Raw genomic sequence first — 57,671 nt, 5'->3', positions numbered from 1 at the left:
TCATTATCTTGTTTCAGTGATGACAGATTAAACCCTGCCCCTAGCTCTTGAGCAAAGTTATTGGGTGTACTAGACAGTATCTGCCCTTCTTTATTAGCGATAATGGTTTTTAGATCGTAATCTAGCCAAGAAGAATGCTGATGATCAGCTTCATCTGATATCGCTGCGGTAGAAGTATCTCCATCAGGCATTACGTCAGGTGCCGCTCTTAGCGGCTGTTGACTATTCAATGGATATTGAGAGCTTGGTAGGGTTTGAGCAGTTATAGGGCTACTAGGTTCTATAACTCGTTTACGTAGATTAAACGCCGCATGGGTCATAATTTCAGCGTCCATTTGCTCGAAATGGCCTTTGACAGAACGTTGTATCCATATATAAATAATAACCTGCGATATAACAACAAATATTGTGAGTAACAACACAGTACGCCATAATAGTGGCAAGCGCCGATTATCAAACCTATATTTCATATTAGACATTGCCAGCTTCGTAAGATGGTTTGCTATCAAGCGCCGTATCGACAGCTTCTAACCGGTAGCCCATCCCGCGCACCGTATGAATCAGCTTTGCGTCATGTTCATCGTCTATTTTTATACGCAGACGCCTTATCGCCACATCAATCACATTGGTATCATTTTCAAAGTTCATATCCCATACTTGGGAAGCGATGATTGAGCGTGGAAGCACTTCACCGCGGCGCTCTAATAAAAACTGTAGTAAGGAAAACTCTTTTGCCGTGAGCTTAATAGGCTTATCTCCTCTATACACCGTGCGCTTGCCAATGTCCATCTTGAGATCCGCTATTTGCATAATCGTACTTTGATAATCGGCTTGATTGGCACGTCGTAATAAGCTTTTCATTCTGACGATCAATTCTGCAAAGGCGAAAGGTTTGGTCAAATAATCATCACCACCAATCTCAATCCCCTTTATCTTGTCACTCAAGTCATCTTTTGCGGTTAGAAATAGCACAGGTGTATGCTTGCCAGCCGCTCGGTAATTACGCACCAGCTCAAAACCACTAACATCAGGTAGCATCACATCCATCAATATCACGCTAAATTCTTCCGTCATCAATGCATGGTAGCCATCTAATCCTGTTAGCTGATGATCCACGATAAACCCAGCTTCGGTTAAGCCTTTTTTAATATACTCGCCAAGCTTCAATTCATCTTCTACCAGCAGTACTTTCATTGTAATTCCTCAATACGGTCATGATTGTTTAACGTTCTAACCAGCACAGGTGACAACATTGATGGTAGCTGACAAAGATGTCATGTGCTCGTAATCAGACTGTCAGTTTTATTTTGCTAATCTATATAAACGGTACATAGGTGCTCGTTTCTAATGCCTAGCTACTATCCAATACTTAGAGCGTGTCCTCAATTCAAACGAGTATCCTCTAAATGGGCTAAAAACAGCTAAATTTTGCCAAACATCGTCAAATAGTTGGTCAATATCTCGATATTATCTGCACTATTTTCCTCGTTTGACGGCAATTTATCTCATTTTTATCACCATTTTTAAAATGAGGACACGCCCTAGCTACTATGAATTATTTTTATCGGTAATCAATGTAAACAACTTACAAAAGAGGTTTTATATGAAAATTCACGGTTCATTCAAAAAAGTAGTACTACTATCATTATCTGTACTTATCGGTACTACCACTGCCAATGCGCATACGACTGATCTAAGCACTTCAATCATCAATAACTGCGACGCTGTGACTGAGTTTGCAAAAAACTTGGATCATAACGATGCTCAGCTTTCAAATTCACAAATGAAAAATTATATCGATGCGAGAGTGGCTTGTGAGATTGAACACAAAGATCAACATCTACAGTCTGAAAAATACTTTATCAATAAATATGGTAGCGATAAGTAACATTAGCTCTAATGTCATACTAAAGGATTACTGACAACATTAAAAACCATAAATAGCAAGATGACAGAATTGTAATCTTACCGTCATCTCTCTGTCAGAATCACTAAAGTATGCTTTAAAGTAACTTAATATCTTAAAGTCTTTTCGACTACATACCAAATCAAATAAGGATTCACCATGTCACTATTCAAATCAATCGTAGCAACTGCTGTAGTCTTAGTTGTTTCAACCTCTGCGTTGGCACACGACCCAAAAATGCATGCTGAAAAAGACCAAATGAACTGTGAGAAAATGCAAAAGCATATGCAAATGATGCAAAAAATGGATCATAGCAAAATGGATATGAATGATCCTGCTATGAAAGCCATGATGGCTAACATGAGCAAAATGAAAGCGATGTACCAAAAGCACTGTGTGAGCAGCGATAGCGATTTGTAAATATCAATTTATAAGTTCAACACTATAGTCAGTTCAATATAATTTCGATACAAGGAAACCGAGTGCAAGTTATACATTAGTATGCTTAGCGAGGATGACGCTGTAGCGGATTTATATAGACTTGACTATATTGTTAGAGAAGCTGATCAAGCAGTAATGGGATATTAAAGAAAATGGATTTTTAGGACAAACCTATGAAGTTTTTGTTAGGAATACTTTTTACTGTCTTTGTCGCTATTACGGGTATTTTTATTACGGTGACTAGCGGCATGATAAATATCGGTGCTGATCGAGCTCATAGTCCGCTGGTTTACGATTTTTTAGAAACTGCCCGCACACGCTCAATTGAACATGCCAGTAAGAATATTTTGGTTCCCAATTTAAAAAAGGCGGAAATTATCAGCTCCGGCGGTGCAGATTACAAAGATATGTGTGCAGGCTGTCATTTGTCTCCCGGCGTCAACAGCACAGATTTAAATAGCGGTATGTATCCAAAGCCCCCTAACTTTACTGAGGCGGATGTCGTTAAGCGCTATCAAAACGAGGCTGGTGCCAGACAAAGCTTTTGGGCGATTAAACATGGCATCATGGCGTCTGGCATGCCCGCTTGGGGCGCTACTCACGATGATGACAGAATATGGGCGATGGTCGCTTTTATTAGATCGCTACCTGACTTAAATGAAAACCAATACACCATGCTAACGACTCGGTTAGACGATAGTATGTTGGATATGTCATTTGATGGTGAGATGGATATGTCAGGTGATGGATCCGAAATGCAACATTGATTTTTTGTAAAAAATGCAGTGCTCAATAGTGCTGCTTTTTGCGATTTGAGTTTTAAGCTTTGCTAGCACTATTTTGTCCAGTGATATTTTATCCAGTGATGTGGCTCTAATTTTTATAATATTTAATCGTCAGACAGACGCTCGGGAGTGGTTTTATGAGACGCTATACTAATAGATTTATTAATGAACATCATCTGATATCTGGCCGTGTGCTCTCGGCGATCGTGGTATTGCCATTATCGTTAACGATTGCCGCTTGTAGTCAACCTAATTCCGCTGCTGCTGACTCAACACCAGCGACTGAGCCAACTGTTGCTACGCAAAACGTGCAAACTACGCACACGGAGCAACCAACAACTGAAATGACACCTATCAGCGCTCCTTCAGATACCCAATCAACTATCCTAAAAAACATCTCAGCCACCGTCTATAAAGATGCCAATTGTGGCTGTTGCAAAGAATGGGTCGGTTATGCCGAAGGTCATGGTTTAAACGCAACTGCACAGAATGTCGAAGACGTGTCCTTGTTTAAAGAGCGATACAGCGTACCGCAGCAAATGCGCTCTTGCCATACCACCGTCACTACTGATGGCTACGTATTTGAAGGTCATGTCCCTGCCAAACATATGGCGCAGTTCCTAAAAAACCCGCCAAGTGATGCGATCGGTCTTGCCGTACCGAGCATGCCAGTCGGTAGCCCAGGTATGGAATACCAAGATAAATTTATGCCATATAAAGTGATGCAGCTTAACAAAGATGGCTCAACAGCTATTTATGCAACTATTGACACACCGCAGCAGCAAATCTAGCTTGGTTGTCGTTTAAATAGCTTATCCAGATCTATTAATAAGCGTTCAAAGTCATAGACGTAGCTGATAAATATAGACTCAACTCTCACTTTATGGATATAAATCAGGTGAATTATTATGAACAAAAATATGCTTAACCGCAGGCGTTTTTTGACAGGATCATCTACCTTGTTAGGGGCATCCATGCTGTCCACCCTACCGTCTATTGCCAATAGTGCGCTCGGTAAAGGACAGCAGAATGTAGCTGTCAACAGTGATAAAGCCGACCATATCGTACCTATCTTAACTGGGAATGAGTTTGATCTGTATGTCAGCAAGAAGCCCGTCACTGTCAATGGCAAGTCGAGTATGGCAACACTCATCAATGATTCTCTACCAGCGCCAACGCTAAAGATGCGTGAAGGCGATACCGTAACTATCCGTGTTCATAACCAGATGAATGAATCAACCTCTATCCATTGGCATGGCTTGCTCGTACCTTTTGAGATGGATGGCGTACCAGGTATCAGCTTCAACGGTATCCCTGCGAACAGCACCTTTACTTATCAATTCAAACTTAAACAATCAGGCACCTATTGGTATCACTCACACAGTGGTTTTCAAGAACAAACCGGTATGCTAGGTGCCATCGTGATTGAACCTAAAGGCCGTGAGCGTCATCCTATCGAAGAAGACCATGTAATCGTGCTGAGTGATTGGACGCACCGCGATCCGCACAATCTCTTGAAGCTGCTCAAACAGCGCGCTGACTTTGATAATTATCATCTGCCAGACTTCAAAAAGCTACTATCTGATATTGCCGCAACAGATTTAGAAGCCGCTTATGACAAGCGCAAAATGTGGAATCAGATGCGCATGATGCCGACAGATTTTACTGATTTATCTGGCGAAAAGACCTTTACCTATCTGATGAATGGTAAGACCACAGCGGCTAATTGGACACAACTAGTAAAAGCAGGACAGCCTGTTAAATTACGATTTATCAACGCTTCAGCGCAAACCATTTTTGATGTGCGTATACCGGGTCTCAAAATGACTGTGGTGGCAACAGATGGTATTGATGTCGCACCCGTTGCGATTGATGATTTCCGCATTGGCGTGGCTGAGACTTATGATGTCATTGTCACGCCTACTCAAGACGCGCATACGATATTTGCCCAAAATATCGATCGTTCAGGCTATGTCGCGACCACGCTTGCGACCAAAAAAGGTGCGCGAGCTGCCATACCTGCTATGGACAAGATTGAATGGTTGACCATGGCCGATATGATGGGGGCGATGGGTGATAAAGGCTACAAAGCAAAGCACGCTAAGACCGAATATGACTTTAAATCTGATATGCGTGTCGACAGTCCACGTATGAACCTAGATGATCCCGGTATCAACCTGCGTAATATCAATCGAGAGGTGCTGAATTATAGTCAGCTGCGCTCTGTCGATGAGGCCGTATTTGCAGAGCAGCGTAAGCCTACCCGAGAAATCGAGCTACATTTAACGGGTAACATGGAGCGCTATATTTGGGCGTTGGATGGTGTCATGTTTAAGGATGCAACGCCTGTCAATATTAAGCCTAACGAGCGTGTGCGTATTACCTTAGTCAATGACACGATGATGAACCATCCGATGCATCTGCATGGGATGTGGAGCGACTTGCGCACGCCATCTGGAGACTTTCAGGTACGTAAACATACGATTGTGGTGCAGCCAGCGCAAAAGATTAGCTTCGATGTGACGGGAGAAGTTGGACGATGGGCGTGGCATTGCCATCTGCTTTATCACATGGAAGCCGGCATGTTCAGAGAAGTTGCCGTCGTTTAACAAACCTTCGAATATGAGGCTTATTATGAAAATATCTAAGAAAAATCTGTCATTCATTGGTTTGTCATCGCTAGTCTTGCTCACATCCTCTTTTGCAACAGCTGCTGAGATGTCGAGTATGGATATGTCGGGTATGGATCATAGCGGCATGGATATGTCAGGCGATATGTCTGGTATGGATCACAGTGGCATGGATATGTCAGGCGATATGTCTGGTATGGATCACAGTGGCATGGATATGTCAGGCGATATGTCTGATATGGATCACAGTGGTATGGATATGTCGGGCGATATGTCCGATATGGATCATGGCAGTATGGATATGTCGGGTATGCAAGGTGGGCAGCCACCAGCTGATGCTCGCAGTCCAGACTATTCAAATGGGGTTCCTTACGGACAGTATGGTAAACCAATGATGATGGGCAGCATGCCATTATGGGGAGTCTCAGTAGACGACTTGGGCTATCAGTTTGATGAAGATCAAATCAACTTCGAAGCGACGGGTTGGTACGGTACTGATAGCAAACGTATAAGACTACGCACGGAAGGTAGTGCTCAGACTAAAGATGATAAAGAAATCGATAGCTTGAGCTCGCTTGCCTATTGGAAACCACTGAGTATTTTTTGGAATGGTGAAGCTGGTGTCGCTTACGATACTGAAAACGATAACGCTGCCATAATGGCAGGTATTGTCGGTACCGCGCCTTATTTTATCGAAACGGATGCGAGAGCCTATTTATATACTGATGGTCAACTTCGTCTTGATTTAGGTGCAGAGTACGAATGGCGTTTCGACCAGCATTGGGTGGTCATACCGGAGGTGGGGTTGACGACTTTCAGTAAAGATGATCATAATAATGGTATTACCAAAGGCTTAAACGAGATGGAAACCGAGGTCAGGCTGATTTATGAAACGTTCAATCGACAGCTAGCACCTTATCTGGGAGTTAGTTATGAGACCGCACTTGGTAAAGCTCGATCACTAAGACGTCAAGATAATGAATCGGTTGATAGCAGTAGTTTGACTGCGGGGGTTAAATTCTGGTTCTAATATTATTAAAACAATAGGAGATATACTATGAATGCTTCAGATCAAAACAACATGGATCATCAACAGAGCATGAACCCTTATGTAAAGTTCACCCTGATGATTGTGACGTCTACGATTGTGATGTACATCATGATGTATTTCAATACTTATCAATGGGATCACATTTACTTTAGCGAAACCCGAGCGTATATGGCACTCTACATGGGTGCCGGTATGGCAGTCGTCATGTTGGCATTTATGACTAATATGTATAAAAAGACCAAGGTCAATTTAATGATATACGGTATAAGCGTATTGATGTTTGCTATTGGTATTTGGGGCGTCAGATCACAAGCAACTGTCGATCAAGTGGATTGGATGCAAGCAATGATACCCCATCATTCGATTGCCATTCTCACCAGCACCCATGCCGATATCGAAGATCCGCGTGTACAGCAGCTTGCTGATGATATTATAAAAGCACAAAAACGTGAAATTGCTGAGATGAAACAGTTGATCAATGAACTTGAATAAAGCATGTCCATAGCCGTGGCTGACTAAGTTTACCCAAACTGAAAAGCAGACAACTGCGTTTTTAGCACTTGCTGGGAGTAAACCTTGTGCCCTTTGTCACGTCCTGCTGCACCCACCGCGATCATAAGCGGTAACAAATGCTCCTCTGCCCCTAACGGATGTGAGTCAAGCGCGTGAGGAGCATTTTTCCAATTGGCCAAGACCGTGAGTCGTTTATTCGAATCTACTGATTCTACAGTATTCGTTAGCCATTCATCAAAACGCTCTGACGGTTCAGTAAAACTGGTATCGCCATAACCGCGCATATTATGAAAGCTCATGCCGCTACCGACGATTAGCACACCCTCTGTACGCAATGACGCCAATGCCTGACCAGCAGCCAAATGCGCTTGTGGGTCTAAATCATGACGCAAAGATAGCTGCACCACTGGAATATCCGCCTCAGGGAACATTAGCTTGAGCGGTATAAATACCCCGTGATCAAACCCACGCTCCGCATCTTGTTTATTGCTTACCCCTACCTCTGTCAGTAGACTACTGACTTTCTCCGCCAATGCTGGTGCGCCTGAGGCTGGATAAGTCAAACTGTAAGTATGTTCAGGAAAGCCATAATAATCATAAATGAGATCAGGTTGCTTACTAGCGGTGATACTAAATTCAGCTGTCTGCCAATGCGCACTAATGATCAAGATAGCCTTTGGTCGCTCAGGCAAACGAGCAGAAATGCCCTCTAAAAACGTTGCCATCTCATGCCACGTATCCGCTGGTTGCCAATCCATAAAAAAACAAGGCCCTGCACCATGCGGTATAAACAGTACAGGCTGGCTGACTGACTCATTAGATAAAAGCGTTGTCATGGCTTTCTCCTTGTTGCTTGTCTTAAATGGCTATTTTCAAATGGCTTTATTCACTGAAATTGAATGATCCCATTTACAACTATAAAACCTATCCTAATTTTTCTGATAATACTTTATCCATACTGAGGGAGCCGCCACCTTGGATGGCTAGAGCAAGCGTAGCCACCATCAAGGTTAATGCGTATTCATAACCACCATTATCAGCGAACAGCCCATTACTGATATGGACAGAAAAAATAGCCACCAACATGGTAAAAGCTGCGGCTAAAGCGGCCGGTCTGGTTAGCAAACCTAATACCAGAGCCAGACCACCGAAGAACTCAGCACCACCTGCTAGTATCGCCATCAAATAACCCGGCTCCATACCCATACTGCTTAACCATTGAGCCGTACCTGCCAATCCATTGCCACCAAACCAGCCAAACAACTTTTGGGCGCCATGGGCTGCTAAAATCAGGCCAACGGGTACACGAAGAACTAAAGCCGCCACTCCAGCTTTTGATGTCAAAATAGTATTTAATAGTGATGATTTCATTGATGCTTACTCCATAACGTATGGTTAGAATAAATAGTGTCGAAAATGATATAGGCACACTTTACTATCAACGCTATAAAAGAGTAAGATCAGTTATATTGAATAATTATCAACATACTGTTTATAGTGGATTTGATATCGAGAGAGTTATAAGGACAGATATGGATAGAATCGATGCCATGCGCGCTTTTGTCGCGGTAGTGACAGAAGGTAGCTTTAGTAAAGCGGCTATTACGATGCAGCTCTCGCCGCAGCTAGTAAGCAAGTATGTGGCAAAGCTAGAGGAGGAACTACATACTCGCCTGCTCAACCGCACTACCCGCAAAGTCAGCCTGACAGAAGCTGGCAGTCAATATTTTACGCATGCGCAGCAGATTTTACTGAGCATTGATGAGATGGCATCACAGTTAGGCGGCTTACAGCAGCATCCTAAAGGCGTCCTGCGCATCAGTGCGCCCGTGTCCTTTGCCTTAAAGCATATGGCAAAACTCATCACTGATTTTCAGGAGCGCTATCCGTCAGTTACCGTTGATCTGCAGTTGAGTGATCGAAAAGTAGATATCGTTGAAGAAGGGTTTGATATTGCACTGCGTATCGGACAGCTCCAAAGCTCGTCGCTTATCGCCAAGCAGATTGCTCCGATTCGCGTGGTGTTATGCGCTTCGCCCGAGTACCTCAAAACTCATGGCACACCTAAGCAGCTTGAGGATTTAGAGTCGCATCGCTATTTGCATTATAGCTATATGAATGTAGAAACTAAGGGTCAAATCTACAAATACCTAAAGACCAAACAGTTCAAAGAACGTAGCGTTTTTCATAGTAATAATGGTGATGTACTCGTTGAAGCAGCTATTGCAGGCGGAGGATTGATATTACAGCCGACTTTCATTGCTAGCGAAGCGTTAAGTACTGGCAAGTTGGTGGTAGTGTTGCCAGAATATGAACCTAACCCTTTAGGGTTGTATGCAGTCTATGCCCATAGAAAACTACTACCTCACAAAGTTAGGTGCTTTATTAACTTTATGACCAACTACTATGGCACGCCGCCATATTGGGATGAGAATATAGCGCACGCACCAAACGACTAATTACTCATCATATAGAAATCTGTTTCGTAGCATAATTAATATAATTAACAGGTTTTGTTTTATACTCCGCCCGCGCCGCGACTGGATGCTTCACTATTTTCAACCAATATAGCCGCTGCCGTTTTTTTGAGTATCGCCCACTGTTCGTCATCGACATAGATGCCCTCTTTCCATGCGCGCTGATGAGTTTCAAACAGCTCGTCTGTCGATATTTTACGATCGAAATGCTGGATATCATGTTCGATATCGAAGTTTTGAGTCGCAATCTCAATAACCATATCATTGGTATTGTAATTTGACTGTGCCTTGTCAAAAAAGTAAAGGTCAGGATAGACAAACCCTTGATTCAACGTAAATAACGTATGCTTGGGCACAGAGCCATTGTCCCATTTGGCCAAACAAGCATAGCCTTTGGCCGCCAGCCCTACCAGCTCACTATAGGCCAGCCAGCGGTTATGACAGTTCTGCAGATAAATATGAAAGTGTGCTGTATCGCCCATTTTTTCAAGGGCGTAATCGATGATCGTCGGCAAATGACAAGCCAAGCTACTACCGTGCAAATCTAAACGCATAGCGCCATCCTCTTGATGGACGATATCGATTGGCGTATCACTCTCGGTTAGAATATATGGGCTAGCATTGTTAAAGTGTCTGACGCCATCTAAGCCTGCCATCTGTAATTCAGCAACCATCGTAGCGATTACATCAGCCTCCCCAACTTCTCGATGCATCCCAGTAAAGGCTTTATACACCATTGCTACGATTTCATTATGCGATACGATCATGAGTCAAACCTCCCTGCTCTGTCGACAAATCTGGTAATAAAGGAAACAGCCATTCATCACTATGCACTTCTGCAAATAAAGGTGCGCCTTGGAACAAGGTGATTCGCACCCAGCGATCCGATCTCGGATCAAACTTGGTTGCACCAAACATCGACAATTTACATCGTAACAGATGCATAGGTAACGCGTCTTTGTGTAAGACATTCATCTGAATATCACCCAACTGTTTATGTCCCATTGTCCAAACACGGCGCGCAATTGAGCGGTACTTTGGTTGGTTTAGAATAAACTCAGATATCAGTTGTTGAGCGTTGACTTGTTTGAGCGCGAAGTACAGCTTGCTTGCTTGCCTTGCGATGTCTAGTGCAAGCTCACGATCTGCGCCTACCTCTTGCCCGCGCACACCTAGGCGTGGCTCTTCTTTATCCACCGAACGATACCAAAACCAATGACTATTCTCAGGCTGGCTAAAATCAATATTAATCGCCCACTGATAATGTCGCTCCAGTACATCAATCAAATCTTGAATCACCTTGCCCTTCGGTAGCGACAAGGTTTCATCGGCATTTATTTTCTCTTGAAACGCATCAACACGCTCAGGATATAGCTCCATCAAGCAAGAAATGATGACCTCTTGGCTCTCAAGACTCAAATCATGGTGCGCTTGCAAGAACTCCGCCCATGTCACATAATGATTGATAGTAGTCATCAAATTGTTTTGTAGTACCATTAATTCTGTGACGACCGTTTCATTGAGTTTTATTTGCTGCTCATTGATGGTGACAATCTCGCCAAAATGCTGAATAGCGCGTTTGATTAAACTGGCAAAATGCGCCGTTTCTTTGGGTTCAATCTGACATATTAATGTCGATTGCAGCGCTTCCTCACGGGTTGTCAGCCATTGATCAACCACACAAGGATGATTAATCAAATACGGCGCCATACCCAAACCAGTGGCATTACCAATCCCCAAATAACGCTTAATCTCTGGATGCAGCGCAACCGCTTTACTACCGCCCTTTTTCTGCGCCAAATAATCGACCCAGTCTAGGCTAAACTCACGTAGTAGATACACAGCACACATCTGCGCGCGAAACGATTGGTCAAAGTCTGCGCTATGATCTAACGGTTTAAAATCATAAATGCCAAATTTACCATTGCCATAGACCGCCGTGGTACGCAAGATATAACCCACTTGCGCTAACACCTCTAAATCTGGTTGCTGACCGGCAGCGAGTGAGCTCACGATATGATCAAAGACTCGTACGCTCTTGTTTGCGCGTGCCAGCACCATCAGCATATTAGAGTTGCGACCTGCTTCTTGCAACGGCACATTGGCTTGTAAGTTATCCAGTAACTCTCCGCTTATCTCGCCAAACACCAGACCAAATGTCACATCCCATTTTTGGGCAATAACTCTATCGTTACGCTCTTCATCAGCCAGCTCGTTGCAGAACACCACCAAATGATATAGATGCTCTGGCGTATGTAGACGATAGATAACTTTGCCATAACCATTCTCATCTAAATCCCACAAATGAGTACTGAGCGTCCATTTTTCTTTATCAATCTTGCGTAGTAATGTACGCACAAAGCTAATACGGGTTTGATGCATCGCACCCAATCTTTGGGCATCCATAATCACATCACGAGTACGAAAACCTGTACCCAGTGAAGGCGGTTTGACATCGATACTTTTATTATTCGCATAAACCATATTCATAATTTCACTACCTTACCTAATATATCGAGCCAGCAGCTTCGTTAACAATGTCAATGATAATATCTATCGGTAAATAAGAAATCAGCAGTATAGATAGTGGCTGGTTTAGTATTTACCGTTTAATAATCTAGAACATCACACAGTTTTTTATGTCATGCTTTTTTTATAAGCTTTTTTCTGCAGAGATTTTGTTTTCTGTAGACGCTTTAGCGAGTTTTTCTTCGCTGATTTTATGTCTCACCTCTACTTTGTTAGGACGATACAAGTCTTGCTCTCGTGCCATTTTTTGTGCGATTTGTGGTCCGTTCCATAACGAAGGCAGCAGGACGAAAGAAACTGGCACTGCCGTAATGACGATAAAGGACTGCAATGCTGTCACGCCACCTGAACCAAGCGAGATTAAAACAATCGCCGTTACACCCATCATGATGCCCCAAAAGGTACGAATCATGGCGTTTGGTTCACGCTCGCCACTGATGACCACGCTGATGGTATAAGTCATCGAATCGCCTGTGGTAACGATAAACACTGTGGTTAAAATTAAGAACAATATCGAGGTAATCAAAGGAAATGGTAGTTGCTGCGTGACGGCTAATAGTGCACCTGGCAAGTTAAAACCCTCAAAGGCAATACTCACACTACCTGGATTGGCAATCTCAAAAGCCAGACCAGAGCCCCCAACGACCGTAAACCAAAAGCACGTCACAAGCGGTGCAATAATACAGACTGTCGTAATCAGTTGGCGGATAGTACGACCGCGTGAAATACGAGCGATAAATATCGCCATCATCGGACCATAACCTAAGAACCAACCCCAGAAGAATACCGTCCACCAGCTCAGCCAACCCTCATCACCGCGAAAGGTTGCCATTGGAACGAAGTTGTCAATCATCGTACCCACACCTTGGATATAGCCGTTGACAATAAAATTGGTCGGTCCAAATATCAAAATAAAGATCATCAGCGCAAAAGCCAAAATGACGTTAAAGCGGCTGAGTAGCTGCATACCACGAGTCAGACCACTGATCGCAGACAACGTATAGAGCACGATGGCAAAGACAATAATGATTAGCTGAGTCGTGAACGTATCGGGAATACCGAACAATTCATTCAGCGCATAGCTGGTTTGTAAGCCCAAAAAACCAATAGGACCGATAGTACCGGCAGCCACTGCAACGATACAGCAAGCATCGATTATTGCGCCCGTTTGGCCAGTAAGTACACGCTCACCGAACATAGGATAAAGAAGCGTACGAGGCTTCAACGGTAAGCCTTTGTCATAATGCAGATGCATAATCACAATCGCGGTTAAACTACCTACAATCGCCCACGCCAGAAAACCCCAATGCATAAATGATTGAGACAAAGCGTTAAAAGCGCGTTGCTGTAGATCGGCTGACTCACCGTATAAAGGAGGTGCTGACACGAAATGCGCGATGGGTTCAGCGGCAGCCCAAAAAACCCCGCCCCCAGCCAATAGTGTGCAGAAAAGAATGGCCATCCATTTGAAACTGTCTATCTCAGGTACGGGTAGATTGCCTAATATCACGCGACCTGTACGGCCAGCACCGACGGCCAAAGCAATGACAAAGGTCGCTAGTAGCAAAATCTGCCAAAAAGGTCCAAATATCTTGACGGACCACGCGAAGCCCACTTCGACTATTTTTGCTAAGCGTGCTTCTGCAAAAATAGCCATCAAAACAAAGGCTACAATGAATCCGCCACTGTACCAAAACGCGGGGTTTTTGAGACCTAACGTATCGGTAGAAATAGCGGCGGCTTCGGACTCACTTGTTCCTTGATTAACAGGAGTTGAGCGTCCTTGCTCATTTTGATTAAATCCCTTTAAATCGGCCATGATGTGGCTCCATATACTAATGCTAACGTTGCGTTTTAGATCAGAGTGGTAGCAATGAGGGTGCGATAAAACAACCTCACTATACATACCTATCTAATTTAAAATTACCTACTTCAAACAGATATACGCTATAACACGACTGTCGTCTTATAACGATGTCGAGCAACCATTGATTAAAATAACTCTTTAAATAGCTGGTTAAGCCAAAGGTTTTAGGCCTTGCTCTAAAAAATCGAACCAGTTTTGACCGATGACTTTTCCAGCATCACTTTCATTAAAACCGTGCTTTAGCAGACCGTTATAGATATTTTCCATACCGTCTTTGCCAGCGAACCATGGCAAAGTATCTGGCCAACCTGAATTACTGGCATTGCCTTCGCCATAGTCCATCGCTTTTGACCAACGTCCATTACGCATCCACTCAAGTACAGCTTGTGGTTGATTAAGACATAAATCACTGCCAATCGCTAAATGCTCAACACCATACTTATCAGCGCAATTGGCAATCATGGTGCAGAAATCATTAAGCGTACAGTCACTACCATTTGGCAAATGAAACGGGTATAAACTAAACCCTAACAATCCGCCTGCTTGGGTCAAGGCACTGATAACCGTATCCGATTTATTACGCAGCGCATCATGAGCCGTGGTCGGATTGGCATGGCTGATACATATCGGACGCGATGACACTTCTATCGCCTCAAGCGTTGAACGCTCAGCGCTGTGTGACATGTCGATAATCATACCGACACGATTCATCTCAGCGATGGCTTGCTGACCAAATCGGGTGATGCCACTGTCATTCTGCTCATAACAGCCTGTCGCTAGTAAGCTCTGGTTATTGTAAGTCAGCTGCATGATCAATAGACCCAGACGACGCATCACGCTAATCAAACTAATTTCATCGTCGATTGGTGAGCAGTTCTGCGCGCCAAAAAAGATGCCAACTTTACCTTGCTCTTTTGCCGTTTTAATATCAGCCACTGAGTACACGGGTAATATAAGATCTGAGTTTTGCTCAAAGCGTACATGCCATTCGCTAAAGCGGGTCATGGTCTGACGAGCGTCTTCGTGATAGACCAATGTAGCGTGTACCGCATTGATACCACTGGCTTGTAGCATCTTAAAGTAGTCACGATCCCAATGGCTATACTGTAATCCATCAATGACGATATGGTCTTGGTACATATCAATTCCTTTTAATACTTTTATCGATAGCCGCTATCTTTAGCAAGTAAGTACCTTTTGGTACAGCACGTTCAGATAGCGACGAGTATTCTTGTTAAGACATCCCTAGTACGCTTTTTGATAAGCGGTCTTGACGACGGTATAGAACTCTTTGGCATATTGACCTTGCTCACGCGGGCCAAAGCTTGACTGTTTACGACCACCAAATGGCACGTGATAGTCAGTACCCGCAGTTGCTAGATTGACCATGACACAGCCTGCTTGTACTTGCTCTTTGAACATTGCACTGTTGCGTAAGCTCTGGGTGATGATGCCGCCCGTCAGACCAAATCGCGTATCATTGGTCATCGCAATCGCTTCTTCTAGATTTTTGACACGCAAGACACACGCCAGCGGGGCAAACACTTCTTCTTGGTTGATATCCCAGCTGTTGTCCGTCTCAGTAAATAACGTCGGCGACATATAGTAGCCGTCATGTGGCATCTCTAAACGCTCACCACCAAACACTAAATTAGCACCAGACTGCTTGGCTTTTTCGATCCAGTCCATGTTTGATGCCAGCTGCTTGTCATCGACGACAGGGCCCATAAAAATACCGTCATCAAGTGCATGACCGACCTTTAAGGTTTTCATTTTAGCAATCACACCTTCGACGAAGGCATCATGAATACCGTCCATCACGATGAGGCGTGAAGAAGCCGTACATTTCTGCCCTGAACCGCCGAACGCACCAGCGACCGCTGCATCAATAGCAACTTGCAAATCAGCATCATCAGCGATAACCAAGGCATTTTTGCTGCCCATCTCAAGCTGACAACGGATAAAATTTGGTGCAGTCGCAGCAGCAACTTTGCGGCCTGTTGGTACAGAGCCCGTAAAGCTAACCGCGTCGATGTCTGTAGAATTGATGAGCGCATCACCGACTGACGAGCCGCCACCCAATAGTAAGTTAAATGTCCCTGCTGGCAGGCCTTGGCGATGAATGATTTCAGCCAATGCGACCGCGCTAGCTGGCGTTAAATTGGCAGGCTTCCAAATGACACTGTTACCAAAAGCCAAAGCTGGCGCGATTTTCCATACAGCAGTGGCGGTTGGGAAATTCCAAGGCGAAATAATGGCGACCACACCGACTGCTTCGCGGGTGACTTCGACTTTGACACCAGGACGTACTGAATCAGCCGTATCACCCATTTGGCGCAATACTTCAGCCGCATAGTAATGAAAGAACTGACCTGCGCGGTAAATCTCGCCGCGACCTTCCGCAAACGGCTTACCTTCTTCAAGAGACAACAGCGTACCTAGCTCATCACAGCGAGCAATCATTTCATCGCCAATTGCTTGTAGGATAGACTGCTTCTTTTCTAAAGGAGTCGCTTCCCACTTTGGCTGGGCTTGACGCGCCGCCGCAATGGCATCTTTGACTTGATCGCTACTCGCTTGTGCAAACTCACCAATGATTTCACTGGTATCGGACGGATTAATATTGGCAAGTGTGTCCACGCCTGCCTGCCATTCACCATTGATGTAAAGTGACTTGGTTGGGTCTTGCTGCAATATCTGTTGGGTCGTTTGGACTGACATAAGAGCTTCCTTGATAAGGTATTAAAAGATGGGATATTAAAATTAGATTTAAGGCACAGCGGCATATACGACTAGCTCAACCAGCATCTCTTCACGAGCCAATCCAGCTATTACCAGTGCTGCCCGATTTGGATAAGGTGCTTCAAAATATTCAGCATAAACTTGATTGACGGTTTTTAGATAGTCGCGGTCGGTCACATAGATCATGACCTGTAATACCGAATCCATGCCAACATTGGCACATTCTAGCGTGTGCTTAAGATTGTCTAGCGTTTGGCGAGTTTGCGCTTCAATACCGCCTGCAACCACATCACCATTTTCATCGATAGGAATTTGGGCAGTGTATAAGGTCCCATTATTAGTGATGGCCCACTCCAAAGGTGCTTTAGATGCATAAAGCGAGGTTTTAACGGCCTGTTTGTTTGAGTGAGTCATCATATTGTCATGTCCTTTGATAAGTGGTTTCAGCAGTAAGCGATTTGAGATTTATTTAGTCACTGCCAATTGCTACATGACTTATCCTACTCAATTAGTAACGATAAATCTAACTAATTAAATTTGAATTTTGATAGATTTAATCTATCATTTAAGATAAGTTATTAAAGAATAGTTTTGGATGGTCTGAATATGAAGCTACAGCAATTGCGTCATTTCTTATTTGTCGTGGAAGAAGGAGGGTTTCGTGCGGCGGCTGATCGTGCCAATCGCTCGCAAGCTGCTTTATCAGCCTCAATAAAGGAATTAGAAAAAACCTTAGGACAGCGATTATTTGAAGTAGGAAACAAAGCTCTACTCACGCCTTTCGGTGAAACCTGCTTACCAAAGATTGAGCAGTTTCTTAGCATTTATCAAGCGCTAGAAGACGACTTAAAAGCCTCTGCGTCTGGCGAAAAAGGTAAGATTAAGATTGCAAGCGTACCGTCGCTAGTGACTAAATTGTTACCTAGCGTATTGGTTGAATACTCAAAAAAATATCCTGATATCGAGATTGTATTGATAGATGATAACTCTGTCGGTGTGGCCAATCGATTGTTAGCCGGAGAAATTGATTTGGCATTGGGCAATTGCACCAGTATTGATCAAACGAATATAGATTTCACTTTACTTATATCAGATCCCATTGGCGTGGTCTGTCTGAAAAACAACGAGCTGAACAACGAGTTAAATCAATCGCAAGGGCTAACATGGCAGCAGCTCATGACCCAGCCGTTTATTTATAACGGTACTTGTAGATTGCTCGAAAACACGCCAGCCGAAGCGCTCAATCGCAGGGCAAGGTACACGGTAGAAAACATCACATCGCTGTTTTCTTTATTGCGTAATGATCTAGGTATTACTACTCTACCCAAGCTTGCCTTCCCTGCGAATGAGCCGGAACTCGTTTGGATAGATTTAGTGGACCCTTCTTTAAACCGACAGATCGGTATCTTCAAACTTGCTGATAAATCTATCTCTCCCCCAGCTCAAGCATTTTATAATCTCTGTATCGCCTATGTCCAAGAGAACTATTGGCTATAATGCTTAAATATGTTTACTAGGGCATGTCTTCAATTCACTCGACAGTCATCTAAATGGGCTAAAAATGGCTAAATCTTGCCAAACATCATCAAATAGCTGGCTAATATCCCGATATTATCTGCGCTATTTTTCTTGTTTGACGGCAATTTATCTCATTTTTATCACCATTTTTGAAACGAAGACACGCCCTAATAGCTTTAAACATAGAGACATAAAAAAGCCACGATACATTATGTATCGTGGCTTTCGGCTCAAGCAAACTTAAGCAAGCACTGATTTAATAATCAGACCCAACCATCTTCCAATAGATGCTCAGTATTGCTGATTTTAAAATTATTGCATAAGTCATAAAATGTCATTGGGTCTTCAACATTATCGAGCAACTCTCTTTTATGCAGTGCCACAAACAGCGCCAACGCATACGCTGCACTATGGATAGATTTTTTAGGATTAAAGGTAATATCAGTGAAGCCCTGATATTGAATCACTTCCTCATGCAGCTGAGGGTTTTGCTTGAGCGCATTCACGTATAGCCAATCATAAAATGTCGTTAACGGCTCTACGCCCCATTCCATACCAAAATAGTTGTAGCCAATGAGCTCGCCCGAGATCATCAATCGCTCATCCTTTCGGGCTTGTCTTGGCGGCGCAGTCAGCAAATCCGTGTAAGGACCACCATCTTCAAAGATCATGCTGGCTTGAAAAGCATTTTCGACACTATATGACTTGCCATCATGCTCATCGGTAATTTTTAAGCTAAACGGACTTAGCGGAAAACTCAGCTTATTACCAGATTTGCTAGACAGCTCTAACACTTGCTTAAAGCCATACTTTTTACGAATGACCTGTTGTAAGTCATTGATGGATTTTTTCTTTTGTCTGGTCGCAAATCCCACATGTCGCTCAAACATAACCATATCCGTTTTTACCAAATTGTCACTGTTGACTTTGGGCATGAATACGGGTCTTTGTTCTATCGTATTTGGTACTTCTTCCATAGTGATGTGCCTTAATATCAATGGTCTTGTATAAATATTTTGTGTTAACAGTGCTGATATCACCTGCTGTTGACTACGTGCTCTGTCATTACTAGCAGCGTTTATTATTATTGGTGTTTTATTCGCTAGTAGCCAAATACAGTGAATTGATCGAGAGTTATCGAACCCTATCAGCGCTCGCTGGGCAGTTTATCTTATTATCAGTCATTTATCCTGCCCTATTTTAGAATTAATGCCGCCATACCTTCAACAATAAACCATAATTGAGCTATTTTAAGCTTAACGCCAAATATAAGACGATACTATAAACGGGTTTAAAAGTATTATATAAATACGCTTGACCTTACCATGATGTCAACCTATATGCTGTCACCATAGATTAAAAATACGATTAAAAACAGAATTAAAAACAGAATTAAAAACGACAGAGGTTGTTATGAAAACAAAAAACACTAAAGCCCCTATTTATCATGAAGTGCTGAGCATTGAAGGCATGAGTTGCGCGTCTTGCGTCGGGCGTATCGAAAAACAATTAAAAAACATTGAATATGTTGAAAAAGCCGAGGTAAATCTTGCCACTGAACAGGCGACTGTTTACTCATCTCAGCCTTTAGATGTAGCCCAGTTAAATAAAGCGGTAGAGCGCGCAGGCTATAAAGTGACTGAAACCAAGCCTATCGAGCTATCCATAGAAGGTATGAGCTGTGCATCGTGTGTTGGGCGGGTAGAAAAATCCTTGGCCAAAGTCGCTGGCGTGCAACAAGCCGCAGTAAACCTTGCGACTGAACGCGCTTGGATTAAAGGCGATGCGCAAATAAAAACGAGTGACTTAATTGAGGCGGTTAAAAAAGCGGGCTACGAGGCCAAACTGGTAGAACAAGACCAAAGTAATCGACAAGATAAAAAAGCCTCAGAGCAAAATCAGCTTAAACGAGATTTAGGACTTTCTGCGCTGTTGTCACTGCCCGTATTCATTCTAGCAATGGGCTCGCATATGATTCCCGCCTTTCATATGTGGGTAGTGAATAACCTCGGCACTCAGCAAAGTTGGCTAATACAGTTTGTCTTGACCACATTGGTATTACTCTTTCCAGGCCGACGCTTTTATCAAAAAGGCGTGCCAGCCTTATTACGTTTTGCGCCAGATATGAACTCGCTAGTGGCGATTGGTACTATCGCAGCATATGGCTTTTCTCTAATAGCGACCTTTATCCCGCAAGCGTTACCTGAAGGCACGGTGAACGTCTATTATGAAGCCGCTGCCATGATTGTAAGCTTGATATTATTAGGTCGTTATTTTGAAGAAAAAGCCAAAGGCCGTACTTCTGGGGCCATTCAGCACTTAGTAGGTATGCAGGCAAAGACCGCCCGTGTTCAGCAAGATGGTAAAGTCATTGAAGTCCCTGTAGAAGACGTCACCGCACAAATGATCGTTGAGATTCGTCCAGGCGAGCGTGTGCCTATCGATGGCGAAGTCGTTGACGGTCACAGTTATATTGATGAATCTATGATTACTGGCGAACCTGTTCCTGTGAAAAAACAAGCAGGCGATCAAGTGGTCGGCGGTACTATCAATCAAAACGGCACCGTGAATATTCGGGCAACGGCCATCGGTGAAGATTCTGTATTAGCGCAAATCATTCGTATGGTAGAACAAGCCCAAGGCTCTAAATTACCGATTCAAGCATTGGTGGATAAAGTCACCATGTGGTTTGTACCAGCGGTGATGTTTTTATCAGCATTAACCTTTATAGTTTGGTTGATTTTTGGCCCTGACCCTGCCTTAACCTTTGGTTTAATCAATGCGGTTGCCGTGCTCATTGTGGCCTGCCCTTGTGCAATGGGATTGGCCACCCCCACCTCTATTATGGTCGGCACGGGTCGCGGTGCAGAATTGGGTGTGCTATTTCGTAAAGGTGAAGCGCTACAAATGCTTCAGGACGTGAGCGTGGTTGCCGTTGATAAAACAGGTACATTGACTGAAGGCAAACCTACGTTAACGGATTTTCAAGTCCAACAAGGATTTGAGAAAGAACATGTCTTACGTGTGGTGGCATCGGTTGAAGCAAAGTCTGAGCATCCCATTGCCTTGGCCATTGTACAAGCCGCAGAACAACAGAATATCCAACTACTCCCTATCACTGACTTTGAGGCGATGACAGGTTTGGGCATTCAAGCAAACGTGGCAGGACAAATAATTCACATTGGCGCAGATCGTTATATGCAACAATTGGGGCTTGATGTTGCGCCTTTTGAACAAGATGCGCTACGTTTGGGGCAAGAAGGTAAAACCCCACTCTATGTATCTATTGATCAGCAATTGGCCGCTATCATTGCCGTTGCCGACCCTATTAAAGAGACAACTCATGCCGCCATCGCTGCACTACATCAGTTAGGCTTAAAAATGGCTATGATTACAGGCGATAATCGCCATACCGCCCAAGCGATTGCTGCAACATTAAGTATTGATCAGGTAGTGGCAGAAGTGTTGCCCGAAGGCAAAGTGGATGCAATACGCCAGTTGCAAGAACAATATGGCCGAGTGGCATTTGTTGGTGATGGTATCAATGATGCCCCTGCATTGGCTCAATCCGATGTTGGATTGGCCATTGGTACAGGCACAGACGTGGCGATTGAGGCGGCTGAAGTGGTGCTAATGTCAGGTAGTCTGCAAGGCGTGCCTACTGCGATTGCCTTGAGTAAAGCAACTATCAGTAATATCAGACAAAATCTGGCTTGGGCATTTATTTATAATGTCGCCTTGATTCCGATTGCCGCAGGTGTCTTGTATCCCGCCTTTGGTATCCTGCTCTCACCCATTTTTGCGGCAGGCGCAATGGCACTGTCTTCTGTTTTCGTCTTAGGTAATGCGTTACGCCTCAAGTACTTTAAAGCACCTATCCTTACAGAGTAAATATAGAATCGTAAAGGATATCCATATAGGGTTTAAACATTAATGGTTAAACCCTTTTGTTATTTAAGTCTCTTTTTGAGTTAGGAGGATAAATATGAATATTGGTCAAGCATCAAAGCAATCAGGTATCTCTACCAAAATGATTCGCTACTATGAGCAGATTGGCTTGCTAGAAACAGTAAATCGTTCGAACTCAGGGTATCGCTTGTATTCTAAAGACGATATCGACGACTTATGCTTTTTGAGACATTCTCGTGACTTAGGGTTCTCATCCAAGCAAATGAAAGAATTACTGTATCTGCGCAAAAACACCAATCGTCATAGCGCGGATGTTAAGCAATTGACACAGGAACACATCGAAACGCTCAATCAAAAAATAGCTCAATTGCAAGAGATGGTCGACTCGCTACAGAACTCTTTTGATCATTGTGCAGGTGATGATAATGCAGAGTGCGCTATTTTAGACGATCTTGGGCAAGCTCAATAAAGTAAACACATTAGATATACCACTACATATTATATATTTTTACATAGTTTTGAGAACATGCTCCTTGTATGAGGTGAGTCAATTCATTTACAATAGTATTGTTAATAAGTTTTGTTAAATTAACTTATCATAACGTATCAATATCTATTCGATTTATATCAATGTCTCCCGTGCAAGACTTATGCGATAGCTATCTAATGATCTCAAAGCATCTTAATCTTGCACGGCGCTATTCATTGCTATCACCAGCAATAATGTGTGCAGGTATGCTATTAGCATGCGTTGCATGGTTGATGCACATCACACCATTGCTGACCCCGCTTTGGGATGATGAGGCTAGCTTAGGTCACGGTATTTGTATTGAGCTTGCGCCTATCGTATCAGCCTCTAATAATCATCACTCAACCACACAGCATCATCTAAGCATATCATCTACGGTACACGCACCGACAGTTACTGGTGCTGCCAATAGCTCAAACACGCCAGCATTAGATCTCGCAGATCAGCTACTGAACCAAGATGATGGTGCCAAACAGCATAATAGTTGTGATATCTGTACAGCTATGTCAGCTGTCATTACACCAACCGTTCTAGATCCACTTGCTCTGATTCCTATCGTGTTCGCTACTGTGATCACAAAGCGATGGATTGGTGCAGACACCTACCAGGTATCGAGATTTTTACGACCATTCCTACGTGCTCCGCCCTCCTTCCTGACTATTTAATCGGTCACCATTAATAGAGTCTAATCTCTAATGCCTTATAGATGTTGATGACACCAAGTCATACAACATGTTTTTCTGCATTCAATACAAAAGCTTTTATCAGCTTGTTATACGAGCTATGCATAAGCTAAAAGCCTGGCTATGTACCAACATGCGATAGAGGCAAATGTTAAGTGGAACAATGAAATATATGGCGGTGTCGATAATAAAAATACATTCCCTTTTATCACGTATTTATAAGTTTTCAGGAAACACAATATGTCATACCAATCAATGAACGCTGTACCTACCTTAAAGCTAAGTGTGTTGGCACTTGCCTTGTTTCAAATTAGTAGCGCTTATGCTGATGTAACAATCATAGATGATCACGAGCATACTACCGATACTCCGCATACCGAACTACCAACGATAACCGTTTATGCAGATTCAACAGATAAACTTGCTAATGCAAGTATGCTTGGAACGGCAACTTTTAGTCAGAGCCATATGGCTAGCAAGCAATTAGTAAGCAGTGACACGGCGACTATATTGACAAAAATTCCCAGCTTGAATGTTCAGAGTGCGGGCGGTATCTCAAGCTTACCGATTATTAGGGGATTGGCTGATAATCGTTTGCGCGTATTGGTAGATGGCGTTGATTCTATTGCATCTTGTCCAAACAGCATGAACACTCCCCTATCCTATATTGCACCTAGCTCTGTAGCCAAAACTACCGTCTATGCAGGTGTCACTCCTGTTAGTGTTGGTGGTAATAGCATTGGCGGCACCATTGTCGTTGAGTCCGCAGAGCCAACATTTTCAGAAGACAGTACCATCGTTACATCAGGCGAAATTGGTGCATTTTATCGTAGCAATGGTGATGGTTATGGGGAAAATATTGAGACCACGATCGCGAATGATACGTTGAGCCTCAGCTACCAAGGTAGCTATGCAAAATCAGATAACTACGAGGCTGGTGGTGACTTTAAATCCTACACAGCCACAGGCAATGCAGGTAAAAACTTACCTAAAAATGAAGTAGGTTCAACTGCCTTTACGAGCAAAAACCAATCTTTAGATATTGCTTATAAAAATGGCCATCATCTACTACAAGGTGCTTATTTATGGCAACGGGTGCCAGAAGAGCGGTATCCAAACCAGCGCATGGACATGTTAGATAATCAACTAGATCGATCAAACTTACGTTATACAGGTGATCTCAATTGGGGACAATTAGAAGCACAGGCCTATCACGAAGACGTCGATCACTATATGAACTTTGGTGATGATAAACAATTCTTGTATGGTACTGCTGCTGGCATGCCCATGTATACCAATAGCAAAACCATTGGCACCAACCTTAAAGCCACTATCGATTTAAACAACAAAGCGACATTAACAGTAGGTGCTGAATATCAAGACTACAGCCTAGACGATTTATGGCCAGCCTCTGGTACCATGATGATGTCACCAAATGAATTCCAAAACATCAATAATGGTGAACGCAAAAGGCTTGGGGTCTATAGCGAGTGGGAAAAGAAAATAGCGCCAAAATGGACCACGCAGCTGGGAGCACGCTACGAAAACGTGCGTACTAGTGCTAATGAAGTCAGTGGTTACAACGCTATGATGATGACCTATCAAGGCCGAGACAGTGCTATTTTTAATGCCAGTGACCGTAGTACTACTGACGATAATATCGATGTGACCGCAATTGCACGTTATGACATCGACACCCGACGTTCTATAGAACTAGGTGCCACACACAAAGAGCGTACGCCAAGCCTTTATGAACGCTATACTTGGTCATCATGGCCGATGGCTGCCATTATGAACAATACTGTTGGTGACGGTAACGGCTACTTTGGTGACCCTAGCCTAACTCCAGAAAAGTCTAACATCTTATCCATGACGTTTGATTGGCGCGGTGATGATGGTAGTTGGGGAGTTAAGGCGACGCCTTACTATTCACATATAGATGATTATGTTGATGCTGTACAATGGGATTCAGCAAACAATGCTGTCGCCACTACTCAAACGACCAACCAATACAATGTGATGCGTTATACCAACCAAGATGCCGAAATATATGGACTAGATATCACAGCAGACCGTGACTTGGTAACTAATGCGTGGGGTTACTGGGGTGTTTCAGGATCACTCAGCTACACCAATGGTAAAAATAAAGACACTGGCTCTCACCTATACAATATCATGCCACTCAATGGCAGCATCGCACTTAACCATGAAAACAATGGATGGATAAATCAAGTCGAAGCGGTTGCCGTGTCTGCTAAAAGCAAGGTATCGACACCGCGTCATGAGATTGAAACGTCTGGCTATGGACTGCTGAACCTAAGCACTGGCTATAAATGGAACACTGTCAGTGTTGAGGCAGGCATCGATAATGTATTGGATAAAAACTATGCATTACCATTAGGCGGTGCCTACATGGGTCAAGGCAAAACCATGTCTATAAATGGTGAGTTGGATGGTAACTCTAATTGGGGCACTGCCGTCGCTGGTGCAGGGCGGTCATTTTATATGGGCGTCAATTATAAATTTTAATTAAAGACCCGCGTTTTATCACTAAACATCCTCTCATTAAAAAGCCAAAAATATAGGTATTTTTGGCTTTTCTGTTCAATGGTCAGCACATAAAAAACCCTTTAAGCGATAGGTAATGCTTAAAAGGGTTAGATTAGACTTAGCATTCATCCGAAATTACGGATTGGCAAATAATATAACAATAGGCTGTATATACTAAAACGCCCTACCCACTTTCACCCGAAACTGCTATTAATGCTATGCTGACAGCGTGTGTTATATATCGCGTATCTCTGCTACTTCTAGGAGTATATCATGTTCCATTCTCATCAGCGTTTGCCCCATGCCTTATTACCTACAAAAATAAAACTGCTATTGATAGCGGCTTGTCTTATGGGCAGTATGCAATTGCTCGTAGGCTGCGACTCACCGCAAACGTCTATCGATGATAACGGAGCCACTCGCTCTGACGATAATTTAAAAATAAATACAAACCTATCAAGTAACGGCAGCGATAGCACTGAAACCATTGACTTGGATGGAACTGAGACAAATAACCCAATAGCAGAAAAAGAAAGCACTTCCGCCGCCATCATGCCTGATAATCAAACTGTAAGCACTACAGGCTATCAAGGTCTAGACTTTGGACAAGCAATCACTCCTAAGGTATTAACAGATTTTGGGTTGAATAAAGGCAACAGTGACAATGAGCAATGCTACTATGTGAGCGCTATAAATGAGCGTGGTATAGACCAAGCAACTGACAAAAGAACCGCTGTTCTGTATCAGATTATCGACGGTAAGGTGGCGCTGATCCGTATTCAAGATGCCAATACACCGTTTTACACTGGTATCCATGTTGGTGACACTGCGGCAGAGGTGATGAGCGCACATCATGAAAATCTCCATTATACTATTGATAAATATGCCGTAGATGGTGACTATTACAACCTGATTGCAAACGTCAATTTTGAGGTCGTTGATGGCTATCAATCAGACGCACCGCTAACAGAGAAAAAAATCAAGCTGGATAATCAGGGTGAGACACTACCTCTACAGATTAAGTATCACTTCAAAGGCGGGAAAAAGCTCAACAGCAACAGTGTGTCTGAGAAGGAATGGAGCGCTGATGACAAAAGCGCGCTACAAGGTGAGGTAGAGAGGATTGATATTGGCATTCCAGAAGCGATTTATCTGGTCGAGGGCTGTTCTTAAAAAACCAAATGGTTAAAGCTCTACCTTCTAACGCATGATCTAAAATCGTATACGTGACCTTAACCCGCTCCATATTGAGATCGCTTTATTTGCCAAAATGTAGCAGCGTTAATAGTTAGTGATCATCTTGTTTTTATACTCTATTTAATACTTATGCCAAAACAATAACAAACAAAGTAAAACCTTCAAACAACGACACACCGTAAAGAAAGTCAGACAATAGCCTTAATAAGGTTTGATACAGTACTAGCGGCCTAATTGTACTAAATACTATTCAGCACATTACTTGGTGCAATATCAGATACGTAAACAGGAATAATTTTGTCCATGATTGCCTTCATTGAAAATCATCCTCAACTATTCAGTTTAGGTACAGTAATTGTTTTCATTATGATACTGTTGTGGCTAATACAGCACTTCACAATTCGCTATGGTAAAAACGTACTAATGTATCTGCTGCCTTATGCGGAGGGACTTTGGCAATATTTGTGTCGACAATCACTGCTGATCCGTTTTAGAGCAAAGCATCCAGCATTCTTTGGCTTTTTAGAAAAACGTTTTCGCCGCCAGTATTTTCATGGCTTAACGCTTACACTATCGATGTTTGTAGTGGGTTACATTTTAGCACTGTTTGCAGGTTTGGTCGAAGACGTTGTAACGGCTGACTCTATTGTTACCACTGATCTCTTTGTATCACAACATATGAGTGTACTGCATGAGACAAACATTGTACCTGCGTTTATTTTTATCACCAGCTTAGGCTCTACGCCGATCACCTGCTTGATTGTGCTGCTAACAGCTATTATCTGCGCCGTTGTACGCCAACCTTATCTTTTAATTGGATTACTACTATCAACTATAGGAAGTACCACCTTTACTTTTTTAAGTAAGGTAGTATTTCAACGAGCACGGCCGATTGATATTTTATTAAACGAACAGACCTACTCTTTCCCCAGTGGACACGCTACCATCAGCATTGCACTGTATGGCTTCATTGCCTATTTGGTGGTTCGCTTTAGCAACCATTTTGCCCATCAGGTGCGTTTTTTATCACTGGCCATTTTTTTGTGTTTGCTGATTGGACTGAGCCGAATTGTGCTAAATGAGCATTATCTCAGTGATGTCATGGGTGGATTTTTGGTAGGAGCATTATGGCTAACAATTGCTATTAGCGTGATGGAATGGCTGACCACAAGAGGCAAAATAGACTGGCACATAGCATGGTCAGCACCTCAGAGATATATGATGTTGCTTAGTATTGGCGTTGTACTGATTGCGACCTGTATATATGCTATTTTCTATCAGTTTCCGTTACTTGGATAGTCTGCACTGCCTGTTTAGTAGCAGCTTTACCGCTACATATAAAGATTAATCCTATCTTCTACTCTAAAGAAACACCCCATGTACGTCAGACTCAAGGGGTATTTCTTTTAATACAATACATTTAAATAAGAGCTGTTAACCACTATTTTCGCAAGCCTACTGAAATATTAGGCTAAGCGGATTCTCAACAGATGCTGCATCACAAATGGCATGATGATACTCTATCAATCTAGCTTATTCAAAAATCATATTTTGCCATTATTTCAATTTGCTGACCTGCTGGCATCCATGGGAATGTCGTTACATCCTGATTTCTCCACTCAACACCCAAATCTAAATCTGGTAGATACTCATAAATAAGGTTCGCGCTTTTTACATTGGCAGAAGTGTCTGCCGCATCGTCTACATTTACCTCACCATAACGCAAGTTGCCGCGCAGCTTTTGGGTAAATTGATGCTTATACCCTACGCTATAGCCAGTTTGCGAGATGAGCTTCCCATCTTCAGCATCACAGTCTACGCTGCCATTCATAACTAGTGGTCCTCCAACACAGATGGCAGAATAGGCGCCCATGCCTTTACCATTGTATATACTGGCATGGAGCGAATCTTTACCCAATGTCAGCTTGCCCGCTAAAGAAACACCGATACCCACATCGGAACCATCTCCGTTCTCAGCATCACGAGCCGTGACAGCTACGTTATAGTCAAAGTTAGATATCTTATCTTTGTAGCTTACTACCATGTCAGGCAAGCTCGCATTATCATAAACAGGGTCTTGAGCCGTAAAGCGCAGTCCCTTATAAGTATAGTGCAACGTCAAATCTGGCCGAATATAAGAGCCGCCACCAGAGGCCGTGCCCAAACCAGTGCCCCAAAAATCAAGCTGCTCCGTAGACAGAGGTGCCACTGCCAAAAATTGACCGTTCCAAGTCTTACCCACTGTCAAATCATCAACCTGAACATAAGCATGACGCAAGCGCAGATTTGAGCCGCCCTTGGCGTAATCGCCATAAAAATCACCTTCAATAAAACCCGTGAGTTTTTTATCATCTACGGACTTGGTCGTCTTAACATTGATACGAGACTGGCGTAAATTACTCTTAAATTCCGACTCGCCTTCATCAGGAGAGTTAAAAGCACCTTCTGCTTTGATGTAACCGCCGATACTCAAAGTCGTGTCGCCTGTTGTCACAAGATCGATTGCTTGTGCAGATACGCATGTTACAACCATAGCAAAACCTACAGATAGCCTTTTTATATAAAGCATCATTCATCTATTCCCTGTTTTATGTTGATATCCTTATCAATCCCAATTGCTACTACGTTTTCTTTAATCCATAAAAATAAATAATCCTTTTAGATGAAAATTAACGTCTACTTAATAACTACTTTCTAATTAAAAAGCCCAATCATAATTTGACCGATAAATTAGATTTTAGGCCCCTTGATTGATATTTTCCAAAGCAGCAATCGCTACTTTTTGCGACTCATCGATAGGCTTTTTTTGTCCACTCAATTTATCGAGATATACCAACACTGACTCACCGATTGCAACGACTGTCTTAAGCACCGTACTGTAATAGGTATATTCATGAATCAGACTTGAATTACCGATTTTTTTGACCTTGACGCCAATCCATAACTCATCAGGATAAGCAACCGATTTGAGGTATCGACATGACGAGGCTGCCATCACCGAAGACGTCTGTTCGTTAAATAAACCAAGCCGCCTGTTGTAGTAGATACGAGCGTTTTGAGCATATTCGTAATAGACAACGTTGTTAACGTGACCAAAAGTATCCATATCGCCCCATTCCACTTGCTGAGGGTAGATAACGGTAAAGTCATGCAATGGGTGATTGTCATCGTTTGTGACAATCTCTTGTATTTCTGGGAATGTAGGCGCAGCTTCCATAGTTTCTCTCTTTTGATTAGACAGGTTTTGTTATAGATGATGAGTGTGACTCAGGGTGCTCGTGACTCACACATCTCCCCCATCCCTAGCTTTTAGTCAAACACTAGGGTATATGCAAGCTTTCACTTTTGTCAAAATCGATTTAATGGTGACCGAATTGTTTGACTAGATGAGATTTTCTGAGTACATCGAACGCATGCGTTTTTTATCGAGTTTACCGACGCTGGTTTTTGGCATTTCTGATAGAAATCTCACTTCACTTGGCACACCGTATTTTGGCAGATGACCTCTCTCTACTGCTTGATGACCCAATGCCAAAATATCTTCCATTTTTGTGTCGGCATGGTCTGGTTTTAGCACGATCAATGCCAAGGGACGCTCGCCCCAACGCTCATCTGGCACACCAATCACCGCGATATCAGCGACGCTAGGATGAAAGGACAAAATGGTTTCGACCTCAAGCGAGGATACCCATTCGCCGCCAGATTTAATGACATCTTTGAGCCTATCTGTGATGCTTAGCGTACCATCAGCGGTCATGCAGGCGATGTCTTGAGTATGCATCCAGCCGCCTTCCCATAACTCATTACCTGCGTCAGGATTTTTAAAATAACTTTGCGTTAGCCAAGGCGCGCGTATCACAAGCTCGCCTGTCGATTGGCCATCCATGGGTTGTGGTTTACCATTTTCATCCCAGATCTCCATTGAAACTAGCATAATGGGTGAACCTGACAGACAACGATAGTTAAGGTTATCCTCTAGCGTCATCGACTCTGTTTTGTCATCGAATACTGCTCGAGACAGTACAGGGCACGATTCTGACATCCCAAACCCTGACATAAACTCGATACCGCACTCGATAGCTGCTTTGGCTAAGCCTTCGTTAAGCTTTGAGCCACCTAGTAACAGTTTGAGATTCTCAAATTTTCGGCTACGTTCTGCCATTTCTTTGAGAAGCATCTGTAATATTGCTGGGACACCGTGTGATAGCGTGACTTTGTGCTCCTCAATCAAATCGACCAATTTTGGTGCCAGATATCGTCCTGGATATACTTGCTTGAGCCCTATCATGGTAGCGCCATATGGCCAGCACCACGCATGTACATGGAACAAAGGCGTCATCGGCATATAGACATCGTTGTAGCGCGCGCCTTGACCTTCGGCATTGAGGGCTGACGCCAAGGTGCTTGCCATTGTCTGTAATACTATCTGGCGATGAGTAAAGAAAACCCCTTTTGGATCGCCTGTCGTGCCACTGGTGTAGAACGTCGTAGCGATGGTATTTTCATCAAAGTCTGGGAAGTCAAACTCATCACTAGCAGCTGCTAATAGTGCCTCATATTCGCCATCGACATAGTCTGGCAGCTCAGCTTTATCATCCTCTGCATCATCAGCCCACATCACATGCTCAATAGAAGGCGCATCGTCACGATAGTCTTTAATCATCGGCGCAAATTCAGCATTCAACAATAAGGCTTTTGGCGCAGCATGATTGACGGTATATAGCACTTTTTCTTCAGACAGACGGACATTAACGGTTTGCAAAATCATGCCTGACATTGGTACTGCAAAGTATGCCTCAAGGTAACGATGACTGTCCCAGTCCATGACCGCGACCACATCACCTGCCTTCAAGCCCATATTTTTTAATACATTGGCCAAGCGATTAATACGCTTAAAAAACTCAGCATAGGTATAAGTGACTTTGTCGGCATAGCTAATGGTTTGGTTGGTGGAAGCAATCTTGGCGCGGTTTAGTAGCTGTTTGATAATTAACGGAAACCCATACGCTTCTTCGGCTTGATGGTAGTTATCGTGTTCGTTGAGTATGGTTGTCATGGTATCTTCCTTGATAATAAATTGTCCTTGATATAGTCAATCCTCTATAAAAGAGTGACAGCGTTAACTTCACTTGAAGTATCACAGTTACATCTGCGCTCGGTTGCCTTGTCTCTCTTTTAAACTGAATCAACTATAATCAGTAATGGGGCGGCGTGCTTTTGAGTCTCAGACGCGCTCTATCACCATGGCAAGCCCTTGCCCAATACCAATACACAAGCTGACCACGGCATATTTGCCGCCCGTACGCTGTAGCTCTCGAGCGGTACTCAAGGCGATTCTTGCACCTGATGCGCCAAGCGGATGACCGACAGCGATGGCTCCACCATTAGGATTGACACGCTTATCATCAAAATCAATATCCAACCCTTTTAGGCAGCCAAGCACTTGAGCAGCAAATGCTTCATTAATCTCAATGACAGACATGTCCTCAAGGGTTAGATCCGCACGCTTTAATGCCAGCTTAATCGCTTCAACAGGACCCACGCCCATGATATTGGGTTCAACACCCATTGCACCTGATGATAAGATCTTGGCAATCGGTTTAAAGCCTAGCTTTTCCTCTGCTTGCTTTGAGCCGATGATTAGAGCAGCAGCGCCATCATTGATGCCAGACGCATTACCTGCGGTGACGATTCCATCTTTGTTTAAAGGCTTCAGCTTTTGTAGTGCTTCCATATTAGAGCTGGCACGGGGATGCTCATCATCCACTACTATTTTTGCAGGCAATTTCTTACCTTGGGAGACAGTGATAGGTGTTATCTCATCGTCAAAAAATCCTGCTTGCTTGGCAGCTTGGTACTTGGCTTGCGATGCGGCTGCAAATTTATCGGCTTCCTCGCGCGTAATACCGTACTTCTGCGCGACATTGTCGCCCGTCTGCGGCATGGTATCACTGCCGAACTGCTCAATAATCTTTGGGTTGGGGAAACGGCTACCAATGGTTGTATCAAATACTTGAAAGTCACGGCTAAAAGGCTGCTCTGTCTTGGCAAATACAAACGGCGCACGCGTCATCGACTCGACCCCACCTGCTAAAATAATATCCCCTTCATTACACGTAATACTGCGAGCAGCATCGACAACAGTAGACAGACCTGACGCACATAGACGGTTTACTGTCTGGCCTGGGGTTGTTACATCCAGCCCTGCTAATAGAGCAGCGTTACGCGCGATATTGCGAGAGTCCTCGCCTGCTTGGTTGGCACTGCCTAGCAACACTTCATCAAAGATATCAGCAGATAATTGGTGCTTTTCGACCAACGCTTTCATCACGGTAGCAACCAAATCGTCAGCGCGTACGGGTGCTAATGCGCCAACATATCGACCAAAAGGACTTCTTAATCCATCATAAATATAGGCATCTAACATAACGTTTCCTTGTCGTATTTTTAACTCTGAATCATGGTTTTATAACGATATTTTGTTGTTTGTACTAATAAATGGTTTGCTGAGTGAACAATGACACATCAAGCTTGGCACGGCGTTGTAACCAAGGGCTTGGGCGATAGCGCGGATCGCCTGTGAGCGCATAGATACGCTCTAAAATGAGCAGCACACGCGAAGCGCCAAGATGATCGCCCCAAGAGATAGGACCATATGGATAACCTAGCCCAAGCTTGACAGCATTATCGATGTCTTCAGGTGAAGCAATCCCTTGCATAGCAATGTCACAACCAAGGTTAATCACCATAGCGACCACACGCTGTGCCACAAAGCCCACGCTTTCGGTAATTAGCGTGGCACCGACCATAGACTGTGTGATTGCCTCACTGGCAGCCAAGCCTTTACTGAATAACGCATAAGCTTGTGCGATAAATGTTTCCTGCGTGACGAGACTTGGCATCAAAGTACGATGCTTTGCTAGTCCAGTGAGCATATCAATGGCAACGGCTTGCTTGGGATCGACCTGATAACGAATCGCAGCATTAGTCGTATCTTCGCCATAGGGTGCGAGCAGCACCAAACTATCAGGGTTTGGCTTGTCGTTGTCATCGATAGTGACACCCTGAGACTTTAGGTAATTGACCAGCTGAGTTTTGTCTTCTACCAGATCAGCACCAACCCAAACTGAGGTAATAATGGCATCAGATATAAGCGCTTCGGACGACTGACTTTGAGCAGTAGTCGCTGACAGCTTCTGACCGTCTTTATAGTGATAAAACCCTTCACCAACCTTACGACCAAGCTTTTTACCTACTAGCATTTGACGGGTCAATGGATGCGGGCGATAACGCGCTTCGTGATAGAACTGATTGTAAATCGACTCCATCACGGGGTGCGATACATCGATACCAGTGAGGTCTAACAGCTCAAACGGCCCCATGCGAAACCCTGCCCCTTCACGCAAAATTTGATCAATATTCTCAAACGTTGTTACCCCTTCACCCAATATTTTTAATGCTTCTGTACCGTACGCTCTACCGCCATGATTGACGATAAAACCCGGTGTGTCTTTTGCTACCACACCTAGGTGACCCATACGTTTGGCCAAATCGGAGAGCACGTCAACCACTGATTGCTGCGTAGACAGGCCTGGAATGACCTCTACAATTTTCATTAAAGGGACTGGATTAAAGAAGTGAAATCCTGCCACTCTTTCTGGGTAGTCACAGTCAGCAGCAATTGCGGTCACTGATAAGGAGGAGGTATTGGTCGCCAAAATAGTATCGGCAGTGACCACACCTTCTAACTGGGCAAAAAGCTGTTTTTTGATGTCTAGATTTTCGATAATAGCTTCAATCACTATCTCAGCAGTCGCAATTTGGCTAAGCTCTTGTAGCACCGTCAAATTACTTAAAGTATCCTGTAGCTGCTCATCGGTAAACTTGCCTTTAGCAGTTAGTTTTTCTAGGGTACTTTGCAAGGATTGTCGTCCTTGTTCAGCAGCGCCTGATTTGGCGTCATATAACAGTACTTGGATACCAGCTTGAGCAGCAATTTGAGCAATACCCATGCCCATAATACCAGTGCCTATAATGGCAATTGTGTTCACAGTCATAATAACTCTCTACATGATTTGCTATGAAATTTCGGTTCAAAGGTGATAACTTGGTTCAAAAGCGATCACAATGTGGCTCTGAATTCACGTGCTTATGAATTAACGCGGCTAGGGATTAATGCCCTTTATATTCTGCAGGACGCTTTTCTAGGAAGGCTTTAGCGCCTTCTTTTTGGTCGTGAGTATTGAACAAAATCTGGAAAGCCTTACGCTCTAAAGCCAACGCACCTTCTAAAGGCATATCAACACCTAGATTTGCCACTTCTTTGATTTGCGCTAAGGCAATGGGAGAGTAATGTGATAGCTGCTCAGCAATCTCGATGGCGCGTGTGATGGTAGCCTCGTCTTCAACGACTTCAGATACCAGCCCCATTGTGTCCGCCTCATCAGCGCTAATCATATCGCCCGTTAGTACCATCTTCATGGCCTTATGTTTGCCAACCGCGCGAAACAAACGCTGCGTTCCGCCAGCACCTGGCATGAGGCCTATTTTGATTTCGGGTTGACCAAATTTGGCAGACTTGCCTGCGATGATGATGTCAGCATGCATGGCCAGCTCACAGCCACCGCCCAAAGCATAACCATTGACGGCAGCAATAATAGGCTTTCGGCAGTTAGTGATGGCATTCCAATAGCGTTCACTATGACGCAGGTACATATCCACTGTGCTAGTAGTCAAAAAATCGTTGATATCCGCACCAGCGGCAAACACCTTGTCACCGCCAGTAAGGACGATCGCTTTGGTTTGTGGGTCATCATTTAGTTGAATGAACAGATCTGCCATTTGTTGGCGTAGCTCACTGTTTAGTGCATTGCGCACTTTGGGGCGATTAAGTCTAACAACACTCACGCCCTCTCCTTTTTTCTCACAAATAATGAGCGGCTCTTCCATGATCGACTCCTTAAACATCATTTTTGTATAAAGTACAAACACTCTAGCAAAGCATTTATTTTGAATATTAAATATCGCTATGCGGTATTTAATATCAATATATACTGTTTATTTTGGTTTGTGAAGCATAAAAAATTGATAAATTAGAATAAATTTAAAATAAAAAGCCATATTCAATTGTATAAATACCGCAATGCGGTTTTTTAAACCAAGACTATTGTAATTTAATAATTCATCGATTATGCTGTTTATCCAAGGACGTCACATTATTTATTACAGTCACAGAGCCGATATTGATATCAGGCATCAATCAAACAAGGAAGATTCATATGATTAGAGATAAAGAGACCCTCGACCACATCACCCAAACCATTCGTAACTTCGTTAACGATCAACTTGTCCCTATGGAACATTGGGTTGCCGAAAATGACCGTCTTCCAGAAGAGATCATTGAGCAAATGCGAGAATTAGGGCTTTTCGGATTGACCATACCCGAAGAATACGGCGGACTTGGTGTCACTATGGAAGAAGAAGTCACGCTGGCATTTGAGTTAGGACGTACCTCCCCTGCGTTTCGCTCATTAATAGGGACAAATAATGGTATTGGCTCATCTGGCCTAGTGATTGATGGCACTGAAGCACAAAAACAGAAGTATCTACCTCGACTGGCTAGTGGTGAAATCATCGGTTCGTTCTGTTTGACTGAGCCGGAGTCAGGCTCAGATGCCGCCTCATTGAAAACGACCGCTATTAAGGATGGTGATACTTATATCATCAATGGCACCAAGCGTTATATCACCAACGCCCCGCAAGCTGGCGTATTCACTGTCATGGCACGCACTGATCCGCAAAACAAACGTTCTGGCGGGATTTCAGCATTTATTGTTGAGAGCGACACCCCCGGTATTACCTTGGGCAAAATCGATAAAAAAATGGGGCAAAAAGGCGCGCATACCTGCGATGTCATCTTTGATAATTGTGTCGTACCAGCTGATGCGCTCATTGGCGGTGTCGAGGGTGTGGGCTTTAAAACGGCCATGAAAGTTCTTGATAAAGGGCGCTTGCATATTGCGGCAGCCAGTACTGGAGCCGCCACTCGCATGCTGAACGATGCGCTCAACTATGCCGTCGAACGTAAGCAATTTGGTCAACCCATTGCCAGTTTTCAGCTTATTCAAGGCATGCTCGCTGACTCAAAAGCAGAAATCTATGCTGCCAAATCCATGGTACTAGACGCTGCACGTCTACGTGATGAGGGCAAAGATGTCGTGACCGAATCCTCGTGTGCCAAAATGTTTGCAACCGAGATGTGTGGCCGTGTTGCTGATAGAGCGGTACAAATTCATGGCGGCGCAGGCTATATCGCAGACTACGGTATTGAGCGTTTTTATCGTGATGTCCGTCTATATCGTTTGTATGAAGGTACCACGCAAATTCAGCAAGTCATTATTGCCCGCAATATGATCAAAGAAGCCAGCGAGTAATAACGCGCACTTTTTCTCCCACCAAAATGCACAGCGGTATTTGCTAGGATGCGGATACCGTCCTTCCCTCTTCATAAGCTCAGTCTTTGATTCTCACAACGATAAGGATATACATTGTGAAAAGTGTGGCTATAACGTCAGATCCAAGCGCAAGCGCTACCCAAAAACAACCTTGGAAACTGGCCTTTGTTTTTTGTTTCTTGGTTTTATTATGTGATGGGGCTGATATCGGTATTCTTGCCTTTACCTTATCTAGCCTAAAACAAGAATTCGGATTGACCAATGTACAAGCTGGCGCGCTAGGCAGTTGGTCATTGTTTGGCATGGCGATTGGCGGTGTTTTTGGCGGCTGGGCCTGTGATCGTTTTGGACGGGTACGCGTGATTGTTCTGGCTACTGGGATGTTCTCAATCCTATCTGGTTTTAGTGGATTTGTACAAAGCTATGAGCAATTTATAGCACTGCGGGTATTTGCGTGTTTGGGTCTGGGTAGTTTGTATATCGCGACCAATACGCTTATGTCAGAGATGGTACCGACTAAGCATCGAACTACTGTACTTGCTGCGCTCATGACAGGCTTTACGCTCGGGTCTTTGGTGATTACGAGTATTTCAGCATGGATCATTCCCAGCTATGGGTGGCGTACATTATACCTTTTAACATTTTTGCCCATTCTCCTTTCAATATCCATGTATTTCCTAGTACCTGAACCACAATCTTGGAAAGAGTCTCGTGCGCGTAAATTGAGTGGCGAGAAAAACACACTGCAAAAGGCTGAAAATCCCTACAAAGCCATATTTGAAAATCCCAAACATCGCATCATGTTTATATTGTGGTCAATGAGTTCAGGGCTTTTACTATTTGGATATTTTGGTGTGAGTAATTGGCTACCTTCTTATCTAGAAACTGAGCTGGGTATCAAGTTTAAAGAAATGGCGCTATATATGGCGGGAACGTATCTGACTATGATGTTTGCCAAAGTAGTGGCTGGGTTCATGGCGGATAAAATCGGTCGAAAAATAGTCTTTGCCTTTGGCACGATGGGCACCGCATTGTTTATCCCTATTTTGGTCTATATGCATACTCCAGAAAATATCGGCTGGCTAATGATCACCTTTGGCTTCTTATATGGTATTCCTTATGCCATCAACGCCACTTATTTGACCGAAAGCTTTCCTACCGCTATCCGAGGTACTGCGATTGGTGGTGCATTTAATATCGGACGGCTTGGCTCTGTGATTGCTCCTGTTGCTATTGGTTATATGGCCATGCATAGCTCTATCGGTGCAGGTCTGCTCCTGATGGCAGGTGCCTACTTCCTATGTGGTCTGATCCCGACTTTGTTTATAAAAGAAAAGCAGTATGATCCACAAGAGGCGTAATAATGCCTCTTATGACAGATATCACTACCGTTCATACCGCATAGCGAAACAAACTCTCTGCATCGTGCTATGCTGAGACTGTAAATATCAGTTAATATAGTATAATTAAAGGGACAGACTACGATTAGCACGTGACAATAAGAGCAGTACCGGAAGTAGGTGCTGGCTCATAGAATGTGCTAGGTAGTGAACTTTTATAATGTTTGTATGGACTTAATTGGGGATAATAGGCTGCATATGACGAATGATACCCTTGCCGATGACGATACTAACCATGAGATGCATATTGAATTGTTAGAACCCATTGCGGAGATGCGAGATAAAAACGACAGACAATTTGTCACAGCATTGGCTCGCGGTCTCGAGCTGCTGCGCTGTTTTACCCCGCAGCGACCTTACTTAGGCAATCAAGACTTAAGCCAGCTGACAGGACTTCCTAAAGGAACCATCACTCGTCTGACGTATACCTTGGTAAAATTAGGCTATCTCAAACAGTCGACCAACAGCAGTAAGTATCAGCTCTCGACAGGAGTACTTGGTTTTGGCTACACAATGATGACCAACATCTCTATCAATAACCTAGCAACCCCTTATATGGAAGAGCTAGCAGATTATGCCAATAGTGCCGTTGCCATGGCTACTCGTGATCGACTGATGATGGTGTATCTAAACGTCGTACAAGGTGCCGGTAGTACTACCATGCAACGCAATGTCGGCTCTTATCTACCGATTCATTTGAGCTCGATGGGGAGAGCCTGCTTGGCAAGTATGCCACCTGCTGAGCAAGAGTTTATCCTGAATGCGATTCGTAATAAGTATAAGGATGATTGGCTAAAGATCAGACGAGGATTAGACAAAGCCTTTCAAGATTATGAGGATTACGGCTACTGTTTTTCTATTAGTGAATGGCAAAAAGATGTCAATGCGGTGGCCATTGCGCTGATGCACCCGACGGAAGGTTTGCTCACGTTTAACTGCGGCGCACCAAGCTTTATCCTTAGCCGCACCAAATTAGAAGAAGACATCGCCCCGCGCCTACTACATATGAAAAACATGATTGAGAGTAATTTGTATATTAGCTAGCATCACTTGAATGTACCCTATAAAAATAACGATTCATCTCCACCAACTATTCAAGCAGTAATCATATAAGCCATATAAGTCATTGATATCGCTTTTGCATTTTATGTTACGTGTCTTTTTATTTTACGTGCTTTTAGGCACGTTTTTAAGGATTTACCATGAGCCAACTTTTTTCGCCTTTGAAACTTGGGCAACTAACACTAGATAACCGTATTATCATCGCACCCATGTGCCAATACTCTGCCAACGATGGCGCGGCGAGTGATTGGCATACGATCCATTTAGGCCAAATGAGTTTGAGCGGTGCAGGATTACTTATTTTAGAAGCAACTGCGGTCAATCCACAAGGACGTATCAGCTATGCTGATTTAGGATTATGGGATGACAGGACACAAACGGCACTGGATAAAACGCTAACAGCAATCAGACAGTATAGCCCTATGCCGATAGGCGTCCAGCTGGCCCATGCTGGGCGTAAAGCGTCAACCAAAAAACCATGGGACGGCGGCGGTTCGATTGCCCCTGATCAGTTAAATGGCTGGCAAACGGTGGCACCGTCGGCGCTGGCGTATGACGAAAATTCTACTGTACCCACAGCAATGGATAAAAATGACATTGATGCGCTAATAAGCGATTTTGTCCATGCGGCAAAACGCGCAGATGCGCTAGGCCTCGACTTAATTGAACTTCATGGGGCGCACGGTTATCTATTACATCAGTTTTTATCGCCACTTTCTAACAAACGTGATGATCAATACGGTGGCAACCTTGAGAACAGAATGCGCTTGTTACTTGACGTATTTACAGCGGTTCGGGCCGAATTTCCAAGCAATAAACCAGTGGGCGTTCGGGTGTCTGCAACCGATTGGGTTGAGGGCGGCTGGGATCTCACACAAACGATCGAACTGGCTAAAGCATTAGCGGCGTTAGGCTGTGATTATATCCATGTGAGCACCGCAGGACTTAGTCCAGAACAGCAGATTCCTGTGGAAGCGAACTTCCAAGTGCCTTTTGCAACCGCCATAAAAGAAGCCGTAGATATACCAGTAATCGCAGTAGGCTTAATAACCGAAGCCGAGCAAGCGCAAAGCATCATCACCAAGCAGCAAGCGGATGCGGTTGCCTTAGCACGCGGCATCCTGTATGACCCGCACTGGCCTTGGCATGCGGCGGCCGAGCTTGGCGCAACCGTCAAAGCGCCCAAACAGTACCTGCGCTCAAGCCCACATGGTAAGCCTTCTCCGATAGAGTAACTGTATAGGAAATATTGGCTCAATTGGTTAGCGCCCATTTAGCCTTGCCGTTATAAAAATAGAGCCGTTAGCGAGTACTTTTCAGCCTGAAAGCATTTAAAATGTGTAGCTCAGCGAAACCTAACCCACTATTTTAGTACCTTTTTAGCAATTTTTGTCCAAAGTGAACCAAGTAAATCATTTGACCATTCGTAGATATATGAATCATCATCCAGTGCTTTTAACACTAAAGACTCCAAATCACAGCAATTATTTTGATACTGTTTTACACATGATATATGAAAACTTTCCATTGAAGGAATGGCTAAGCCATTTCCATGGTTAAAGTAGTCATCAAACTCACCTTCCATAACAGAAACAACAGAGGGAGGTTGGTATATATTGGTTTCAGATATGTCTTTAAATTCTTCTAAGTAAAACTTAGCTTTTTTATACGAATTTGAAAGTTCCAAGGCAGCACTAATATGAAGTAAATAAATTGCTGTATTTAAACCAGCCCAACAAATGCCAACTTTATCTAAGCTTTTGTCAAGCGCTTCTATTAAATCAGATTGGAACTCTCCTTTGTTAGAAGATAAAACAACACACAAACAGATTAACTGAGGGGCACAGCCAAGTATGAATTCATCGTAATCTCTAGACAATCCAAATGACGGTGTAATCATTGGCATATAAGCATTATTACGCTGCCACTTAACTAGCATTGATGACCAATAGTCTGATTTGTCATTATCTTTACTCACCCCACAAAGCATCGAGCAAAGTATAGGAACATGCCATTGACTGCCAAGGTATGAATCTAAAATGGTATTCGAAAATTCATGTTTAGAGTCATCCGTTATCAATTGAATAAAATCGGGAAACAAATCTGAATCAGTTCTACTCATTCGTATATATGAGGAAATAACTTTCTCTTTCGATAATCCAAGCCCTACTGAGTGCATTAGCAATTCTGAGTAGGTTACTTTATTGGACCAAAGTTTTGATGAAAGCAATTGATGTAGAGATAAATAATCAACATCGTTTTTAACTCTTGAATGCTGATTAAGAACATCTTTAATTAGATCATTAGCGCTATCACTGCCGACCAAATATATACGGTAATTATTTTTCCCGTATTGGGCTTCTAAGTTCCTTGGTCGACTTGAATGCACACCACCTTGAGCTATAATATGAAAGAAAAAAAGAGGTTTTTCAAATGCTCTATTTTCTTGTGCATATACTTTTAATGGGTTATTTGTCATTCCGTTAGTAGCTTTACTTTCAACTTCAAAAATAAATAAAGGAAATCGATTGCCCTTTTTGGAAAACCACGCAACGTCCACCGCTGGAGATTCACCATATATTGCTTCATCTACAGGAAACTCTTCCTCAACATGATAGCCAAGGACACGACCTAAATGCACAATCCCCTCAATTAACTCTTTCCCTAATACAAGTTTATGGTCTGCCATGAGTTTTCAAAATCCTCCTTATTGCTAACGAAGCTGTAGAATAACTCCAACAGCCAAATTCAATTAAAAAACTGAGTTCCTATAATTAATTCTAAGCATTTTTAAATGCGTTGGATAATAAATTTAAAACCCATAATAGATACTATTCTTCTTAAAAAAAGTAATTTTACAGCCTAAACGCCTCATTAAGAAGCTAAGAACAGTTAATTCAAATTAACGACCAAGGAGCAAAACCAACTATTTTTTGTCCTTGTTTAAAAGCGCTTAAGCTACGATTTCCGTAACCACCTCAGTTTTCACCGAGTTCGCGATAAAGCATTGCTCATGCGATTGATGATGCATTTTTTCAAGTTGTTCCATGGTCGGCTGCTTATCACCTGAGAATGTAACCTTCGGCTTTAGGATTACCTTTGTCATTGAGACTTTACCGTCGCTGTCCTTTTCCATCGTGCCAACCGCATTGTCTATATATGAATCAACCACATATTTTCTTTTTGCGGCAATAGATAAAAAGAAGAGCATATGACAGCTTGAAAGAGAGGCAACAAAAGCTTCTTCAGGATCGACATTTGCCTCAACAGAATACGGTAAAGGCACTATGTGAGGAGAAGATGAGGCTTGCACGACGACACCACCATCAAATATCCATTCGTGCCCTCGGCTATATTGGTTGTCAATATAGCTTTCTTGGCTATCTCTCACCCAGTTGATTTTGGCAAAATACTCTGACATATGCACTCCTTATTAAAAGTAGCCTAAAGTTTTAGTGTTAATATGACACGCAGCTTACATTGCATCGTCGTTCATTGGACCAAGGCAATATCTGCTAAGTGTTTCCAGACTATCACCATCTCATTTAGGCAACAAACTTTCTTCATACTCGCCTGCATTGATTAAACCCGTAGAATATCTAAGTGCGCATGAATTGACTATAAAAATTTTTCTTAGGCTATTTCACTCACTTCTTTTCTTTTATTTTCTCCACCAAAAAATCCACCGCCGCCTTTACTTTTGGCACTAAATAGCGCTGTTTTTGATACAGCAAATAAATCGCCATATCTGAATGCTGAGTGACGGCCAACTCATGCTCAAAGGTAAGCTCTTGCAACGCGCCCGACTCAAGGTAGGATGCCAACGCCCATCGGGTTGACATTAAGATACCTTCGCCATCACAAGCCTTTTTTGCTAGCCATGGTCCATTGTTTGAAATTGCCACTGCTGGTCCTGAGACATCATGCCATTGCTCATCCACATAACATAGCCAAGGTGTTGGCCCATTTGGCGCTTTAAAATAAAGGCCTCTATGCTCCTTTAACTCCATGACATGCTCAGGGATACCGTATTTCTCCAAATAACTAGGGGATGCAACGGGAATAAATTCGTTATCCATGAGTCTTATCGCCAGCACCCGCTCGTTTGGCGCGTAGCCACCACGAATCGCAATATCGACATCATCACGGCCAAGTGCAGATAACTCATCACTTAAACTGACATCCAACACAATTTGGGGATATAACGCGCTAAACTCATCTAGTAAAGGGAGCAATATTCTTTCACCGAATCCCACCATCGAGCTGATACGTAGGCGTCCCATTGGTGTTGTTTGATAACTGCGAACCGTTTCTTTGCTTTGCTCGAGTTGATTCAATATCTGCTGTACATCGTTGTAGTAAACACGCCCTACTTCCGTCAATTTAACGATACGGGTTGACCGCTGTAACAGTGTCGCACCCAAGCTCTTCTCTAAGTCAGACACTCGTCTCGACAATGAGGATGGCGGTACATCGAACGCCTTTGCCGCTTTGGTAAAGCTGCCTGTCTCTACAACTTTACTGAAATATCGTATTGCGCGTAGCTGGTCCAATCAATTTCTCCATAAAGTAAATATATAAGCAGTATGATAGCTAAGGTATTTTCACCTTATTATTGTCTTAATAGCAATAGTGATTGACGTTTTACCTTATATATAACCACGTTAAAACCAGTAATAATGTGTTTAACTTAGGCGTTGCAATGAAAACACGATTAAAAATAACTTTTACGTCAACAATGGAAGAATGACTTATGATTACTTTGCACGGCTTTGCTGCAAGCAACTATTACAACATCGTAAAACACGCTCTTTTACACAAAAATATCCCATTCCAAGAAAATCTTGTCTTTGCTGGTAGCGAAGAATTGCTCACTGTCAGTCCAGTGGGTAAGGTGCCTGCCATCACTAACGATGACGGACTTAATATTTCAGAGTCGAGTGTCATTTGTGACTTTATCGAAGAGACTTACACTGATACGTCGCTATATCCTGCTGATGCTGGCGAGCGCGCTATCGTACGCCAAATCATGAAAATAGCTGAGCTGTATTTTGAGTTACCAAGCCGCCGTCTGATTCCCTATGTTTTCTCAGGTGCGACCGTTCCTAATGCGCTCAAAGCTGAAGTGCGCCAAGTGTTAGAGCGTGGCGTTGGGGCATTGAATAGCTTGTGCAAATTTTCGCCTTGGATTGCAGGTGAGCAGTTCACCATGGCCGACATCTATGTGCATTACGTCAATCTGATTGTCAATACCTTTGCGTCTAGCCAGCTTGAATGGGATGTCCTAGCACAGATACCTGGCATGAAAGAATGGAATGACTCTATGAGTGAATCTGATATTGCCAAGCAAATAGAAGCAGATCGTTTGGCAAACATGCCTGAGTTTATGCAACACATCAAAGCTCAAATCCAAGCCGCAAACGCTAAATAACATGTGGCAATTTGGGCAATAAAAATGAGCCACATTAATAAAATTACTCAATCTCAATAACCTAAAGAACGGCCAATACCGTAAAGGGATGGACCAAAAAATCTAACTATTTGCAGGAGCAAACCTTATGACTGACAAAAATATCCAACTGACCTCAACCATCAGCGAAGACAACAAACTGACATTGGCTCTACAAGAAATTGATATGCCGCAGCCAGGTACTGATGAAGTTGTTGTTCGCATGGAAGCCATGCCATTAAACCCATCTGACTTTGGGGTGATGTTCAGCGCAGCTGACATGTCAACTGCTGCGCAATCAGGTACAGATGAGAACCCAGTTATTACCGCTGACGTGCCAGCTAAGTTCATGCCAGCACTGAAAACGCGGGTGAATAAAGACACGCCTGTCGGTAATGAAGGCGCGGGTACAGTCATCGCAGCAGGCTCATCAGAAGCCGCACAAGCATTAATGGGTAAAACTGTTGCTGTGATCGGTGGCGGTACATATCGTCAATATCATTGCGTCAATGTCCAAAGCTGCTTAGAGCTAAAAGAAGGCACCACAGCAAAAGAAGGCGCATCTTCTTTTGTAAACCCGCTTACCGCTCTTGCCATGGTCGAAACCATGCGCGCTGAAGGTCACAAAGCTATCGTACATGCCGCAGCAGCATCTAGCTTGGGTCAAATGCTAAACCGTATCTGTATGGCAGACGGTGTTGATTTAGTGAATATCGTACGTAAAGACTCGCAAGAAAAGCTATTGCGCGATATGGGTGCAAAATATGTGGTCAACTCAAGCAGTGAGACATTCCTTGCTGATTTGACCGCTGCGATTGCTGAAACAGGCGCTACGATTTCGTTTGACCCTATCGGTGGCGGTCAGTTAAGCAGTGACATTCTTAACTGTATGGAAGCAGCTATCACTCGTGACGTAGAAGAATACAGCGTCTATGGCTCTAACACATTCAAGCAAGCCTACATCTACGGCGCGCTAAACCGTGGCCCTATCACCCTAAACCGTAACTTTGGTTTTTCTTGGGGTGTAAATGGTTTCCTACTGTTCAATGCGCTAGGCAAATTGGGCACCAAAACCGTCGTTAAAATGCGCCAACGTGTAGCAGAAGAAATCACCACCACGTTTGCAAGCAGCTATACGCATGAAGTGACATTGGCTGAAGTATTACATTTACAGTCAATCGCGGCTTACGGTAAACAAGCGACTGGTGAGAAATACTTAATCACGCCTCAAGCTTAATTGCTGAAAGTAGCGATTTGAAAAATAGCTTTGGGTTATAAAAAAAGCAGATATCGATGATATCTGCTTTTTTGTGTTTGCTTGTTATAGAGATTGGTAGGTGATCTTTAAAAGTGGTAGTGCTGGCTTCAGCAATACCGCATTCCCACTTGCCAACGCCGTGACAACCGAACGCATAACCAACACTAATGGAAAATTAAAAGGGCTAATAATGGTCACAACTCCAGCATAGAACAAGGACCTGCACGGCTTGCTCAATGATATGACTCATGATGTAAGTATTGGTCATACTCTACGCTTGCTGCGCCTTTTCAAGCGCGACATACGCGTCATTTAAGTCATTCAGACTTGCCGATTTAAAGATAGCAGTCTCTTCACCAGTGAACGGATACTCATCACTATCTGATGACTGGATTAAGCGAATAGATAACGGATTGATATCTGCCATTGAGTCACGCAGGTTCGAAATAGGCTAAATCAAAAGCCATCATAGATTGGCTACCTGCTTGAGCCAACTCCATATGCATTTGCATCCTAGGTAATATATGATCGATAAAGTAGTCTGCCAATTTAAGCTTATTGGCATAAAACACACCTTCTTTATGCTGACTGGCCGCCACCATCATGGCATACATATAAGCAAAGCACAGATAACCAGTGGCGTGTAAATAATTGACCGCACAACCATTGACATCGTCTTTACGCTCGCTCATATTATTTAGTAAAATCTTAGTCAAACACTCAAGGTTATCAGCCGCTTTCAGTGTGGCTTGCTTGATGCCATGATCCGCTTGCATATTGGCAATAAAACGGCGTATTTCAGTTAAAAAGTCAAAAAGCATTGCGCCGCTATCTTTGGCAACTTTGCGCCCCAGTAGATCTAAACCCTGAATGCCGTTTGCCCCTTCATATATTTGGGCAATACGCGCATCGCGTACGATCTGCTCCATCCCCGCGTCACAGATATAACCATGCCCACCAAATACTTGCTGGCAATCAACCGTTGCCTCAAACCCTTTATCACTCAAAAAGGCTTTGGTAATCGGTGTCAATAAGGCAACACGCGCATTGGCCGTGGCGATCAATTGCTTGTCATCACTATATTTTGCAATGTCCAATTGTTTGGCAACATACATCGCAAAACAGCGCGATACTTCGGCATGAGATTTAGCATTAAGGAGCATGCGACGTATGTCGGCGTGATGAATTAAAGCATCTGCTGATTTATCAGGATTTTTTATCCCAGAGTCGCTACGGGATTGCAGTCTATCGTTGGCGTAGGCGGCGGCGTTTTGATACGCCAGCTCAGTGACGGCGATGCCTTGCATACCGATTGCCAAACGCTCGTAATTCATCACCAAAAACATAGAGGCAAGCCCTGTAAACTCCTCCCCAACCATCCAACCTTTGGCCTTATCAAAATTTAGCACGCAGGTTGCTGAACCTTTGACACCCATTTTATGCTCAACAGCACCAACCGAAGCGGTATTTCGCGTACCAATTTGATGGTCACCATAACTATCTTCTTTAATCAAATACTTAGGTACAATAAATAAAGAAATCCCCTTCGAGCCTGCAGGTGCGTTGGGTGTTTTTGCCAATACTAAATGGATAATATTTTCCGTCAGATCATGGTCACCACCTGTCACAAAAATCTTACTGCCAGTGATGTTGTAGCTGCCATCTTCATTAGGCACCGCTTTGGTTTTGATCAGTCCTAAATCCGTCCCTGCATGTGCTTCTGTCAAACACATCGTGCCTGCCCATTCGCCAGCGTATATTTTCTCCAGATACATGTCTTTTTGTGTCTCAGAAGCTGACTTTAATAAGCACAGGCCTGCACCCAATGCAAGGTTGGGGTAAAGCGCAAATGCTTGATTGGTACTAAACATCATCTCTTCTTGAAACATAGATACCATTTTAGGAAATCCCTGCCCACCGTACTCTGGTGTTGCCCCTAAACCAACCCAACCGCCTTCTTTATACTGCTCATAAGCCTGTTTGAACCCAGTCGGCGTACTGACCGCGCCATAGCCTTCTTCATCATGCGAAAAACCAACCCCTTCTTCATCGCCGCTGCGGTTCAAAGGCAGTAATACGTTTTTGGTGAACTTGGACAAAGATTCAAGAACGATATCCACCGTATCCATATCGATATGGTTCAAGCTGTCATTCGCCTGCCAAAATGATGGCGCATCAAAAACATCTGTCAATAAAAAACGCATGTCTGACAGCGGTGCGTTATAGATATGCATAAAACTTCCTTCTGATGAAACATCACATCAAATTTACACCTTACAGGCTTCACTAGCTGCTTTTACCTGCTCATATACGGCATCAGCATCGACCCCGTTTTGATTTACAGAATTAAGGTATTTTTGTGTACCTTGTTTTAAGAGACTTGACCACGCTGGGTCATTGAGTGGATCAGGAATATCCACGATGGTGTCACCCGCATTTTTGGCATCTTGCAAGGCTTTGGTATCGTTTTCATTGAGCATATCACCCACTTTTTTGGCAAATACCATGCCAGAATTATCATCAATAACTTTTTGCAGGTCAGGTGGTAATGAATCGTATTTTTCTTTGTTCATATTTATGACCACGCTAGAGGAATAAAGCGGAATATTGGTGTGGTTTTTGACCAGCTCATTCACACGAAATATGGGTACGCCGTCCCACGGCAAGCTCAAACCATCAATAACCCCGCGCTGTAACGAGGTATAAATATCGGTCGCAGGCAACCCAACAGGAGCGGCGCCCATACTTTCTATAATATCACCGGCCACCGCAGAAGGTCGGCGTATACGTAGGCCTCTCATATCTTCAGGTTTGACAATCAGTTTAGTACTATGAAGTACACCAGGACCAAGGCCGTACAGCGATATAACATGAGAATCTTCATACTCACTTGCGATAGTCCCATTGTCATACAACGTCTGCATCAGACAGCTCATCTGAGAAGCTGAGTTTGATAGACCGGGTAATTCAGCGATTTGTGACAATGGAAAGCGGCCACTGGTATAACCTTGCAGCTGTATACCGATATCCACCCTACCGTTTACCACAGCCTCATACGTATCGGAGGGTTTGGTCAGCGTCGATCCAGGAAAATTCTCGATTTTGATACGGCCATTGGATTCATCTTCGATTTTTTTGGCCCAAGGTTCAAATATATCAGCATTCATTGCCGATGGTGCAGGCATGAAATGTGACATACGCAGTACTACCACATCATCAGCGCTGCCCGCTTTGGCTTCGGAGCCACTGCTGCAAGCCGTCAGAGTCAATGGTAATACCAGTGACAGTGTCAACATAGAAAGGTGGTGGCGTAAGTTGAGAGTAGACTTAGTACAAGTAGTTCTGAAATGTGCATTATCGCTAGACATCATCAAATCCTTTTGATTAATAGAGTGAGAGCGACATTATATTTATTTCTTGTATTACAAAGCGGACGACTCAAATACGCTCTCTTATTTGAGTTTTAATTGCTCCACGACCACTCATTATATTATAAACCTTCTTTACAATATAATTTTAAAAATCTATATATAAATTTATGAATCCTTTATATTTTTTGTATATTACGGTCTTTATCATAAATATGTCAAACTATTTTATAAAGAAGCTTGACAATAATTTAGATAAGTTGCTATCTTGTAACTCGAGTTAACAAAACCTTAACAACTGGTAAAAAGCTGCATTGTTTTTATCAATTATGAGGGGTTTACTACGCGCTCAGTCATACGTGTCATAGGTACTCAAGTATCTTTCTAAGCTCTGTTTTGTAGACAGCGAACAATAAGGCTTTGAGCCCTGTCATGATGTCATATGAGCGGGCATTACTCTTGAGAAAGTATACAGTAAAGAGCGAGTGTTGAAGCGCTGTAGTCAGCGCATAAAGGTAGAAAACAAAAGGAATTGGTTAGTGTCAGATGACATGATCTGCACTATTTTTTTATAGGCTAAAGTCGCTATAAGTACCCAACAGTGGTGAATAGCGCGCGTGACTTTTGGCACGCTTGACTTTGGTTTTAAAACAAACACGGAGTGTAAAATATATGCGTAATCTAAAACCGATATTGTTTGCGGTATCCACCTTATCCCTATGTACCAATGTACAAGCAATAGATGTCGTAACTGACGGGGACACAACGCTAAGTATCGGGGGTTATATTAAAGCAGAAGGGATGTTTATTTCACCTGATGAAAAAGATTCTGATTTTGAAGGCAATATAAGAGAATCAAGAATTAATCTCAAAGCCACTACGCTTGTTGATGATAAAAAACTGACAGGCTTTATTGAAGGCGATTTCTATGGAGAGTATACGGGTTATGATAGCGGAACGCCTGAATTAAGATTACGCCACGCTTTTATGCAATATGACAAATTTACGGTAGGTAAAACATGGAGCGGTCAGTTTTTTGCCGTTGCCCCCCGTCTCACTGAACAGCTTGATTTCTATGGTACAGGCTTTGGGACCATCGCTGGTAGTGGGCTTTATGTTCGTCCAGACCTGACATTCCATTATGTGAACGATGGGCTACGGGTGACCGCTCAAGATCCTGTGTACGAGGATGCCAATTTACCTGATATGGTCATAAGCTATAGCGACAATATCGCTGATTTTGGCTATACTGCCGCAGTGACTGGTCGTGAAGCGGGTACGAGTATTGAAGATGATTCGGATTCAGACATCGGTATTGGTGCGTCATTAGCAGGTAAGCTTACGCTAGGCGATGGGTCGCTACATGGTAGCGTCTATACTGGCAAAGGTATGGGAGTATACTCAGGCGTGTGTACCACAGGAGCGCTCACCCCAGTCAGTGTCAACTGTGATGCCGAGAATGGTAAGCTCGTCTCACAAACAGGCTTTAGCATCGGCTATAGTCACGTTTTTACGCCAAAACTGCGCGGTAATATGCGCTATGGCGAGGTCAATGTGGATGATGAAGCCAGCAACTCGATTGATATAAAAAGCGCCAACCTTATTTATAAATACCTACCCAATCTTGATGTTGGTATCGAATGGCGAGATCGCAGCGATACCACCCTACCATGGCGCTTAAAAGGTCAAGAGGTCGAAGTGATGGCAAAATATAAATTCTAATCGGTCATCCTTCCTTGATATTGTATTGACTGTATGAGTCCAAAATAAAAACTCGCCATAAATAAAACCGATACGCTCTAAACGTATCGGTTTTATTTATGCTTATCACTCAAGATCTTATAAGATCCAATGTCTCTCAAAACCAGATGCTTTTTTAGTCGTGTTTTAAGTTTGTGATCAGTCGCTGCACCGTGGCTTTTAGCATCATAATATTCTCTGCAGGCAGGCCTGCGAGCATTTTACTTTCAAACGCCATTGCTTTTACATTGCATTGTTCATAAACCGCTTGCCCATTTGGCGTCAGGCCGATCAGTAAAATACGTCCATGGTTAGGATCATCACTTTTACTGATCCATCCCTTCTCTTCCATCGTTTTGATGATTTGATTAGAGGCTTGCGGACTGATAAATGATCGTGATGCCAGTTTAGAGTTTGCCATTTCACCATGTAGATGAAGGTTTGATAGCATCGTGAATTGAGGCAAACTGACATCCAGCTCTGAGAGTAATTCACTGAGCTGTTGACTAACGAGCTTGTCAAGCTTACCAACGCTATAGCTAACGGTCGGCGCATTGCCAGTAGGCTTGCTTGATTGTATGTTATTCAATGGATTTTCCTTGCTCGACAGTATTAGGCATTCTAGAGCGTGTCCTCATTTAGGCGCTTTCGTTCAGATTGAGGGCGCATCCTAGCGTATCATGTTAAGCTATTTGGCCAAAAACCTCAATTTATCTGCTTTGTCTCCGTATAATTTATTCATTTCTTTCATTCTATTATTGCGCAGTCTTCGCTGATTGAGGTTACCTTTGTCCGTTTTTTCTCCCTCAACCACATTGGCCGGATTTTCCATCAAATATATACGGGTAATCCTTTTTGAGCTGGCTTCATACCCGTCGTTGATGCTGCCCATAAAGTCGCTAAACCATGCCTGCAATCGATCATGCTCTAGTACCTGCTTGAGCCCAGCATCACTTAGCGTGGTTAACTTGCGTGCCATTTTTTCTTTCACAAACACGAATGCCCCGATTTCACTTTTACCTTCACCCGTGAGCACCACATCTTCAATCAGACCCATGCCTTGTAATACCATACGGTTGCGCAGTTCGCCCACATTGACAAAAGTACCTGTGGTTAATTTAAAATCCTCGGCAATACGGCCATCATATACCAAGCCCTCTGACAGATCGTCAGGGTTGTAAGGCAGTACGCCATCACCAGTACAGTAAAACCCTTCTTCATCAAAACTGTCTGCTGCATTGGATTTGGCAGCATCATGCCGCCAATATCCTGGCATCACATGGGGTCCTTTAATACGCAGCTCTGTCTTGTCCTTCATAGGTACTAGCTTTATTTCAACACCTGCTGCAGGCACACCTACAAAGCTCGCCGTGTCATTCGATGGACCCGTGGTAAAGGTACAAGAGGGTGAGGTCTCTGTCATACCGATGCCCGACATAATACGGATTCTTTCGCCGCAGTGTTGATAACTGATATCACCCAGTTGTTGCCATAGCTCGGCTGATAAACTAGCACCGCCAAAAAAGTACAAATCGACCTTTTTGAAAAAATTATCGCGCAGTGCTTCATCCTCCTCTAAGGCATTGGCAAGCATCGCCCAACCAACGGGTACGTTAAAGTACTTACTGGGAGAGATTTCTTTGAGATTGCGAATGGTCTCATCAAACTTACCAGCAACAGGGCGACCATCATCAATATAAAACGTTCCGCCATTGTATAGTACGATACCAAGGTTATGACTGCCACCAAATGTATGATGCCAGCTTAGCCAATCCACCAATACTAGTGGATCTTCTTCTGTCAAACAAAGGCCTTGCTTGAGCATTTGCTGGTTACTACACAGCATACGGTGAGTCGTGGGCACGACTTTAGGGTTGCCTGTGGAGCCTGAGGTAAAGAGGAATTTGACGATACTGTCTGCTGTCATTTGCTCGTGTTTTTGCTCCACCTCATCTGTCGCGTCAGTCGTTAGAAAATCATTAAGGTGTAGGCACGATTCCCCATCAATATTGCCCGTCGACGTTATAATCGGTTTGTCCGTCTGACCACAAGCCTTGAGCTGACGCAAAAACCCCTTACCATCACCAGCATAAAATATGGCTGGCGTGAGTTTATCGATTACGTACTGCAATTTATCGGGGTTTTTGGCGACCAATGAGTAGGCAGGTACCACCAAGGCATAAGGTACGTTTGCCAGCATCGCGCCGCACATGAGCAAAAACACTTCCAGTGAGTTCTCAGATAAGATCATCAATGGGCGCTCTGCTGAAAGATCATATTTAAGCAACGCTTGAGCGATACTGCGCGCCTTAGTGAGCACCTCACTGTAGGTCAGTTTGATCCAGTCACCACGCTTATTAGTAGCCTCATCTAACTCACGTTGCGCGATCAGTACTCTGTCGGGATATTTTTTGGCATAGTCATATAATTTATCAAATAAAAAATCGGGGTAATTACCCAACGGCGTGTCAGCTTTTATGTAATAAATATCGCCTTCTGAATCACTCTTTTGGCGAACGATGGCATCGTTGCTACCGACAGCAACAGCGCGTTCTGGATAGCTGTGATAGGTAAATTGAGTCATGAAATATTCCTTTATTTCTAATTATTTTCTTCCTTTTTGTACCTTGTTGTCCCTTATATCAAATCGGATAATGTTTTGGCGTACTACGCATAGTGACCCAGCGAAGTTCAGTAAATTCGCTGATTGAAGCTTTACTACCAAAGCGCCCATAACCACTAGATTTGACACCGCCGAATGGCATAGGTGCTTCATCGTCTACAGTGGCAGAATTGATATGACATATGCCGCTTTCGATACGTTTGGCAAGATTTATAGCGCGACCAATATCTTGGCTAAAAATAGCAGCAGACAGTCCAAACTCTGAGGCATTGGCTTTCAAAATCGCTTCATCATCGTCTGCTACTCGCTCCAAGGTACAGACAGGACCAAAGGACTCTTCCGTATAAATTTGCATCTTTGGAGAGATGCGCTCTAGTAGGATTGGACTAATGGCCGTACCGTTAAAAGCGTAATCAGTAATGGCTTTAGCGCCTTTATCTTCTGCGTCTTTTACCAGAGCCTTTATACGATCAGCGGCTTGCTGACTTATCACGTGAGCAATATGTACTTGCTCCGTTGGCAAACCAGTAACAAAACCATCAATCTTTAATTTAAGACACTCAATCAGTTTGTCCGCAACTTTCTCATTGACCAAAACACGCTCTGTACTCATACAGATTTGTCCTTGATTAAAAAAAGCACCAAAAGCAATGGCATTGGCGGCTTCTTCAAGGTCCGCATCCTCACAGACAATAACTGGCGCTTTTCCTCCCAATTCTAGAATGACCGGCTTTAGGTATTCAGCACATTGTTTGGCAATGATTTTCCCGACATGTGTAGAACCTGTAAAGTTGATGCGCTTAACGGCGGGGTGAGCGATTAGAGCCGTCACAACACTTGGTGCATCTTCACTACTATGCGTAACCAAGTTGACGACCCCTTCGCCCAAACCTGCATCATTTAAGGTTTGGATCAATAGCTCATGAGTGGCAGGGCAATTTTCAGATGCTTTAAGTACAACTGTATTGCCACAAGCCAATGGCATAGCAAGCGCTCGCGTCGCCAATATGATAGGAGCATTCCAAGGCGCCATGCCTACCACTACACCGCAAGGCACCCGCCAAGCCATCGCCATACGTCCTTCAGTATCACTGGGAATAATATCGCCTTGAATTTGAGTGACCATTCCTGCTGCGTCACGTAGCATATTGGCAGCTACCTGCACATTAAAACCGTACCATGCACCACTTGACCCCATTTCAATCATGCCGATACGGATAAAATCTTCTGCTCTTGAGGCAAGTAAATCGGCAGCTTTTAGTAGACGTATTCTTTTTTCACTCGGTGGTAGCGCTGCCCAAATTGGAAAAGCAGCGGCGGCAGCTTCAATCGCTTTATGTACATCATCCGCCTTTCCAGCAGCGGCTTTGGTGACAACTTCACCAGTGGTTGGACCAATATGGTCAAAGGTAGTGTTGTCGGTTGCAGGGCACGACTTACCGTTAATAATCATTTGGACTTGATGCATATTGGAGTTCCTTTTCAAGATAGAAGTAATAGCTATTTAGATTTTTCATTATTTTTTGATTTAATAAAATATTGAAAAGCCCTTTCCTAGAAGGGCTTCGCAGCAAATAAATCATCGTATTTTTAACAGGTTATTTCACAAAGCTATAACCACAAGACGCTTACCGCTTATACGTTTGTAGCCCAGGCTTGATGCTTTTTTCGTCAAGAAACTGACGCATGCCTTCAGCGCGTCCATTTTCTGGGTCACGCATAGCACACTGATCAATCTTGGCGTAGAGATAGTCTTCATTTTGATCCCATGTCAGCTCACGACAACGTTTGAAACCATTTTTTGCGTAACGTAGTACCACTGGGTTTTTCTCCAAGAGTACTTTTGCGACCTTTTCTACCTCAGCTTTTAACTGATCGAGTGGCACACTTTTATTGACAAGACCCATCTCTGCTGCTTTTTTACCTTTAAACGGTTCGCCCGTCATAATGTAGTATAGGGATTCGCGGTGGCCCACAGTATCAGCCATCGCTTTACTCACTAGATTACCTGGTGGAATTCCCCAGTTCACTTCTGACAAACCAAAGGTCGCTTCATCAGCACAATAGGCAAGGTCGCAGGCCACGAGTGGCGAGAAAGCACCACCAAAACACCAACCATTAACCATTGCAATGGTCGGTTTACTGTACATGCGCAGCAGTTGCCACTGCCATCGACAGGCGTCTCTACGCGTTCTCTCTTGGACAATCTCAGGCTTGCCATCTGTCTCTCGAAAGTATTCTTTTAGATCCATACCTGCTGTCCATGCACTGCCTTCGCCAGTGATAACCACCACCCCTGCTTCTGGATCTTGCTCCAGCGTTTCTAGTATCTCGATCATTTCTCGATTGAGCGTTGGACTCATACAGTTGCGTTGATCTGGACGATTGAAAGTCACCCAAGCGATACTGTCTGTTACTTCTACTTTGACAGTTGTCCAGCGGTTTTCGTAATCTGACATAACGTGCTCCATTGTTTGTTGTAATACTTTCCTTAGGAGGAATTGATCTAAAGCAATGATATCTATTGAAAGATAAGCAACTTAATAATTTATAAAATTATTTATCAATAGATATCAATACTTAGATTATATTATCAACAAACTTTACAACATGTAAAGCCATTTTATATAATTCGCCATGAACATATAAGTGTTATTATATATAAACCTCCATAAAATAGCCAAAAAACCTTAAAAAAAGCGTAAATAAAGGATTTTTCTATCAATTTATAGGCGCAAAAGCAAATTACGTATCCCATGCTTATAACATGCAAGAAGACAATATTATTAATTTAGTTGATAATATATCAGGCAAATTAAGCAACTTTCTCGGTTAAGATATAACCAATCGAGTACGAGCATACTGGAATACATGAAGCGCATATAGGGCTTTCGGCTTTCTACAAAAAGCACTTTTACTTCAAATGCTTATCTCTATAAAAAAGCCACACTGCTGTATTAGCAATATGGCTTCATACAATAACGTTACAC

49 protein-coding genes and 1 pseudogene (1 of these 50 running past the window's edge) are annotated in these 57,671 nt (G+C 43.4%); 22 read left to right on the top strand and 28 right to left on the bottom strand.

All coding sequences use genetic code 11. The features are described from left to right. Window positions 1-470 carry the beginning of an ATP-binding protein gene (locus DXK30_RS00245; RefSeq protein WP_114700638.1) on the bottom strand. 1,078 nt of this gene lie to the left of the window's left edge, so only the first 470 of its 1,548 coding nucleotides appear in the window; it begins with the start codon at window positions 468-470; its stop codon lies off the left edge, out of view. A gap of 1 nt (window position 471) precedes the next feature. Further along, entirely contained in the window at window positions 472-1,194 is a 723-nt protein-coding gene (locus tag DXK30_RS00240) for a heavy metal response regulator transcription factor (RefSeq protein ID WP_114699955.1), read from the bottom strand. A 409-nt stretch (window positions 1,195-1,603) separates the two neighbouring features. On the opposite strand from DXK30_RS00240, the gene DXK30_RS00235 reads away from it, so the two are divergent. The 7 genes from DXK30_RS00235 (at window position 1,604) to DXK30_RS00205 (ending at window position 7,305) form a co-directional block, all read left to right on the top strand. Beyond that, window positions 1,604-1,888 (top strand): hypothetical protein, encoded by a 285-nt coding sequence (locus DXK30_RS00235; protein WP_114699954.1) that lies wholly within the window; start codon window positions 1,604-1,606, stop codon window positions 1,886-1,888. A 177-nt stretch (window positions 1,889-2,065) separates the two neighbouring features. After that, on the top strand, window positions 2,066-2,326 hold the full coding sequence (locus DXK30_RS00230; protein WP_114699953.1) for a hypothetical protein: 261 nt from the start codon (window positions 2,066-2,068) through the stop codon (window positions 2,324-2,326). A gap of 194 nt (window positions 2,327-2,520) precedes the next feature. Next, window positions 2,521-3,114 (top strand): c-type cytochrome, encoded by a 594-nt coding sequence (locus tag DXK30_RS00225; RefSeq protein ID WP_114699952.1) that lies wholly within the window; start codon window positions 2,521-2,523, stop codon window positions 3,112-3,114. A gap of 155 nt (window positions 3,115-3,269) precedes the next feature. Further along, the gene (locus DXK30_RS00220; protein ID WP_114699951.1) at window positions 3,270-3,923 is read left to right on the top strand and encodes a DUF411 domain-containing protein; all 654 of its coding nucleotides are present in this window, start codon (window positions 3,270-3,272) and stop codon (window positions 3,921-3,923) included. 117 nt (window positions 3,924-4,040) lie between these two features. Continuing rightward, entirely contained in the window at window positions 4,041-5,741 is a 1,701-nt protein-coding gene (locus tag DXK30_RS00215; protein WP_114699950.1) for a copper resistance system multicopper oxidase, read from the top strand. A 25-nt stretch (window positions 5,742-5,766) separates the two neighbouring features. Further along, window positions 5,767-6,792, top strand: coding sequence for a copper resistance protein B (locus DXK30_RS00210; protein WP_114699949.1), 1,026 nt, complete (start codon window positions 5,767-5,769; stop codon window positions 6,790-6,792). A gap of 27 nt (window positions 6,793-6,819) precedes the next feature. Further along, window positions 6,820-7,305, top strand: coding sequence for a DUF305 domain-containing protein (locus tag DXK30_RS00205; protein ID WP_114699948.1), 486 nt, complete (start codon window positions 6,820-6,822; stop codon window positions 7,303-7,305). Between the two features lie 29 nt (window positions 7,306-7,334). On the opposite strand, the gene DXK30_RS00200 is transcribed toward DXK30_RS00205, so the two are convergent. Beyond that, complete coding sequence (locus DXK30_RS00200) at window positions 7,335-8,162, bottom strand: DODA-type extradiol aromatic ring-opening family dioxygenase (protein WP_114699947.1); 828 nt, start codon at window positions 8,160-8,162, stop codon at window positions 7,335-7,337. Window positions 8,163-8,250: 88 nt separating this feature from the next. Then, a complete protein-coding gene (locus tag DXK30_RS00195) occupies window positions 8,251-8,697 on the bottom strand; it encodes a DoxX family protein (protein WP_114699946.1) in 447 nt (148 codons plus the stop codon). Window positions 8,698-8,858: 161 nt separating this feature from the next. Here DXK30_RS00195 and DXK30_RS00190 point away from each other — a divergent pair, with 161 nt between their 5' ends. After that, entirely contained in the window at window positions 8,859-9,785 is a 927-nt protein-coding gene (locus DXK30_RS00190) for a LysR family transcriptional regulator (protein WP_114699945.1), read from the top strand. A 59-nt stretch (window positions 9,786-9,844) separates the two neighbouring features. On the opposite strand, the gene DXK30_RS00185 is transcribed toward DXK30_RS00190, so the two are convergent. The 6 genes from DXK30_RS00185 to DXK30_RS00160 form a co-directional block, all read right to left on the bottom strand. Further along, window positions 9,845-10,570: a DUF3726 domain-containing protein gene (locus DXK30_RS00185; RefSeq protein WP_114699944.1), complete on the bottom strand. Its 726-nt coding sequence runs from the start codon at window positions 10,568-10,570 to the stop codon at window positions 9,845-9,847. Next, a complete protein-coding gene (locus tag DXK30_RS00180) occupies window positions 10,554-12,293 on the bottom strand; it encodes a hypothetical protein (protein ID WP_240314041.1) in 1,740 nt (579 codons plus the stop codon). Before DXK30_RS00180 ends, DXK30_RS00185 begins: the two co-directional genes overlap by 17 nt. A 163-nt stretch (window positions 12,294-12,456) precedes the next feature. Next, window positions 12,457-14,151 (bottom strand): BCCT family transporter, encoded by a 1,695-nt coding sequence (locus DXK30_RS00175; RefSeq protein WP_114699943.1) that lies wholly within the window; start codon window positions 14,149-14,151, stop codon window positions 12,457-12,459. Between the two features lie 198 nt (window positions 14,152-14,349). Then, window positions 14,350-15,339, bottom strand: coding sequence for a membrane dipeptidase (locus tag DXK30_RS00170; protein ID WP_114699942.1), 990 nt, complete (start codon window positions 15,337-15,339; stop codon window positions 14,350-14,352). A gap of 105 nt (window positions 15,340-15,444) precedes the next feature. Then, on the bottom strand, window positions 15,445-16,920 hold the full coding sequence (locus tag DXK30_RS00165; protein ID WP_114699941.1) for an aldehyde dehydrogenase family protein: 1,476 nt from the start codon (window positions 16,918-16,920) through the stop codon (window positions 15,445-15,447). 48 nt (window positions 16,921-16,968) lie between these two features. Beyond that, window positions 16,969-17,358, bottom strand: a complete 390-nt coding sequence (locus DXK30_RS00160) for a RidA family protein (RefSeq protein ID WP_102091680.1) — start codon at window positions 17,356-17,358, stop codon at window positions 16,969-16,971. Window positions 17,359-17,547: 189 nt separating this feature from the next. Here DXK30_RS00160 and DXK30_RS00155 point away from each other — a divergent pair, with 189 nt between their 5' ends. Next, window positions 17,548-18,438, top strand: a complete 891-nt coding sequence (locus DXK30_RS00155; protein ID WP_114699940.1) for a LysR family transcriptional regulator — start codon at window positions 17,548-17,550, stop codon at window positions 18,436-18,438. A gap of 284 nt (window positions 18,439-18,722) precedes the next feature. Here DXK30_RS00155 and DXK30_RS00150 read toward each other — a convergent pair whose 3' ends face one another. Next, window positions 18,723-19,436, bottom strand: a complete 714-nt coding sequence (locus DXK30_RS00150; RefSeq protein ID WP_114699939.1) for a DarT1-associated NADAR antitoxin family protein — start codon at window positions 19,434-19,436, stop codon at window positions 18,723-18,725. A gap of 436 nt (window positions 19,437-19,872) precedes the next feature. Between DXK30_RS00150 and DXK30_RS00145 the strand changes: the two genes are divergently transcribed. The 6 genes from DXK30_RS00145 (at window position 19,873) to DXK30_RS00120 (ending at window position 28,626) form a co-directional block, all read left to right on the top strand. After that, a complete protein-coding gene (locus DXK30_RS00145) occupies window positions 19,873-22,350 on the top strand; it encodes a heavy metal translocating P-type ATPase (protein WP_114699938.1) in 2,478 nt (825 codons plus the stop codon). A gap of 94 nt (window positions 22,351-22,444) precedes the next feature. Continuing rightward, window positions 22,445-22,837: a Cu(I)-responsive transcriptional regulator gene (gene cueR / locus DXK30_RS00140; protein WP_114699937.1), complete on the top strand. Its 393-nt coding sequence runs from the start codon at window positions 22,445-22,447 to the stop codon at window positions 22,835-22,837. Between the two features lie 266 nt (window positions 22,838-23,103). Continuing rightward, on the top strand, window positions 23,104-23,562 hold the full coding sequence (locus DXK30_RS00135; RefSeq protein ID WP_201507948.1) for a hypothetical protein: 459 nt from the start codon (window positions 23,104-23,106) through the stop codon (window positions 23,560-23,562). 258 nt (window positions 23,563-23,820) lie between these two features. Continuing rightward, window positions 23,821-26,109, top strand: a complete 2,289-nt coding sequence (locus tag DXK30_RS00130; protein ID WP_114699935.1) for a TonB-dependent receptor — start codon at window positions 23,821-23,823, stop codon at window positions 26,107-26,109. A 294-nt stretch (window positions 26,110-26,403) separates the two neighbouring features. Then, window positions 26,404-27,303 carry a hypothetical protein gene (locus tag DXK30_RS00125; RefSeq protein ID WP_114699934.1) on the top strand — a complete coding sequence of 300 codons (900 nt, stop codon included), beginning with the start codon at window positions 26,404-26,406 and terminating at the stop codon, window positions 27,301-27,303. Between the two features lie 327 nt (window positions 27,304-27,630). Beyond that, the gene (locus DXK30_RS00120) at window positions 27,631-28,626 is read left to right on the top strand and encodes a phosphatase PAP2 family protein (RefSeq protein WP_114699933.1); all 996 of its coding nucleotides are present in this window, start codon (window positions 27,631-27,633) and stop codon (window positions 28,624-28,626) included. A gap of 238 nt (window positions 28,627-28,864) precedes the next feature. Here the strand turns inward: DXK30_RS00120 and DXK30_RS00115 are convergent, their stop codons facing one another. The 6 genes from DXK30_RS00115 to DXK30_RS00090 all read right to left on the bottom strand — a co-directional run bounded on the left by DXK30_RS00115 (window position 28,865) and on the right by DXK30_RS00090 (window position 36,276). Next, window positions 28,865-29,860, bottom strand: a complete 996-nt coding sequence (locus DXK30_RS00115) for a hypothetical protein (protein ID WP_227670747.1) — start codon at window positions 29,858-29,860, stop codon at window positions 28,865-28,867. 204 nt (window positions 29,861-30,064) lie between these two features. Continuing rightward, window positions 30,065-30,544: an acyl-CoA thioesterase gene (locus tag DXK30_RS00110; protein ID WP_114699932.1), complete on the bottom strand. Its 480-nt coding sequence runs from the start codon at window positions 30,542-30,544 to the stop codon at window positions 30,065-30,067. 165 nt (window positions 30,545-30,709) lie between these two features. Continuing rightward, window positions 30,710-32,383, bottom strand: a complete 1,674-nt coding sequence (locus DXK30_RS00105) for a fatty acid--CoA ligase (RefSeq protein WP_114699931.1) — start codon at window positions 32,381-32,383, stop codon at window positions 30,710-30,712. A 168-nt stretch (window positions 32,384-32,551) separates the two neighbouring features. Then, window positions 32,552-33,754, bottom strand: a complete 1,203-nt coding sequence (locus DXK30_RS00100) for a 3-oxoadipyl-CoA thiolase (RefSeq protein ID WP_114699930.1) — start codon at window positions 33,752-33,754, stop codon at window positions 32,552-32,554. A gap of 64 nt (window positions 33,755-33,818) precedes the next feature. Then, window positions 33,819-35,384 (bottom strand): 3-hydroxyacyl-CoA dehydrogenase, encoded by a 1,566-nt coding sequence (locus DXK30_RS00095; protein WP_114699929.1) that lies wholly within the window; start codon window positions 35,382-35,384, stop codon window positions 33,819-33,821. A gap of 115 nt (window positions 35,385-35,499) precedes the next feature. Beyond that, window positions 35,500-36,276, bottom strand: a complete 777-nt coding sequence (locus tag DXK30_RS00090; RefSeq protein WP_114699928.1) for an enoyl-CoA hydratase — start codon at window positions 36,274-36,276, stop codon at window positions 35,500-35,502. Window positions 36,277-36,605: 329 nt separating this feature from the next. Between DXK30_RS00090 and DXK30_RS00085 the strand changes: the two genes are divergently transcribed. The 4 genes from DXK30_RS00085 (at window position 36,606) to DXK30_RS00070 (ending at window position 41,478) form a co-directional block, all read left to right on the top strand. Next, window positions 36,606-37,760, top strand: a complete 1,155-nt coding sequence (locus DXK30_RS00085) for an acyl-CoA dehydrogenase family protein (protein ID WP_057759953.1) — start codon at window positions 36,606-36,608, stop codon at window positions 37,758-37,760. A gap of 116 nt (window positions 37,761-37,876) precedes the next feature. Beyond that, window positions 37,877-39,142 (top strand): MFS transporter, encoded by a 1,266-nt coding sequence (locus DXK30_RS00080; protein ID WP_114699927.1) that lies wholly within the window; start codon window positions 37,877-37,879, stop codon window positions 39,140-39,142. Between the two features lie 237 nt (window positions 39,143-39,379). Then, window positions 39,380-40,225, top strand: a complete 846-nt coding sequence (locus DXK30_RS00075; protein WP_114699926.1) for an IclR family transcriptional regulator — start codon at window positions 39,380-39,382, stop codon at window positions 40,223-40,225. Between the two features lie 158 nt (window positions 40,226-40,383). Continuing rightward, complete coding sequence (locus tag DXK30_RS00070) at window positions 40,384-41,478, top strand: NADH:flavin oxidoreductase/NADH oxidase (protein ID WP_114699925.1); 1,095 nt, start codon at window positions 40,384-40,386, stop codon at window positions 41,476-41,478. Window positions 41,479-41,606: 128 nt separating this feature from the next. On the opposite strand, the gene DXK30_RS00065 is transcribed toward DXK30_RS00070, so the two are convergent. The 3 genes from DXK30_RS00065 to DXK30_RS00055 form a co-directional block, all read right to left on the bottom strand. Beyond that, on the bottom strand, window positions 41,607-42,932 hold the full coding sequence (locus tag DXK30_RS00065) for a hypothetical protein (protein WP_114699924.1): 1,326 nt from the start codon (window positions 42,930-42,932) through the stop codon (window positions 41,607-41,609). 264 nt (window positions 42,933-43,196) lie between these two features. Further along, complete coding sequence (locus tag DXK30_RS00060) at window positions 43,197-43,664, bottom strand: OsmC family protein (RefSeq protein ID WP_114699923.1); 468 nt, start codon at window positions 43,662-43,664, stop codon at window positions 43,197-43,199. A 226-nt stretch (window positions 43,665-43,890) separates the two neighbouring features. Then, window positions 43,891-44,796: a LysR family transcriptional regulator gene (locus DXK30_RS00055; RefSeq protein WP_114699922.1), complete on the bottom strand. Its 906-nt coding sequence runs from the start codon at window positions 44,794-44,796 to the stop codon at window positions 43,891-43,893. Between the two features lie 200 nt (window positions 44,797-44,996). Between DXK30_RS00055 and DXK30_RS00050 the strand changes: the two genes are divergently transcribed. Both DXK30_RS00050 and DXK30_RS00045 read left to right on the top strand, forming a co-directional pair. Beyond that, window positions 44,997-45,674 (top strand): glutathione S-transferase family protein, encoded by a 678-nt coding sequence (locus DXK30_RS00050; protein WP_114699921.1) that lies wholly within the window; start codon window positions 44,997-44,999, stop codon window positions 45,672-45,674. A gap of 127 nt (window positions 45,675-45,801) precedes the next feature. After that, window positions 45,802-46,929: a zinc-binding dehydrogenase gene (locus tag DXK30_RS00045; RefSeq protein ID WP_114699920.1), complete on the top strand. Its 1,128-nt coding sequence runs from the start codon at window positions 45,802-45,804 to the stop codon at window positions 46,927-46,929. 123 nt (window positions 46,930-47,052) lie between these two features. Here the strand turns inward: DXK30_RS00045 and DXK30_RS12770 are convergent. From DXK30_RS12770 to DXK30_RS00030, 4 genes and pseudogenes are all read right to left on the bottom strand, one after another. Next, a pseudogene (locus DXK30_RS12770) lies at window positions 47,053-47,154 on the bottom strand (aldehyde dehydrogenase family protein); the annotation flags it as partial. A gap of 67 nt (window positions 47,155-47,221) precedes the next feature. Beyond that, complete coding sequence (locus tag DXK30_RS12685; protein WP_162799494.1) at window positions 47,222-47,377, bottom strand: hypothetical protein; 156 nt, start codon at window positions 47,375-47,377, stop codon at window positions 47,222-47,224. A gap of 4 nt (window positions 47,378-47,381) precedes the next feature. Continuing rightward, window positions 47,382-49,184 carry an acyl-CoA dehydrogenase C-terminal domain-containing protein gene (locus tag DXK30_RS00035; RefSeq protein WP_114699918.1) on the bottom strand — a complete coding sequence of 601 codons (1,803 nt, stop codon included), beginning with the start codon at window positions 49,182-49,184 and terminating at the stop codon, window positions 47,382-47,384. 33 nt (window positions 49,185-49,217) lie between these two features. Then, window positions 49,218-50,246, bottom strand: a complete 1,029-nt coding sequence (locus tag DXK30_RS00030) for a TRAP transporter substrate-binding protein (RefSeq protein WP_114700635.1) — start codon at window positions 50,244-50,246, stop codon at window positions 49,218-49,220. A 744-nt stretch (window positions 50,247-50,990) separates the two neighbouring features. Here DXK30_RS00030 and DXK30_RS00025 point away from each other — a divergent pair. Continuing rightward, window positions 50,991-52,040, top strand: coding sequence for a hypothetical protein (locus DXK30_RS00025; RefSeq protein ID WP_114699917.1), 1,050 nt, complete (start codon window positions 50,991-50,993; stop codon window positions 52,038-52,040). A 154-nt stretch (window positions 52,041-52,194) separates the two neighbouring features. Here DXK30_RS00025 and DXK30_RS00020 read toward each other — a convergent pair whose 3' ends face one another. From DXK30_RS00020 to DXK30_RS00005, 4 genes are all read right to left on the bottom strand, one after another. Then, entirely contained in the window at window positions 52,195-52,647 is a 453-nt protein-coding gene (locus tag DXK30_RS00020; protein WP_114699916.1) for a MarR family winged helix-turn-helix transcriptional regulator, read from the bottom strand. Between the two features lie 99 nt (window positions 52,648-52,746). Next, on the bottom strand, window positions 52,747-54,642 hold the full coding sequence (locus tag DXK30_RS00015; RefSeq protein ID WP_114699915.1) for a feruloyl-CoA synthase: 1,896 nt from the start codon (window positions 54,640-54,642) through the stop codon (window positions 52,747-52,749). Window positions 54,643-54,700: 58 nt separating this feature from the next. Further along, on the bottom strand, window positions 54,701-56,149 hold the full coding sequence (locus DXK30_RS00010) for an aldehyde dehydrogenase (protein WP_114699914.1): 1,449 nt from the start codon (window positions 56,147-56,149) through the stop codon (window positions 54,701-54,703). A 160-nt stretch (window positions 56,150-56,309) separates the two neighbouring features. Continuing rightward, window positions 56,310-57,140, bottom strand: a complete 831-nt coding sequence (locus tag DXK30_RS00005; RefSeq protein WP_114700634.1) for a p-hydroxycinnamoyl CoA hydratase/lyase — start codon at window positions 57,138-57,140, stop codon at window positions 56,310-56,312. Between the last annotated feature and the right edge of the window lie 531 nt (window positions 57,141-57,671).

Source organism: Psychrobacter proteolyticus (genome assembly GCF_003350005.1).
GTDB classification, from domain to species: domain Bacteria; phylum Pseudomonadota; class Gammaproteobacteria; order Pseudomonadales; family Moraxellaceae; genus Psychrobacter; species Psychrobacter proteolyticus.
Note: the sequence above shows the minus strand (reverse complement) of the source record. Positions and strands in the feature narration are given on the sequence as shown.

What these genes read in the sequence shown, in the direction of transcription:
- DXK30_RS00240 (WP_114699955.1), bottom strand. Translation starts at nt 1,194, where the DNA reads ATGAAAGTACTGCTGGTAGAAGATGAATTGAAGCTTGGCGAGTATATT.
- DXK30_RS00235 (WP_114699954.1), top strand. Translation starts at nt 1,604, where the DNA reads ATGAAAATTCACGGTTCATTCAAAAAAGTAGTACTACTATCATTATCT.
- DXK30_RS00230 (WP_114699953.1), top strand. Translation starts at nt 2,066, where the DNA reads ATGTCACTATTCAAATCAATCGTAGCAACTGCTGTAGTCTTAGTTGTT.
- DXK30_RS00225 (WP_114699952.1), top strand. Translation starts at nt 2,521, where the DNA reads ATGAAGTTTTTGTTAGGAATACTTTTTACTGTCTTTGTCGCTATTACG.
- DXK30_RS00220 (WP_114699951.1), top strand. Translation starts at nt 3,270, where the DNA reads ATGAGACGCTATACTAATAGATTTATTAATGAACATCATCTGATATCT.
- DXK30_RS00215 (WP_114699950.1), top strand. Translation starts at nt 4,041, where the DNA reads ATGAACAAAAATATGCTTAACCGCAGGCGTTTTTTGACAGGATCATCT.
- DXK30_RS00210 (WP_114699949.1), top strand. Translation starts at nt 5,767, where the DNA reads ATGAAAATATCTAAGAAAAATCTGTCATTCATTGGTTTGTCATCGCTA.
- DXK30_RS00205 (WP_114699948.1), top strand. Translation starts at nt 6,820, where the DNA reads ATGAATGCTTCAGATCAAAACAACATGGATCATCAACAGAGCATGAAC.
- DXK30_RS00200 (WP_114699947.1), bottom strand. Translation starts at nt 8,162, where the DNA reads ATGACAACGCTTTTATCTAATGAGTCAGTCAGCCAGCCTGTACTGTTT.
- DXK30_RS00195 (WP_114699946.1), bottom strand. Translation starts at nt 8,697, where the DNA reads ATGAAATCATCACTATTAAATACTATTTTGACATCAAAAGCTGGAGTG.
- DXK30_RS00190 (WP_114699945.1), top strand. Translation starts at nt 8,859, where the DNA reads ATGGATAGAATCGATGCCATGCGCGCTTTTGTCGCGGTAGTGACAGAA.
- DXK30_RS00185 (WP_114699944.1), bottom strand. Translation starts at nt 10,570, where the DNA reads ATGATCGTATCGCATAATGAAATCGTAGCAATGGTGTATAAAGCCTTT.
- DXK30_RS00180 (WP_240314041.1), bottom strand. Translation starts at nt 12,293, where the DNA reads ATGAATATGGTTTATGCGAATAATAAAAGTATCGATGTCAAACCGCCT.
- DXK30_RS00175 (WP_114699943.1), bottom strand. Translation starts at nt 14,151, where the DNA reads ATGGCCGATTTAAAGGGATTTAATCAAAATGAGCAAGGACGCTCAACT.
- DXK30_RS00170 (WP_114699942.1), bottom strand. Translation starts at nt 15,339, where the DNA reads ATGTACCAAGACCATATCGTCATTGATGGATTACAGTATAGCCATTGG.
- DXK30_RS00165 (WP_114699941.1), bottom strand. Translation starts at nt 16,920, where the DNA reads ATGTCAGTCCAAACGACCCAACAGATATTGCAGCAAGACCCAACCAAG.
- DXK30_RS00160 (WP_102091680.1), bottom strand. Translation starts at nt 17,358, where the DNA reads ATGATGACTCACTCAAACAAACAGGCCGTTAAAACCTCGCTTTATGCA.
- DXK30_RS00155 (WP_114699940.1), top strand. Translation starts at nt 17,548, where the DNA reads ATGAAGCTACAGCAATTGCGTCATTTCTTATTTGTCGTGGAAGAAGGA.
- DXK30_RS00150 (WP_114699939.1), bottom strand. Translation starts at nt 19,436, where the DNA reads ATGGAAGAAGTACCAAATACGATAGAACAAAGACCCGTATTCATGCCC.
- DXK30_RS00145 (WP_114699938.1), top strand. Translation starts at nt 19,873, where the DNA reads ATGAAAACAAAAAACACTAAAGCCCCTATTTATCATGAAGTGCTGAGC.
- cueR (WP_114699937.1), top strand. Translation starts at nt 22,445, where the DNA reads ATGAATATTGGTCAAGCATCAAAGCAATCAGGTATCTCTACCAAAATG.
- DXK30_RS00135 (WP_201507948.1), top strand. Translation starts at nt 23,104, where the DNA reads ATGCTATTAGCATGCGTTGCATGGTTGATGCACATCACACCATTGCTG.
- DXK30_RS00130 (WP_114699935.1), top strand. Translation starts at nt 23,821, where the DNA reads ATGTCATACCAATCAATGAACGCTGTACCTACCTTAAAGCTAAGTGTG.
- DXK30_RS00125 (WP_114699934.1), top strand. Translation starts at nt 26,404, where the DNA reads ATGTTCCATTCTCATCAGCGTTTGCCCCATGCCTTATTACCTACAAAA.
- DXK30_RS00120 (WP_114699933.1), top strand. Translation starts at nt 27,631, where the DNA reads ATGATTGCCTTCATTGAAAATCATCCTCAACTATTCAGTTTAGGTACA.
- DXK30_RS00115 (WP_227670747.1), bottom strand. Translation starts at nt 29,860, where the DNA reads ATGGTTGTAACATGCGTATCTGCACAAGCAATCGATCTTGTGACAACA.
- DXK30_RS00110 (WP_114699932.1), bottom strand. Translation starts at nt 30,544, where the DNA reads ATGGAAGCTGCGCCTACATTCCCAGAAATACAAGAGATTGTCACAAAC.
- DXK30_RS00105 (WP_114699931.1), bottom strand. Translation starts at nt 32,383, where the DNA reads ATGACAACCATACTCAACGAACACGATAACTACCATCAAGCCGAAGAA.
- DXK30_RS00100 (WP_114699930.1), bottom strand. Translation starts at nt 33,754, where the DNA reads ATGTTAGATGCCTATATTTATGATGGATTAAGAAGTCCTTTTGGTCGA.
- DXK30_RS00095 (WP_114699929.1), bottom strand. Translation starts at nt 35,384, where the DNA reads ATGACTGTGAACACAATTGCCATTATAGGCACTGGTATTATGGGCATG.
- DXK30_RS00090 (WP_114699928.1), bottom strand. Translation starts at nt 36,276, where the DNA reads ATGGAAGAGCCGCTCATTATTTGTGAGAAAAAAGGAGAGGGCGTGAGT.
- DXK30_RS00085 (WP_057759953.1), top strand. Translation starts at nt 36,606, where the DNA reads ATGATTAGAGATAAAGAGACCCTCGACCACATCACCCAAACCATTCGT.
- DXK30_RS00075 (WP_114699926.1), top strand. Translation starts at nt 39,380, where the DNA reads ATGACGAATGATACCCTTGCCGATGACGATACTAACCATGAGATGCAT.
- DXK30_RS00070 (WP_114699925.1), top strand. Translation starts at nt 40,384, where the DNA reads ATGAGCCAACTTTTTTCGCCTTTGAAACTTGGGCAACTAACACTAGAT.
- DXK30_RS00065 (WP_114699924.1), bottom strand. Translation starts at nt 42,932, where the DNA reads ATGGCAGACCATAAACTTGTATTAGGGAAAGAGTTAATTGAGGGGATT.
- DXK30_RS00060 (WP_114699923.1), bottom strand. Translation starts at nt 43,664, where the DNA reads ATGTCAGAGTATTTTGCCAAAATCAACTGGGTGAGAGATAGCCAAGAA.
- DXK30_RS00050 (WP_114699921.1), top strand. Translation starts at nt 44,997, where the DNA reads ATGATTACTTTGCACGGCTTTGCTGCAAGCAACTATTACAACATCGTA.
- DXK30_RS00045 (WP_114699920.1), top strand. Translation starts at nt 45,802, where the DNA reads ATGACTGACAAAAATATCCAACTGACCTCAACCATCAGCGAAGACAAC.
- DXK30_RS12685 (WP_162799494.1), bottom strand. Translation starts at nt 47,377, where the DNA reads ATGGCAGATATCAATCCGTTATCTATTCGCTTAATCCAGTCATCAGAT.
- DXK30_RS00035 (WP_114699918.1), bottom strand. Translation starts at nt 49,184, where the DNA reads ATGCATATCTATAACGCACCGCTGTCAGACATGCGTTTTTTATTGACA.
- DXK30_RS00030 (WP_114700635.1), bottom strand. Translation starts at nt 50,246, where the DNA reads ATGTTGACACTGTCACTGGTATTACCATTGACTCTGACGGCTTGCAGC.
- DXK30_RS00025 (WP_114699917.1), top strand. Translation starts at nt 50,991, where the DNA reads ATGCGTAATCTAAAACCGATATTGTTTGCGGTATCCACCTTATCCCTA.
- DXK30_RS00015 (WP_114699915.1), bottom strand. Translation starts at nt 54,642, where the DNA reads ATGACTCAATTTACCTATCACAGCTATCCAGAACGCGCTGTTGCTGTC.
- DXK30_RS00010 (WP_114699914.1), bottom strand. Translation starts at nt 56,149, where the DNA reads ATGCATCAAGTCCAAATGATTATTAACGGTAAGTCGTGCCCTGCAACC.
- DXK30_RS00005 (WP_114700634.1), bottom strand. Translation starts at nt 57,140, where the DNA reads ATGTCAGATTACGAAAACCGCTGGACAACTGTCAAAGTAGAAGTAACA.